57 protein-coding genes (2 of these 57 only partly in view) are annotated in these 55465 nt (G+C 73.6%); 23 read left to right on the forward strand and 34 right to left on the reverse strand.

What is annotated here, in order from left to right:
* Nucleotides 1-1258, forward strand: the 3' portion of a protein-coding gene (locus JQN84_RS22490) for a sulfatase-like hydrolase/transferase (RefSeq protein ID WP_372446007.1). It extends 503 nt beyond the left edge of the window; 1258 of the gene's 1761 nt are visible here — the last part of the coding sequence; the start codon falls outside the window, past its left edge; its stop codon occupies nucleotides 1256-1258.
* 34 nt (nucleotides 1259-1292) lie between these two features.
* On the opposite strand, the gene JQN84_RS22495 is transcribed toward JQN84_RS22490, so the two are convergent.
* The 4 genes from JQN84_RS22495 to JQN84_RS22510 form a co-directional block, all read right to left on the reverse strand.
* Nucleotides 1293-1574 carry a BON domain-containing protein gene (locus tag JQN84_RS22495; protein ID WP_239486018.1) on the reverse strand — a complete coding sequence of 94 codons (282 nt, stop codon included), beginning with the start codon at nucleotides 1572-1574 and terminating at the stop codon, nucleotides 1293-1295.
* Complete coding sequence (locus JQN84_RS22500) at nucleotides 1574-2182, reverse strand: STAS domain-containing protein (RefSeq protein ID WP_204960511.1); 609 nt, start codon at nucleotides 2180-2182, stop codon at nucleotides 1574-1576. Before JQN84_RS22500 ends, JQN84_RS22495 begins: the two co-directional genes overlap by 1 nt.
* 105 nt (nucleotides 2183-2287) lie before the next feature.
* Nucleotides 2288-2557, reverse strand: a complete 270-nt coding sequence (locus JQN84_RS22505) for a GlsB/YeaQ/YmgE family stress response membrane protein (RefSeq protein ID WP_204960512.1) — start codon at nucleotides 2555-2557, stop codon at nucleotides 2288-2290.
* Nucleotides 2554-2952: an STAS domain-containing protein gene (locus JQN84_RS22510; RefSeq protein WP_204960513.1), complete on the reverse strand. Its 399-nt coding sequence runs from the start codon at nucleotides 2950-2952 to the stop codon at nucleotides 2554-2556. The genes JQN84_RS22505 and JQN84_RS22510 overlap by 4 nt, the downstream gene beginning before the upstream one ends.
* 150 nt (nucleotides 2953-3102) lie before the next feature.
* On the opposite strand from JQN84_RS22510, the gene JQN84_RS22515 reads away from it, so the two are divergent.
* Genes JQN84_RS22515 through JQN84_RS22525 form a run of 3 tightly spaced genes read left to right on the forward strand, consistent with a single transcriptional unit; the run spans nucleotide 3103 to nucleotide 5689 of the window.
* Nucleotides 3103-3786 carry a response regulator transcription factor gene (locus JQN84_RS22515; RefSeq protein ID WP_204960514.1) on the forward strand — a complete coding sequence of 228 codons (684 nt, stop codon included), beginning with the start codon at nucleotides 3103-3105 and terminating at the stop codon, nucleotides 3784-3786.
* Nucleotides 3783-5138, forward strand: coding sequence for a sensor histidine kinase (locus JQN84_RS22520; protein WP_204960515.1), 1356 nt, complete (start codon nucleotides 3783-3785; stop codon nucleotides 5136-5138). Before JQN84_RS22515 ends, JQN84_RS22520 begins: the two co-directional genes overlap by 4 nt.
* Nucleotides 5135-5689: a GerMN domain-containing protein gene (locus JQN84_RS22525; RefSeq protein WP_204960516.1), complete on the forward strand. Its 555-nt coding sequence runs from the start codon at nucleotides 5135-5137 to the stop codon at nucleotides 5687-5689. Before JQN84_RS22520 ends, JQN84_RS22525 begins: the two co-directional genes overlap by 4 nt.
* Here JQN84_RS22525 and JQN84_RS22530 read toward each other — a convergent pair.
* The 3 genes from JQN84_RS22530 to JQN84_RS22540 are packed head-to-tail and all read right to left on the reverse strand — an operon-like array spanning nucleotide 5662 to nucleotide 8589.
* Complete coding sequence (locus JQN84_RS22530; RefSeq protein ID WP_204960746.1) at nucleotides 5662-6450, reverse strand: ABC transporter ATP-binding protein; 789 nt, start codon at nucleotides 6448-6450, stop codon at nucleotides 5662-5664. The two genes, JQN84_RS22525 and JQN84_RS22530, sit on opposite strands and share 28 nt — an antisense overlap.
* 37 nt (nucleotides 6451-6487) lie before the next feature.
* Entirely contained in the window at nucleotides 6488-7513 is a 1026-nt protein-coding gene (locus JQN84_RS22535) for a FecCD family ABC transporter permease (protein ID WP_204960747.1), read from the reverse strand.
* A gap of 35 nt (nucleotides 7514-7548) precedes the next feature.
* A complete protein-coding gene (locus JQN84_RS22540; RefSeq protein ID WP_204960748.1) occupies nucleotides 7549-8589 on the reverse strand; it encodes a FecCD family ABC transporter permease in 1041 nt (346 codons plus the stop codon).
* 103 nt (nucleotides 8590-8692) lie between these two features.
* Here JQN84_RS22540 and JQN84_RS22545 point away from each other — a divergent pair, with 103 nt between their 5' ends.
* The gene (locus JQN84_RS22545; RefSeq protein WP_204960517.1) at nucleotides 8693-9727 is read left to right on the forward strand and encodes an ABC transporter substrate-binding protein; all 1035 of its coding nucleotides are present in this window, start codon (nucleotides 8693-8695) and stop codon (nucleotides 9725-9727) included.
* Nucleotides 9728-9853: 126 nt separating this feature from the next.
* Here the strand turns inward: JQN84_RS22545 and JQN84_RS22550 are convergent, their stop codons facing one another.
* Nucleotides 9854-10153, reverse strand: coding sequence for a hypothetical protein (locus tag JQN84_RS22550; RefSeq protein WP_204960518.1), 300 nt, complete (start codon nucleotides 10151-10153; stop codon nucleotides 9854-9856).
* A gap of 206 nt (nucleotides 10154-10359) precedes the next feature.
* Between JQN84_RS22550 and JQN84_RS22555 the strand changes: the two genes are divergently transcribed.
* Entirely contained in the window at nucleotides 10360-11199 is an 840-nt protein-coding gene (locus JQN84_RS22555) for an ATP-grasp domain-containing protein (RefSeq protein WP_204960519.1), read from the forward strand.
* Here the strand turns inward: JQN84_RS22555 and JQN84_RS22560 are convergent.
* From JQN84_RS22560 to pgi, 4 genes are all read right to left on the reverse strand, one after another.
* Nucleotides 11144-11857, reverse strand: coding sequence for a lysoplasmalogenase (locus JQN84_RS22560; RefSeq protein ID WP_204960520.1), 714 nt, complete (start codon nucleotides 11855-11857; stop codon nucleotides 11144-11146). The two genes, JQN84_RS22555 and JQN84_RS22560, sit on opposite strands and share 56 nt — an antisense overlap.
* Entirely contained in the window at nucleotides 11854-12681 is an 828-nt protein-coding gene (locus tag JQN84_RS22565; protein WP_204960521.1) for a sterol desaturase family protein, read from the reverse strand. The genes JQN84_RS22560 and JQN84_RS22565 overlap by 4 nt, the downstream gene beginning before the upstream one ends.
* Nucleotides 12682-12781: 100 nt before the next feature.
* Entirely contained in the window at nucleotides 12782-13483 is a 702-nt protein-coding gene (locus JQN84_RS32355; protein WP_204960522.1) for a FadR/GntR family transcriptional regulator, read from the reverse strand.
* Nucleotides 13484-13635: 152 nt separating this feature from the next.
* Nucleotides 13636-15273, reverse strand: coding sequence for a glucose-6-phosphate isomerase (gene pgi / locus JQN84_RS22575; protein ID WP_204960523.1), 1638 nt, complete (start codon nucleotides 15271-15273; stop codon nucleotides 13636-13638).
* Nucleotides 15274-15507: 234 nt separating this feature from the next.
* Here pgi and JQN84_RS22580 point away from each other — a divergent pair, with 234 nt between their 5' ends.
* Complete coding sequence (locus tag JQN84_RS22580) at nucleotides 15508-17451, forward strand: ABC transporter ATP-binding protein (RefSeq protein WP_204960524.1); 1944 nt, start codon at nucleotides 15508-15510, stop codon at nucleotides 17449-17451.
* 223 nt (nucleotides 17452-17674) lie between these two features.
* Entirely contained in the window at nucleotides 17675-19102 is a 1428-nt protein-coding gene (locus JQN84_RS22585) for an endo-1,4-beta-xylanase (protein ID WP_204960525.1), read from the forward strand.
* Between the two features lie 148 nt (nucleotides 19103-19250).
* Here the strand turns inward: JQN84_RS22585 and JQN84_RS22590 are convergent, their stop codons facing one another.
* The 3 genes from JQN84_RS22590 to JQN84_RS22600 are packed head-to-tail and all read right to left on the reverse strand — an operon-like array spanning nucleotide 19251 to nucleotide 21855.
* Nucleotides 19251-20081 (reverse strand): ABC transporter ATP-binding protein, encoded by an 831-nt coding sequence (locus JQN84_RS22590; RefSeq protein WP_204960526.1) that lies wholly within the window; start codon nucleotides 20079-20081, stop codon nucleotides 19251-19253.
* The gene (locus JQN84_RS32360) at nucleotides 20054-20887 is read right to left on the reverse strand and encodes an ABC transporter permease (RefSeq protein WP_204960527.1); all 834 of its coding nucleotides are present in this window, start codon (nucleotides 20885-20887) and stop codon (nucleotides 20054-20056) included. Before JQN84_RS32360 ends, JQN84_RS22590 begins: the two co-directional genes overlap by 28 nt.
* Entirely contained in the window at nucleotides 20884-21855 is a 972-nt protein-coding gene (locus JQN84_RS22600; protein ID WP_204960528.1) for an aliphatic sulfonate ABC transporter substrate-binding protein, read from the reverse strand. The genes JQN84_RS32360 and JQN84_RS22600 overlap by 4 nt, the downstream gene beginning before the upstream one ends.
* A gap of 129 nt (nucleotides 21856-21984) precedes the next feature.
* Between JQN84_RS22600 and JQN84_RS22605 the strand changes: the two genes are divergently transcribed.
* Entirely contained in the window at nucleotides 21985-23145 is a 1161-nt protein-coding gene (locus JQN84_RS22605) for an LLM class flavin-dependent oxidoreductase (protein ID WP_204960529.1), read from the forward strand.
* A gap of 92 nt (nucleotides 23146-23237) precedes the next feature.
* Here the strand turns inward: JQN84_RS22605 and JQN84_RS22610 are convergent, their stop codons facing one another.
* The gene (locus JQN84_RS22610) at nucleotides 23238-23651 is read right to left on the reverse strand and encodes a winged helix-turn-helix transcriptional regulator (RefSeq protein WP_204960530.1); all 414 of its coding nucleotides are present in this window, start codon (nucleotides 23649-23651) and stop codon (nucleotides 23238-23240) included.
* A gap of 105 nt (nucleotides 23652-23756) precedes the next feature.
* On the opposite strand from JQN84_RS22610, the gene JQN84_RS22615 reads away from it, so the two are divergent.
* Both JQN84_RS22615 and JQN84_RS22620 read left to right on the forward strand, forming a co-directional pair.
* Nucleotides 23757-24467: a DsbA family oxidoreductase gene (locus JQN84_RS22615; protein ID WP_204960531.1), complete on the forward strand. Its 711-nt coding sequence runs from the start codon at nucleotides 23757-23759 to the stop codon at nucleotides 24465-24467.
* Nucleotides 24468-24556: 89 nt separating this feature from the next.
* Entirely contained in the window at nucleotides 24557-25225 is a 669-nt protein-coding gene (locus tag JQN84_RS22620; protein ID WP_204960532.1) for an NAD(P)-dependent oxidoreductase, read from the forward strand.
* 51 nt (nucleotides 25226-25276) lie between these two features.
* Here the strand turns inward: JQN84_RS22620 and JQN84_RS22625 are convergent, their stop codons facing one another.
* The 7 genes from JQN84_RS22625 to JQN84_RS22655 form a co-directional block, all read right to left on the reverse strand.
* Complete coding sequence (locus tag JQN84_RS22625) at nucleotides 25277-25783, reverse strand: NUDIX domain-containing protein (protein WP_204960533.1); 507 nt, start codon at nucleotides 25781-25783, stop codon at nucleotides 25277-25279.
* A gap of 34 nt (nucleotides 25784-25817) precedes the next feature.
* Nucleotides 25818-26420, reverse strand: a complete 603-nt coding sequence (gene ybiA / locus JQN84_RS22630; RefSeq protein ID WP_204960534.1) for a riboflavin biosynthesis intermediates N-glycosidase — start codon at nucleotides 26418-26420, stop codon at nucleotides 25818-25820.
* A gap of 79 nt (nucleotides 26421-26499) precedes the next feature.
* Nucleotides 26500-27141 (reverse strand): SRPBCC family protein, encoded by a 642-nt coding sequence (locus JQN84_RS22635; protein ID WP_204960535.1) that lies wholly within the window; start codon nucleotides 27139-27141, stop codon nucleotides 26500-26502.
* Nucleotides 27138-27509: an ArsR/SmtB family transcription factor gene (locus tag JQN84_RS22640; protein ID WP_204922997.1), complete on the reverse strand. Its 372-nt coding sequence runs from the start codon at nucleotides 27507-27509 to the stop codon at nucleotides 27138-27140. The genes JQN84_RS22635 and JQN84_RS22640 overlap by 4 nt, the downstream gene beginning before the upstream one ends.
* 36 nt (nucleotides 27510-27545) lie before the next feature.
* Nucleotides 27546-28280, reverse strand: a complete 735-nt coding sequence (locus JQN84_RS22645) for a peptidoglycan recognition protein family protein (RefSeq protein ID WP_204960536.1) — start codon at nucleotides 28278-28280, stop codon at nucleotides 27546-27548.
* 35 nt (nucleotides 28281-28315) lie between these two features.
* The gene (locus JQN84_RS22650) at nucleotides 28316-29050 is read right to left on the reverse strand and encodes a lysozyme (protein WP_204960537.1); all 735 of its coding nucleotides are present in this window, start codon (nucleotides 29048-29050) and stop codon (nucleotides 28316-28318) included.
* Nucleotides 29051-29229: 179 nt separating this feature from the next.
* Complete coding sequence (locus tag JQN84_RS22655; protein WP_204960538.1) at nucleotides 29230-30549, reverse strand: flavin monoamine oxidase family protein; 1320 nt, start codon at nucleotides 30547-30549, stop codon at nucleotides 29230-29232.
* A gap of 907 nt (nucleotides 30550-31456) precedes the next feature.
* Here JQN84_RS22655 and JQN84_RS32365 point away from each other — a divergent pair.
* On the forward strand, nucleotides 31457-31834 hold the full coding sequence (locus tag JQN84_RS32365; RefSeq protein ID WP_307821395.1) for an endonuclease domain-containing protein: 378 nt from the start codon (nucleotides 31457-31459) through the stop codon (nucleotides 31832-31834).
* A 365-nt stretch (nucleotides 31835-32199) separates the two neighbouring features.
* On the opposite strand, the gene JQN84_RS22665 is transcribed toward JQN84_RS32365, so the two are convergent.
* Nucleotides 32200-32592, reverse strand: a complete 393-nt coding sequence (locus tag JQN84_RS22665) for a MarR family winged helix-turn-helix transcriptional regulator (protein ID WP_239486028.1) — start codon at nucleotides 32590-32592, stop codon at nucleotides 32200-32202.
* A 164-nt stretch (nucleotides 32593-32756) separates the two neighbouring features.
* On the opposite strand from JQN84_RS22665, the gene JQN84_RS22670 reads away from it, so the two are divergent.
* The 4 genes from JQN84_RS22670 (at nucleotide 32757) to JQN84_RS22685 (ending at nucleotide 36989) form a co-directional block, all read left to right on the forward strand.
* Nucleotides 32757-34559 carry an ABC transporter ATP-binding protein gene (locus tag JQN84_RS22670; protein WP_204960540.1) on the forward strand — a complete coding sequence of 601 codons (1803 nt, stop codon included), beginning with the start codon at nucleotides 32757-32759 and terminating at the stop codon, nucleotides 34557-34559.
* Nucleotides 34560-34658: 99 nt separating this feature from the next.
* Nucleotides 34659-35396: a VOC family protein gene (locus JQN84_RS22675; protein ID WP_204960541.1), complete on the forward strand. Its 738-nt coding sequence runs from the start codon at nucleotides 34659-34661 to the stop codon at nucleotides 35394-35396.
* Nucleotides 35397-35457: 61 nt separating this feature from the next.
* Nucleotides 35458-35748, forward strand: a complete 291-nt coding sequence (locus tag JQN84_RS22680) for a GntR family transcriptional regulator (protein ID WP_281897002.1) — start codon at nucleotides 35458-35460, stop codon at nucleotides 35746-35748.
* A gap of 386 nt (nucleotides 35749-36134) precedes the next feature.
* A complete protein-coding gene (locus tag JQN84_RS22685; protein ID WP_204960542.1) occupies nucleotides 36135-36989 on the forward strand; it encodes a hypothetical protein in 855 nt (284 codons plus the stop codon).
* A 180-nt stretch (nucleotides 36990-37169) separates the two neighbouring features.
* Here the strand turns inward: JQN84_RS22685 and JQN84_RS22690 are convergent, their stop codons facing one another.
* Nucleotides 37170-38222: a hypothetical protein gene (locus JQN84_RS22690; protein WP_204960543.1), complete on the reverse strand. Its 1053-nt coding sequence runs from the start codon at nucleotides 38220-38222 to the stop codon at nucleotides 37170-37172.
* 394 nt (nucleotides 38223-38616) lie between these two features.
* Here JQN84_RS22690 and JQN84_RS22695 point away from each other — a divergent pair, with 394 nt between their 5' ends.
* The 3 genes from JQN84_RS22695 (at nucleotide 38617) to JQN84_RS22705 (ending at nucleotide 41060) form a co-directional block, all read left to right on the forward strand.
* On the forward strand, nucleotides 38617-39879 hold the full coding sequence (locus JQN84_RS22695; RefSeq protein ID WP_307821397.1) for a cellulose-binding domain-containing protein: 1263 nt from the start codon (nucleotides 38617-38619) through the stop codon (nucleotides 39877-39879).
* A gap of 286 nt (nucleotides 39880-40165) precedes the next feature.
* Nucleotides 40166-40558 carry a ribonuclease domain-containing protein gene (locus tag JQN84_RS22700; RefSeq protein ID WP_204960751.1) on the forward strand — a complete coding sequence of 131 codons (393 nt, stop codon included), beginning with the start codon at nucleotides 40166-40168 and terminating at the stop codon, nucleotides 40556-40558.
* 61 nt (nucleotides 40559-40619) lie between these two features.
* Entirely contained in the window at nucleotides 40620-41060 is a 441-nt protein-coding gene (locus tag JQN84_RS22705) for a barstar family protein (protein WP_204960544.1), read from the forward strand.
* A gap of 98 nt (nucleotides 41061-41158) precedes the next feature.
* On the opposite strand, the gene JQN84_RS22710 is transcribed toward JQN84_RS22705, so the two are convergent.
* The 3 genes from JQN84_RS22710 to JQN84_RS22720 all read right to left on the reverse strand — a co-directional run bounded on the left by JQN84_RS22710 (nucleotide 41159) and on the right by JQN84_RS22720 (nucleotide 42842).
* A complete protein-coding gene (locus JQN84_RS22710) occupies nucleotides 41159-41875 on the reverse strand; it encodes an HD domain-containing protein (RefSeq protein ID WP_204960545.1) in 717 nt (238 codons plus the stop codon).
* 60 nt (nucleotides 41876-41935) lie between these two features.
* The gene (locus tag JQN84_RS22715; RefSeq protein ID WP_281897014.1) at nucleotides 41936-42430 is read right to left on the reverse strand and encodes an ATP-binding protein; all 495 of its coding nucleotides are present in this window, start codon (nucleotides 42428-42430) and stop codon (nucleotides 41936-41938) included.
* Between the two features lie 121 nt (nucleotides 42431-42551).
* Nucleotides 42552-42842, reverse strand: a complete 291-nt coding sequence (locus JQN84_RS22720; RefSeq protein ID WP_204960547.1) for a helix-turn-helix domain-containing protein — start codon at nucleotides 42840-42842, stop codon at nucleotides 42552-42554.
* Nucleotides 42843-42908: 66 nt separating this feature from the next.
* On the opposite strand from JQN84_RS22720, the gene map reads away from it, so the two are divergent.
* Entirely contained in the window at nucleotides 42909-43679 is a 771-nt protein-coding gene (gene map / locus JQN84_RS22725; protein WP_204960548.1) for a type I methionyl aminopeptidase, read from the forward strand.
* 47 nt (nucleotides 43680-43726) lie between these two features.
* Here the strand turns inward: map and JQN84_RS22730 are convergent, their stop codons facing one another.
* From JQN84_RS22730 to JQN84_RS22755, 6 genes are all read right to left on the reverse strand, one after another.
* The gene (locus JQN84_RS22730; protein WP_204960549.1) at nucleotides 43727-45073 is read right to left on the reverse strand and encodes a pectate lyase family protein; all 1347 of its coding nucleotides are present in this window, start codon (nucleotides 45071-45073) and stop codon (nucleotides 43727-43729) included.
* A 34-nt stretch (nucleotides 45074-45107) separates the two neighbouring features.
* On the reverse strand, nucleotides 45108-46388 hold the full coding sequence (locus JQN84_RS22735; protein ID WP_307821398.1) for a Gfo/Idh/MocA family protein: 1281 nt from the start codon (nucleotides 46386-46388) through the stop codon (nucleotides 45108-45110).
* Nucleotides 46385-47875 (reverse strand): mannitol dehydrogenase family protein, encoded by a 1491-nt coding sequence (locus JQN84_RS22740; RefSeq protein WP_372446008.1) that lies wholly within the window; start codon nucleotides 47873-47875, stop codon nucleotides 46385-46387. Before JQN84_RS22740 ends, JQN84_RS22735 begins: the two co-directional genes overlap by 4 nt.
* Nucleotides 47866-49170: an enolase C-terminal domain-like protein gene (locus JQN84_RS22745; RefSeq protein ID WP_204960551.1), complete on the reverse strand. Its 1305-nt coding sequence runs from the start codon at nucleotides 49168-49170 to the stop codon at nucleotides 47866-47868. The genes JQN84_RS22740 and JQN84_RS22745 overlap by 10 nt, the downstream gene beginning before the upstream one ends.
* Nucleotides 49167-50591 (reverse strand): glucuronate isomerase, encoded by a 1425-nt coding sequence (uxaC, locus tag JQN84_RS22750; protein ID WP_204960552.1) that lies wholly within the window; start codon nucleotides 50589-50591, stop codon nucleotides 49167-49169. The genes JQN84_RS22745 and uxaC overlap by 4 nt, the downstream gene beginning before the upstream one ends.
* A 61-nt stretch (nucleotides 50592-50652) precedes the next feature.
* Nucleotides 50653-51981: a Gfo/Idh/MocA family protein gene (locus JQN84_RS22755; RefSeq protein WP_204960553.1), complete on the reverse strand. Its 1329-nt coding sequence runs from the start codon at nucleotides 51979-51981 to the stop codon at nucleotides 50653-50655.
* A gap of 238 nt (nucleotides 51982-52219) precedes the next feature.
* Between JQN84_RS22755 and JQN84_RS22760 the strand changes: the two genes are divergently transcribed.
* The 3 genes in view from JQN84_RS22760 to JQN84_RS22770 are tightly spaced (at most 34 nt apart) and all read left to right on the forward strand, a layout consistent with a single transcriptional unit that may run on beyond the window.
* The gene (locus tag JQN84_RS22760; RefSeq protein ID WP_204960554.1) at nucleotides 52220-53338 is read left to right on the forward strand and encodes a LacI family DNA-binding transcriptional regulator; all 1119 of its coding nucleotides are present in this window, start codon (nucleotides 52220-52222) and stop codon (nucleotides 53336-53338) included.
* Nucleotides 53339-53354: 16 nt separating this feature from the next.
* On the forward strand, nucleotides 53355-54695 hold the full coding sequence (locus tag JQN84_RS22765; protein WP_204960555.1) for an ABC transporter substrate-binding protein: 1341 nt from the start codon (nucleotides 53355-53357) through the stop codon (nucleotides 54693-54695).
* A gap of 34 nt (nucleotides 54696-54729) precedes the next feature.
* A protein-coding gene (locus tag JQN84_RS22770) for a carbohydrate ABC transporter permease (RefSeq protein WP_204960556.1) crosses the window boundary here: on the forward strand, nucleotides 54730-55465 show its 5' portion. It continues 242 nt past the right edge of the window; the window shows 736 of its 978 coding nt (coding positions 1-736); its start codon is at nucleotides 54730-54732; its stop codon lies beyond the right edge, outside the window.

A 55465-nucleotide genomic window follows, 5' to 3' on the forward strand; every position in this document is an offset into this window, starting at 1 on the left:
GGTCGCCCTGGTGGTGGCCCTGCTGGTGCTCACCACCCGGTCGGTGCTGCGGCTGACCCGGCTGACGACCGGGCACCGCCGGACCGCCGTACGGGTGGTGGCCGGGCTGACCGCCGTCTGGGTGGCCGCCGCGACGCTCGGGGTGCCGGTCGCCGACTCGGGCACGGCGACCCTGGTCGGGCAGCACGTCGGCCAGGCCGGTGCGGGCCTGCGCGACCGGCGGGAGTTCGCCGACCAGGTGGCCCGGGACGCCTACCGGGACACCCCGGGTGACCAGCTGCTCACCGCGCTGCGCGGCAAGGACGTGCTGCTGGCCTTCGTGGAGAGCTACGGCCGGGACGCCGTCGAGGACCCGGAGTTCGCCGGTGGGGTCGGCGCGGTGCTCGACGGGGGCACGAAGCGGCTGGCCAAAGCCGGGTTCACCGCCCGCAGCGGCTTCCTCACCTCGCCCACCTTCGGCGGGGGGAGCTGGCTGGCCCACGACACGCTGCTGTCCGGGCTGTGGATCGACAACCAGCAGCGCCACGACAGCCTGCTGGCCAGCGACCGGCTGACCCTCAACAAGGCGTTCCGGCGGGCCGGCTGGCAGACCGTCGGGGTGATGCCGGCGGCCACCTCACCCTGGCCGGAGGGGGCGTTCTTCGGCTACGACCGCTACCACGACGCGGCGGGGCTGGACTACCGGGGCCCGCAGTTCAGCTACGCCCCGATGCCCGACCAGTACACCCTGGCGACGTTCCAGCGCCGGGAGCGGACCCCGGGCCACGCCCCGATCATGGCGCAGATCCCGCTGGTCTCCAGCCACTCCCCGTGGGGGGCGATCCCCCGGATGCTCGACTGGGAGCACGTCGGTGACGGCTCGATCTACCGCCGGCCGACGTCGGTGGCGTTCAACCCGAAGGACGTGGTGGGGCGCAGCACCACCGAGGTGCGCACCGGCTACCGGCGGGCCGTCGAGTACTCGCTGAACAGCCTGATCTCCTACGTCGAGACGTACGGCGACGACGACACGGTGCTGGTCTTCCTCGGTGACCACCAGCCGTCCCCGCTGGTCACCGGCCCGAACGCGAGCCGGGACGTGCCGATCACCGTGCTCGCCCGCGACCCGGCGGTGCTGGCCCGGGTGTCCGGCTGGGGCTGGCAGGAGGGACTGCGTCCCGGCCCGGACGCCCCGGTGTGGCCGATGGACACCTTCCGCGACCGGTTCCTCGCCGCCTTCGGCCCGCAGCCGCCCGCCCACGTCGCCGCGCCGCGCTGAGGTCCCGCGCTGACCGTCCGGTGCCGCCGGACGGTCAGCGCTGCGCGGTCAACCTGACCGCGTTGCACACGTCGACCACGCCGGGCACCTCCCAGGCGACCCGGCCGGCGAGCTGCCGGGCGTCGACATCGGGGACGACCCCGCCGAGGATCGCCACCCGGTTCTGCACGGTGACGGTGATCCGCCGGGCCCGCAGGCCGACCCCGCTGACGATCCGGTACGCCACCTCGGCGGCCAGCCGGACGTCCTCGCCGGGCGGGCCGGGCGGGTCGGGCTGCGGACGGAACCAGCTCTCGTCGGGCAGCGGCCACGGCATCACCACGCCGTGCTCCTCTCCCGGGGCCGTTCGGTCGCGTCGGACCGGGACCAGTCCACCGCCGCCCGGCGGGTGTCGAAGACCGGGAACACCCGGTCCAGCCGCATGGTGTGCAGCACGGTGCGGACGAACCGGGACGGCCCGGCGAGGCTGAGTTGCCGGTCCCGCTGCCGGGCGTCCTGCCGGGCCCGGACCAGTTCCCCGAGCGCGGTGGAGTCGATCAGGTGCACCCGGGCCAGGTCCACCACCACGTGCCGGTCGGCCCCGACGGCCTCGGTCAGCGCGCCGTGCAGGGCATCGCCGGTGGCGAGGTCCAGGTCACCGGCGGCGGTGACGACCGCGACCTCGTCGAGGTGCTCGACGCCCAGCACGCCGAGCGGGTCGCCGCGGCGCGGGGCACGCGTGGGTGCCGGGCCCGGTTCGGGGGCCAGGTCGCAGCGGGGGCAGCGGTGCGGCCCGGTGGCGAACGGCGAACCCGTCCAGCCCTGCTCGGCCACGAACGTCCAGACCACCTCGGCGTCGGGCAGGACGCAGGCCGGGCCGCTCGCCACCGCCCCGCAGCTGTCACAGATCAGCGTCATCAGCGGTTCGTCAGGTACGACGGTCATCGGATCTCCTCCTCGAGGATGGCCGTGGCTCTCCGGTGGTCGTGGCCCGGTGCGCGGTGGTCGACCGGAGACCCCGCGCGCCGGACCACGACCGGTTCCGGTGGGTCAGGGCTCGGTCCGGCCGCCGGCGGTGCCGACGACCAGCGCCACGGCGACCCCGGCCAGGCCGACCTGCACGATCAGCTGTCGGAGCGTGAAACCGTCGCTGTCGATGCCCACCAGCCGGCTGACGATGGTGCCGAGCAGCGCGGCGACCAGGCCGACGGCGAGGGTGAGCCAGAGCGGGACCTGCGTACGGCCACCGGCGACGAGCCGGCCCAGCGCGCCGATGACGAGCCCGACGACGACGGCGGCGACGATCCCGGGCACGCTCACCGACTGTGCTCCCGGACCCGGCGTGGGGCGGGCTGCCGGTGGGCGGCGGACGGGACCGGCCCGCCGTCCACCCGCGGGGCCCGTGGGGTGGTGACCATCGGCAGCACCCGGGACACCCGGGCGGCGCTGAGCACGCGCAACGCCCGGGCGCTCGGGTCGCGCAGGGTCAGCACGCCGCCGTGGCGGGCCAGTTCCCGGTGCACGTCGAGCAGTAGCCCGATCGCGGCGGCGTCGAGATGCCGGCACTCGGACAGGTCCACCACCACGTGGGCCGGGCGCAACGCGACGAGCCGGTCGAAGACCTGCCGGGACCGGGCCAGCGCGGCCAGGTCCAGGTCGTCGGTGACGCACACCTCCACCAGCGGTACGGTGCATTCCGGGCGGGACGCTCCCACGACTCGTCCTCCTTCCACGCTCGCTGTCCGGCCCCAGCCTCCGGGGCGAGGTTGGCGACCGCCGCGCGGACGTATGTCAGTTGCGTGACAAATCCCGCGTTGGCCGTGCCCGGTTCGTCATCGTCGCCGCCCACCGGGCACGATTTCCCGATGGCGGGCGTACTGGTGATCGAGGACGACGACCGGATCCGTCTGGCGCTGCTGCTGGCCCTGGAGGACGAGGGCTACCTGGCGCGCGGGGCGGCCACGGCCGAGGAGGGGTTGCGGGCGCAGCGGCAGGACACCGCCGACTACGTGCTGGTCGACCTGATGTTGCCCGGCCTGGACGGGTTCGAGTGCATCAGGCAGTTGCGCCGCGACGACGACGTGCCGATCGTGGTGGTCAGCGCCCGCGACGACACCCACGACATCGTCGCCGCGTTGGAGGCGGGTGCGGACGACTACCTGGTCAAGCCGGTGGCCATCAAGGAACTCTCGGCCCGGTTGCGGGCGCTGCGCCGCCGGGGCCGGACCGCCGTCGTGCCGTCGGCGGCGGTGCCGGTGCTGGTCTTCGGCGCGTTGGAGATCAGCCCGGAGGCCGGCGAGGTGCGCCGGTCGGGACGGCCGGTGCCGGTGACCCGCACCGAGTTCCGGTTGCTCTGCGAGCTGGCCGAGCACGCCGGCCGGGTGCTGTCCCGCCAGCAGCTGCTCAGCCGGGTGTGGGGCTACGAGACCGGCGACGAGCGGCTGGTCGACGTGCACGTGGGCCGGCTGCGGCAGAAGATCGAGGCCGATCCGGCGAACCCCCGGCACCTGGTCACCCTGCGGGGCCTCGGCTACAAGCTGCAACGATGAGGCGGCTCGGCCTGCGGGCCCGGGTCACCGCCGCGTTCGCGATCGGGGCGTTGCTGCTGTCGGCGCTGATGGCGCTGATCTCGTACGAGCTGGTGCGCCGCTCGCTGCTCGACGAGCGGGAGCGTACGGCGCTGCGGGCGGCGTACTTCGACGCGGCGGTGGTCCGCGCCGGCCTGGACACCGACACCCCGGACGTCTACGAGGTGCTGCGCACCCTGGATACCGGGGGCAGCCGCCGGGCCCTGGTGCACCGCGACGGCCGCTGGTATGCCCGCACCGCCGACGAGGGGCCCTCCGGTGCGGTGCCGGCCGGGCTGATGGCGATGGTCGCCGACGGTGAACCGGCGGTGCAGCGGGTCCGCGTCGACGGGCAGCCGGCGCTGCTGGTCGGGGTGCCGCTGGCCGACGCGACCGGCTACTACGAGATCACCTCGCTGCGGGAGCTGGAGCAGACCTTCCAGGTGCTGGCGTTGGCGCTGACCGTGGTGGCGGTCACCGTCGCCGGCTCCGGCGCGGCGCTGGGCTGGTACGCCACCCGGCACGGGCTGCGGCCGTTGACGGCGGTGGCCGACGCCGCCGAGAAGATCGCGGCGGGGGACGTGACCGCCCGGCTCGCCCCCGGCACCGACCCGGACCTGGCCCGGCTGTCCACCTCGTTCAACCGGATGGTCGACCAGGTGGCGGTCCGCATCGAACGGGACCGGCGGTTCGCCGCCGACGTCGCCCACGAGCTGCGGTCGCCGTTGCAGACGCTGGCGGCGGCGGCGAGCGTGCTGTCCCGGCGGCGCGAGGGCCTGGACGACCGGACGGCCACCGCCGCCGGCCTGGTCAGCGAGGAGATCACCCGGTTCCAGCAGTTGGTCAACGACCTGATCGAGCTGGCCCGCAGTGACCGGCCGGCGCAGCGCGAGGAGGTCGACGTGGTGGCGCTGGCCCGGGACGTGTGCCGGGGGCGGGGCCTGCCCGGTTCCCTGGTGGAGGCCGGGCCGCCCGCCCCGGGACACTGGTCGGTCGACCCCCGCCGGCTGGAGCAGTTGCTGGTCAACCTGCTGGACAACGCGGTCCGTTACGGCGGCGGCCCGGTCGCGGTGCGGCTGTGGCTCTCCGACGGCACCGGGGTGGTCGAGGTCGACGACGCCGGCCCGGGGGTGCCGGTGGCCGACCGGGAGGTGGTCTTCGACCGGTTCGTCCGGGGGCGGGCCGCGCACGACCGGGCCGGCGGCGACGGGACCGGCCTGGGCCTGGCACTGGTCGCCCAGCACGCCGCCGCCCACGGCGGCCGGGCCAGCGTGTCCGACCGGCCGGGCGGCGGCGCCCGGTTCCGGGTGGAGCTGCCGGGGAGCCGACCGTGACCCGCCGGCCGGTGGCGGTGCTGGTGGCGGCGCTGCTGCTCGCCGGCTGCGGGGTGCCGGCCGACAAACAGCCCCGGTCAGTCGAACCGCCGTTCGGTCCGCCCGCCGCCCCGGCCGCGAGCAGCGCCCCCGGCCGGGTGGAGCAGGCGTTCTGCCTGGTCCGTGGTGGTCAGCTGGTGCGTACGGTCCGGCAGGTCGACGCGGCCGGCGGGGTGGACGGGCACCTGCGCCGCCTGCTGGAAGGCCCCACCCGGGCCGAACGGGCGGTCGGCCTGGGCACCGCCCTGCCCGGCGCGGTGCACGTGCTCGGCGTCCGGGTGGTCGACGGGCGGGCCCAGGTGGAGGTGGAGCCACCGGGGGAGGAATCCGGTCGCAGCGACGAGGTGCTCGCCTACGGGCAGATCGTCTGCACCCTGGACAGCCGTTCCGACGTCGCCGGGGTGTCGTTCCTACTGCGCGGCCGGCCGCTGGAGGTGCCCCGCGCCGACGGCTCGCTGTCGGCCGGGCCGCTGACCGCCGCCGACTACCCGGCGCTCACCGGCCCGGACTGACGCCCACGCCGGGCCCGGGGCACGACCAGCGGGGTGCCCGTCTCCGGGTCCTCGACGATCCGGCAGGGCAGCCCGAACACCTCCTCGACGAGGGCGGCGGTGACCACCTCACGCGGGTCGCCCTGGGCCACCACCCGGCCGTCGCGCATGGCGATCAGGTGGGTGGCCCAGCGGGCGGCGTGGTGCAGGTCGTGCAGCACCGCGACCAGGGTCCGGCCCTGTTCCTCGTGCAGCCGGGCGCACAGGTCGAGCACCTCGATCTGGTGCGCGACGTCCAGGTAGGTGGTGGGTTCGTCGAGCAGCAGCAGGGAGGTCTGCTGGGCCAGCGCCATCGCGATCCAGACCCGCTGCCGCTGCCCGCCGGAGAGTTCGTCGACGGGCCGCGCGGCCAGCTCGGTGACGCCGGTGGCGGCCATCGACTCGGCCACCACCCGCTCGTCCTCGGTCGACCACTGCCGCAGCAGCCCCTGGTGCGGGTAGCGGCCCCGGGCGACCAGGTCGGCCACGGTGATGCCCTCCGGCGCGACCGACGTCTGCGGCAGCAGGCCGAGGGTGCGGGCCACCTCCCGGGACCGCATCGTGTGGATGTCCCGGCCGTCGAGCAGCACCGTGCCGGCGGTCGGCCGCAGCGTCCGTGCCAGGGCCCGCAGCAGGGTGGACTTGCCGCAGGCGTTGGGGCCGATCACCACCGTGAACGACCGGTCCGGCACGGCCACCGTCAGGTCCCGGGCCACCACCCGCCGCTCGTAGGCCAGGGTCATCCCGACCCCGCCGAGTCGACTCGTCACCGTGTCCTCCTCAGATCCGTGCCGCGCGACGGCGCGCGGCGAGCAGCCACACCAGGTAGGCCCCGCCGATCAACCCGGTGACCACCCCGACGGGCAGTTGGTGGCCCTCGATGGTCCGCTGGGCGGCCAGGTCGGCGGCGAGCAGCAGCACCGCCCCGGTGCCGGCGGCGGCTGCCAGGTTCGGTCCGGGCGTCCGGGTGAGCCGGCGGGCCAGGTGCGGCGCGACCAGGGCCACGAAGGACACCGGTCCGGCGGCGGCCGCCGCCCCGGCGGCGAGCAGCACCGCCGCGCCGAGCAGCAGTTGCCGTACCAGCGACACCGGCACGCCGAGCGCGGTGGCGGTGTCGTCGCCCAGCTCGATCAGGTTCAGCGCCCGGGCGGTGCCGGCCACCACCGGCGTGAGTAGCGCCAGCAGGCCGAGCAGCGGGACGGCCTGCGCCCAGTCCCGCCCGTCGAGGCTGCCGGTGAGCCAGAGCACGGCGCGGGCCGCGTCCATCAGCGGGGCCCGGGTGAGCAGCCACCCGTTGACGCCGGTGAGGATCGCCGTGGTGCCGATGCCGACCAGCACCAGCCGGTAGCCGTGCACGCCGTGCCGGCCGGCCACCGTCCACAGCAGCAGGCCGGTGGCGAGGCCGCCGAGCAGCGCCGCGCCGGACAGCAGCAGGGTGCCGCCCCCGGTCACCACCACGATCAGCGCGCCGGTCGACGCGCCCTGGGTGACACCGAGCACGTCGGGGCTGCCCAGCGGGTTGCGGACCAGTGACTGGAGGATCGCGCCGGACAGCGCCAGCGCCGCGCCGACGCCGAGCGCGGTCACCAGCCGGGGCAGCCGCAGCTCGCCGACGATGAAGTTCTCGGCGACGGTGCCGCCGCCGGTCAGGGTACGCAGCACATCGGCGGTGCTCATCGGGTAGTCGCCGCCGCCGATCGCGAGCACCCCGAGGACGACGGTCAGGGCGGCGGTGCCCAGCCCGACGGCCACGCTGCGGCCGCGCCAGCGTACCGAGCGGGTGCCGATCCGCACCGCCCGGGCCAGTGGCCGGGCCGGTGCGGCGGCGGGGCGGGTGCGGCTCACCTGCGGGCCACCAGACGCAGGAACAGCGGCCCGCCGAGCACGGCGGTGACCAGGCCGACCTGGAGTTCCCCGGGTCGGCCGAGGACCCGGCCGAGCACGTCGGCGCCGAGTAGCAGCACCGGGGCGAGCACCGCCGCGTAGGGCAGCAGCCAGCGCAGGTCGGGGCCGGTCAGCGCGCGGACCAGGTGGGGGACGAGCAGCCCGACGAAGACGATCGGTCCGCAGGCGGCGGTGGCCGCGCCGCAGAGCAGGGTGACCGCGGTGACCGTGCCGGCCCTGATCAGTGCGGGGCTGGCACCCAGCGCGCGGGCCGCGTCGTCGCCGAGGGCCAGGGCGTTGAGCGGGCGGGCCCCGGCCAGCCCGACCAGCAGGCCGGCCAGGATGAACGGGGCCACCGTGGCGACGGTGGTGAAGTCGGCGGTGGCCAGCGAGCCGACCGTCCAGAACCGCAGCCGGTCCAGCGAGGCCGCGTCGAGCAGCATGACGGCGCTGACGAACGAGTAGAGCACCGCGTTGAGGGCGGCCCCGGCCAGCGCGAGCCGTTCCGGGGTGGCCTGTCGGCCGCCGCCGACGGCGTGCACCGCCACCGTGACGATCACCGCGCCGAGCAGGGCGAACCAGATCCAGCCGCGGACGGAGGCGATGCCGAGCAGGGCGGTGGCGGTGGCCACGGCGGCGGACGCGCCGGCGTTGATGCCGAGCAGGCCGGGGTCGGCGAGCGGGTTGCGGGTGAGCGCCTGCATCAGCGCGCCGGCCACCCCGAGGGCGGCCCCGGCGAGCAGCCCGAGCAGGGTACGCGGCAGCCGCATCTGCTGCACCACCGCGTGTTCGGGGGCGTCGGGGGAGAACAGGCCGTGCCACACCTCGACGAGGGTGAGCTGTTTCGCGCCGACGGCGATGCTGAGCACCGTCACGGCGACGAGCAGCAGCAGGCCGGTGCCGAGTCCGGCGGCCCGGACGCCGATGCGCCGGCGGGTCGGTGTCCGGGCCGCCGCGGCGGTGGGTGAGGATAGGGTGGCGGACAGTGTCGGCTCCAGGGGCGAAGAGCGGCGTGCACCGGGTTGACAGTGATTTAGGTTAGGTTAGCCTAACTGTGCTGTCGCGGATCGTCACGGTCCGCACCGGATCGAAAGACATCGCATGTTGCCTTCCTCGTCCTCACCCCGTCTCTCCCGCCGGGGGCTGCTCGCCGCCGGTGGGGGTGCAGCCCTGACCGCGCTCCTCGCCGCCTGCGGCGGGGGCGACGGCCCGGCGGAGCCCGCCGGCAACGGCCCGGCCGGCCCGTGGAGTTTCACCGACGACCGCCAGCGCAAGGTCGAGACGGCCAGCATGCCGACCCGGGTGGTCGCCTTCACCGGGGTGGCCGCCGCGCTGGTCGACTTCGGACTCGACTCCGCGCTCGTCGGGGTGTTCGGCGAGACCACCCGCACCGACGGCTCCCGCGAGCCGCAGGCCGGTGACCTCGACGTCGACAAGGTCACCGTGCTGGGCAACGTCTGGGGTGAGTTCAACGTGGAGAAGTACGCCGCGCTGCGCCCCGAACTGCTGGTCACCCACATGTACGACCCGGACGCCCTGTGGTATGTCCCCGACGAGAGCCGCGACAAGATCCTCCAGCTCGCGCCCAGCGTGGCGATCGCCACCGCGCGTACCCCGATGACCCGCCCGATCGAGCGGTACGCCGAACTGGCCCGCTCGCTCGGCGCGGACCTGTCCGCTGCGAAGGTCACCACGGCCAAGGCCCGCTTCGAGGCTGCTGCCGAGCAGGTGCGGGCGGCGGTCAAGGCCAACCCGGGCATCCGGGTGATGGCCTCCTCGGGCAGCCCCGACCTGTTCTACGTCTCCAACCCGAAGGTCAGCACCGACCTGATGTACTTCGCCGAGCTGGGCGTGGACATCGTGGTGCCCACCAAGCTGGAGGCCGGCGACTACTTCGAGGCGCTGAGCTGGGAGAACGCCGGCAAGTTCCCGGCCGACCTGATCCTGCTGGACAACCGTTCCACCGCGTTGCAGCCCAAGGACCTCGCGGCCAAGCCCACCTGGGCGCAGCTGCCGGCGGTCCGGGCCAACCAGGTGACCCCGTGGGACGCGGTGCCCCGGTTCTCGTACGCGGGGGCGGCCCCGCTGCTGGAGAACCTGGCCGCCGCGATCCGTTCCGCCAAGCGCCTCGGCTGACTGCCGGCCGGCGGCCGTCCAGGTCGGACGGGAGTCCGGCGGGCCGCAGCCGGCAGGACACGCCGCGTCCCCCTCACCGGTCCGGTGCGCCAGCCGCCGGGGGCGAGGGGGACGGCGATCGACGGTTCAGGCCGCCTCGACGGTACGCGCGCGGCGCGTGGGTCGGCCGGGCTGCTCCCGTACGGTGCGCCTGTCGTCGACGACGCCTGTCGTCACGTCGCCGGCCATGGTCAGCGCCCGGTGGGCGTTGCGGGCGGCGTCGCAGGGCCACTCCTGGTGTTCGCAGAGCAGGTTGTCGCACCGCCCGGACTGGTCGGGGTGGTGCGCGTCGATCACGTCGAGGGCCATCCGCCACAGGAGCGGATCGGTGACCCCGGCGGGAACGGCGGCTCGGGTATGTCGCTGCGGGCGGTCGGTGTCGGGCACGGTCTCCCCCTTTGTCGGTACCGAAGAAGAGTCTCCACCCCGCGCGCAAGCGAAACCAACCGCCCCGGGTGGGGATGACCACCGCCACGCTGCGGATCTGTCCGACAGCGTGACCGTTCGTGCCCCCATTCCGGGTAAGTCCGTGCGTTGCGTTCGCGGGAAAAAGACGGTGGTTGCGGGCGGGCCGGCCGGGGGAGGATGCCGGCATGCTGTTGATCGTCCCGGCCGACCCGCTGCGCCCCCGTCGACCGGACCCGCACTTCGCGGCGGAGGCGCAGGCGGCCCGGGAGGCCGGGCACCCGGTCGCCGTCGTCGACCACGACGCCCTCGCGGCGGGGCGGGACGTCACCCGGGCGGTCGCCGGGGTGCCCGCCGCCGACGACGCGGTCTACCGGGGCTGGATGTTCTCCGCCACCCGGTACGCCGGCTTCGCCGAGGCGCTGCGCGCCCGGCAGGTCACCCTGCGCACCGACCCCGACCGGTACCGCCGCGCCCACGAGCTGCCCGGGTGGTACGCCACGGCGGCGGCGCTCACCCCGGAGTCCCGCTGGACGGTCGGCGTCGACCGGGCCGACTTCGACCGGGTCCGCACGGCGCTGGGCAGCGGCCCGGCGGTGCTGCGGGACTGGACCAAATCCGCCAAGCACCACTGGCACGAGGCGTGTTTCGTGCCGGAGCTGACCGACGGTGACGCCGCCTGGCGGGTCGCGACCCGGCTGCGCGAACTGCGCGACGACGACGTCGCCGGTGGTTTCGTGCTGCGCCGCTTCGAACCCCTGGCCGGCGTCGAGATCCGCACCTGGTGGGTCGACGGCCGCTGCGTGCTCACCGGGCCGCACCCGGACACCCCGACGGAGCTGCCCGACGTGCCGGCGGACCTCGGGCCGCTGGCTGCCGTGGTGGCGGCGCTCGACCTGCCCTTCGTCACCGCCGACCTGGCATGGCGGGCCGACGGCCGGTGGCGGCTGGTGGAGATCGGCGACGGTCAGGTCAGCGACCGCCCGTCCACGATGGCCCCACAGGCACTGATCGCCGCCCTCGGCTGAGCCGGGGCGGCCCGACCCGGCGGCCCGCCCAGCCAGTGGTGATCAACAGCAGGGCCGCGAGGTAGGTGGTCATCACCCACAGCCCGTGGCCGGGCAGCCGGACGCCCGTCGCCTCGACCCCGATCAGCAGGTCGGACAGGAGGAACAGCGCGCCCCCGGCGGCCACCCGCCGGGACACCCCCCACCCGGCGGCGGCCATCAGGGTCAACGCCAGGCTGTAGCCGAGCACCGGTAGCCGCAGGTCGCCCAGCCGGCCCCAGAGCAGCGCGTTCGCCGCCGCCCACAGGGCCAGGTAGCCGGCGACGGCCGACGCGGGTGGCCGCCGGTGCCGCAGGAACGCGGTCAGGAACGCCAGCTGGGTGCCGAGGAAGCACCCCATCCCGAGCAGGAACGCGGTGCTGCCGGGTACCAGCAGCGCCACGTCACCGGCGGTCGCGCAGACCAGCCCGGTCGCCACCGGGTCCCACCGCCGGCTGACGGCGAGCAGCCAGCCGAGCAGCAGCGGGGCGAGCAGCGGCTTGGCCGCCCACTGCACGGCCGGCGCGTCGAGGGCGACCCCCATCAGCTCGACGGCGGCGGCCAGCCCGAACGACCCGAGCCACCACCGGCCGACCACGCCGGACGCCGGCCGGCCCAGGCCGGCGCGGGTGCTGTTCATCGGGTGGGCTGCCAGCCGGGGCGGCCGAGAACGTGCCCGAGCCGGTGCCGCCACGAACCGGCCCGCCGGACGTCGGCCCAGATCGCGGCGTACTCGTGGGTGGCCACCCGCAGCGGGTTGTAGGTGCCGATGTTCGTCGTCAGCCCGTACCGGACGGCGGTGTCCTCCGGGGCGAAGCTGCCGAAGAGGCGGTCCCAGACGATCAGGATGCCGCCGTAGTTGCGGTCCAGGTACTCGCGGTTCGCGCCGTGGTGCACCCGGTGGTGCGACGGGGTGTTGAAGAACCACTCCACCGGCCGGGGCAGCCGGTCGACCCGCTCGGTGTGCAGGAAGAACTGGTAGAGCAGGCTGACCGACTGCTGGAGGAAGATCATCCAGGGTGGGATGCCGAGCAGCGCCAGCGGCAGCCAGAACGGCAGCGAGGTCATCGGCGTCCAGCTCTGCCGCAGCGCGGTGGAGAGGTTGAAGTGGGTGCTGGAGTGGTGCACCACGTGACTGGCCCAGAACAGGCGTACCTCGTGGTGGGTGCGGTGGAACCAGTAGTAGGCCAGGTCGTCGGCGACGAACAGCAGCACCCAGGTCCCGACGCTGGTGGGGGAGAGCTGCACCGGCGCGACCGTCCACAGCGCGACGTAGAGGCCGACGGTGAGCAGTTTCCACGGGAAGCCGATCAGTTGGCTGCCGGCGCCCATGGTGAGGCTGGTGGTGGTGTCCCGCCGCTCGTAGCCGCGTTCGTCGTCGTCCGGCGCGAACCGGTACGACCACGCCTCGACGGCGATGAGCAGCAGGAACGCCGGTACGGCGTAGAGCACGGCGGGGATCATGTGCGACGTTCCCTTCCGGGGGACGGGCGACGGGGGTGGACGCCCGGGACGGGTCGGCGGGTGGGGTGGTGCGGGTCGACCGGTGGGGGATGCCCGCCGGTCAGCCGGTCGGGCTGGTGAGGGACGCGGTGAGCAGGGTGTGCGCCTCGGTGGCGGCGTCGTCGCCCCGGCCCTCGGCGATCGCGGCGGCCAGCCGGCGGTGCCCGGCGACGTCCAGCAGTTCGGCCGCGCGTCGGGCCGGCGGCACCTCGCCGACGGCCAGCGCCCCGGCCACCAGGCTGTTGAACGAGAGCAGGTAGGCGGTGTTGCCGCTGCCGGTGACGATGTGCCGCCACAGCGCGATGTTCGCCTCGGCCATCGCGGACAGGTCGGGGGCGAGCGCGGCGAACCCCTCGACGGTGTCGACCACGACCCGGCGTACCGCTGCGGGGGCCCGCACCGCGCAGCGTCGGGCCGCGTCGACCCCGACGCAGGCGCGCATCTCGAGCATGTCCCGGACCAGGTGCTCCACCGGCAGCACGTCGCCGGACTGGGCGAGGGACAGGGCCAGGTCGAGGCCGGCGTGCACCCGCCAGTCCAGCACCCGGGTGACGCCGCCCTGGCTGACCCGCAGCAGCCCGAGCTGCTGGAGCCGACGCAACGCCTCCCGGACGGCGTGCCGGTTGACCGCGAACGCGGTGGCGAGTTCGCGTTCCCCCGGCAGCGGGTCACCCGGGGCGTGCCGCCCGCTGACGATGGCGTCGCGGAGCTGGCCGAAGACGTGGTCGGAGACGGAGCTGCGGGGTGCGGGGACGAAGGTCACGGCAGCAGTCTGGCGGCGTACCGGTCAACCCGTCAACTGGTTGGACCAGTTGCGTCGAAAAAGACGGCGGCCGGGTCGGGTGACCCGGCCGCCGTCCGACGGACCCACCGGTGACCCCCGCCGGAGTGCGCCCGGCAGCGGCCGTCCGGACCTCAGCCCCGGCCGCGCTCCCGGCGGTAGCGGCGGATCAGCGCGGCGGTGGAGGAGTCCACGTCGGCCAGGTCCGGCGCGTCACCGGTCAGCTTCGGGGCGAGCTGGTTGGCCATCACCTTGCCCAGCTCCACCCCCCACTGGTCGAACGGGTTGATGTCCCACACCACGCCGCAGGTGAACACGATGTGCTCGTAGAGCGCGATGAGCTGGCCCAGCGTCGACGGGGTGAGCTTCGGCGCGATGATCGAGGTGGTCGGGTGGTTGCCCGGCATCACCCGGTGCGGCACCACGTCGGCGGCCGTCCCCTCCGCCTCGACCTGCTCCTTGGTCCGGCCGAAGGCCAGCGCGGCGGTCTGCGCGAAGAAGTTCGACATGAACAGGTCGTGCATCTCGCCCAGGTCGTGGTTGGGCTGGCTGAACGCGATGAAGTCCGCCGGGATCAGCACGGTGCCCTGGTGGATGAGCTGGTAGAAGGCGTGCTGGCCGTTGGTGCCCGGCTCGCCCCAGAAGATCTCCCCGGTCGGGTGGTCCACCGGAGTGCCGTCCAGGGTCACCGACTTGCCGTTGCTCTCCATGGTGAGCTGTTGCAGGTACGCCGGGAACCGGTGCAGGTACTGCGAGTAGGGCAGCACGGCGTGGGTCTGCGCGCCGAGGAAGTCGACGTACCAGACGTTGAGCAGGCCCAGCAGCGCCGGTAGGTTCCGCTCCACCGGCGTGGTGCGGAAGTGCTCGTCGACGGCGTGGTAGCCGGCCAGCAGCTCGCGGAACCGGTCCGGCCCGACCGACAGCATCACCGACAGCCCGACCGCCGACGGCAGCGAGTACCGGCCACCCACCCAGTCCCAGAAGCCGAACATGTTCTCCGGGTCGATGCCGAAGTCGGCCACCCGGCCCGCGTTGGTGCTCACCGCCACGAAGTGCTTCGCGATCGCCGCGTCGTCGTCGGCGTCCAAGCCCGACAGCAGCCACGTCTTGGCCTGCTCGGCGTTGGCCAGCGTCTCCTGCGTGGAGAAGGTCTTCGACACCACCACGAACAGGGTGCTCGCCGGGTCCAGGTCGTGGGTCTTGTCGTGGATGTCGGTCGGGTCGATGTTGGAGACGAACCGGCAGGCGATCCCGCCGTCCCGGTACGCCTTGAGCGCCTCGTACGCCATCACCGGCCCGAGGTCGGAACCGCCGATGCCGATGTTGACCACCGTGCTGATCCGCTCGCCGGTGTGCCCGCGCCACTGCCCGGAGCGGACCCGGTCGCTGAACGCGGCCATCCGGTCCAGCACCCGGTGCACGTCGGCGACCACGTCCTGACCGTCGACGGTCAACGCGGCGTCGCGCGGCAGCCGCAGCGCGGTGTGCAGCACGGCCCGGTCCTCGGTGGAGTTGATGTGTTCCCCGGCGAACATGGCGGCGATCCGGTCGGTCAGCCCGACCCGCCCGGCCAGCGCGGTGAGCAGCCCGAACGTCTCGTCGGTGACGAGGTTCTTGCTGTAGTCGACGTGCAGGTCGGCGACCTCGCCGGTGAGCCGCTCACCCCGTTGCCGGTCGGCCGCGAACAGCTCCCGCAGGTGGGTGCCGCGCATCGTCTCGGCGTGCTTGCGCAGCGCCTGCCATTCGTCGGTGGTGGTCACACTCGCAGCCATCGGGTCGATCTTCTCCTTCACGACGGTCGTCGGCGCGTGGTGCCGCCGACGGTTCGCGTCCCAGCCTGCCACCCGGGGCGCGGTCACGCGACGCGACCCGGCGCGGCGGGCGGCGCGGCGTGCCCCGCGACACGCCAATGCGACAGGTGTACGACACGCCGCCACGGCGAGACAGCCCGCCGTCGCCGACAGTAGGCTCGCCCCTGCCCCGCCCCCTTCGGTCCGGGAGGAACCATGGCGACGGTGACCGGTCCCCGCCGGGCGGCCGGCGCGGACGAGCCCGCCGAGCATGACGCCGCCGACGCCGGGCTCGACCTGCCGGAGCTGGCCGACGGCGCCTGGATGCACCACGCCACCACGTTCGCGCACACCAGCTTCCGCGCGGTGGCCCGCCGGCTGCCCCGGCTGGTGCGCGAGGCCGTCGCCCTGGGCTGGGCCACCAGCCGGCGCGACACCCTCGCCGCGATCGGGCTGAACCTGGCCGCCGGGGTGATGACCACCCTCGGCCTGCTCGCCACCACCGGCGTCCTGCGGGAGTTGTTCGCCGCCGGCCCGACGCCGGACCGGGTCCGGGCCGCGCTGCCCGCGCTGGCGCTGGCCGCGGCGGCGGTGGCCGCCAAGGGCACCCTGACCGTCACCGCCGGCTGGGCGCAGGCCCGGCTGATCCCGCAGATCACCTACGCGGTGGAGCTGCGGCTGTTCGAGACCACCACGGCGGTCGAGCTGGCCGCCTTCGACGACGCCGGCTTCGCCGAGGAGATGGACCGGGTCCGCGACCGGGGCACGGCCGAGGCGGCGTCCATCGTCGACCATACGGTCAACCTGCTCACCGGGGTGGTGGGCGTGCTGGCCACCGCCGCCGCGGTGACCGTGATCCAGCCGTTGCTGCTGCCGTGCCTGATGCTCGCCGCGGTGCCCGAGGCGGTCACCGCGGTCCGGATGGCCCGCCGGCAGTACCTGGACATGCTGGCCCGGATCAACCGGCGTCGCCGGATGTGGATGCTGGCCAACCTGATGGCCAACCGGCACACCGCCGCCGAGGTGCGGGCCTACCAGATGCGCGACTTCCTGCTCACCGAGTTCCGCCGGATGATGAGCGCCGAGACGGCCGCGCTGCTGCGGTTGGCCCGCGCGCAGAGCCGGACCCGGGCCGTCGGGATGTCCGTCGGCGGGGTCGCCGCCTTCGCGGTCTACGCCGTGCTCGGTGGGTTGCTGCTCGCCGGCCTGGTCGCGTTGGCCGCGGCGGCGACCGCGCTGCTCGCCCTCCAGTCGGCCCGCAGCAGCCTCGCCCTCGCCGTCTTCGCCACCAACAACCTCTACGAGGACGCCCTCTACTACCAGGACTACCGGGACTTCCTCGACCGGGCCGAGGGCCGGACCGCCACCGGGCCGCAGCGACCCGCCACCGGCTTCGACACCATCGAGCTGGACCGGGTGAGCCTGCGCTACCCGGACACCGACTCCCCGGCCGTCGACGAGGTCAGTCTCACCGTCCGGCGGGGCGAGGTGGTCGCGCTGGTCGGGGAGAACGGCTCCGGCAAGACCACCCTGGCCAAGTTGATCGCCGGCCTCTACCGGCCCACCGGCGGGGCGATCCGCTGGGACGGCGTCGACGTGGCCGAGCTGGACCCGGCGTCGACCGCCGCCCAGGTGGCGGTGATGACCCAGGAGTGGTGGAAGTTCCCGTTCACCGCCGCGCAGAACATCCGCATCGGCCGGTACGACCGGGCCCCGGACGAGGCCGGGCCCACCGTCGAGGACGCCGCCCGGTCGGCCGCCGCGCACGACATGATCGCCGGCCTGCCGTTCGGCTACGACACCCTGCTGGCGCGGGAGTTCAAGAACGGCCACGACCTCTCCGGCGGGCAGTGGCAGCGGCTGGTGGCCGCGCGTGGCCTCTACCGGAACGCCCGCCTGCTGATCTGCGACGAACCGTCGGCCGCCCTCGACGCCCGCGCCGAACACGCGCTCTTCGAGCAGCTGCGGCGGCGGCCCGACCGCACGGTCGTGCTGATCACCCACCGGCTGGCCAACGTCCGGCACGCCGACCAGATCTTCGTGATGGACCGTGGCCGGCTGGTGCAGCAGGGCGACCACGACACGTTGATGGCCGCCGACGGGCCCTACCGGGAGCTGTTCGCGTTGCAGGCCAGCGGCTACCTCGCCGCCACCGACTAGCGGCGGCTCCGGCGAGGACGCGACCAAGGCATCGACGTTCGTTGAACTCTTGGAGATGTTTCGATAGCGTCACCCGGGTAACCGCTCGACCTCGGCGGTGGCGGCTGGGCGACGACGCGGGCGGGTGTGGCCTCCGGGCGACCACACCGCCTCCCCGGGCCGGCCACCGCACTCGGGCGAAAGGTCGGACGGTGCACCCCCACCGTCGTGAAAGGCTTCTGCCATGACACGTGTGTCCGCCCGCGGCAGCGGGCGTCGGACGACACCACCGCGGCTGCGTGCCGCACTGCTCTCGATCGCCACCGGCGTGGTCGCCGTCGGCACCACCGTCGCCCTCGCCGCCAGTGCCAGCGCCGGCACCACCCTCGGTGCCGCCGCCGCCGAGACGGGCCGCTACTTCGGCGCCGCGGTGGCGGTGAACAGGCTCTCCGACGCCGTCTACGTCGGCATCCTGAACCGTGAGTTCACCTCGGTGACCGCCGAGAACGAGATGAAGTGGGACGCCACCGAGCCCAGCCCGAACCAGTTCACCTACACCGGCGGCGACAAGCTGGTCAGCCACGCCGAGGCCAACGGGATGCGGGTCCGTGGCCACACGCTGGCCTGGCACCAGCAGCAACCACGCTGGACGGCGGTCCTGTCCGGCACCGCGCTGCGCAACGCCATGCTCAACCACGTCACCCAGGTCGCCACCCACTACCGGGGCAGGATCGACGCGTGGAACGTGGTGAACGAGGCGTTCGCCGACGGTGGCAGCGGTGGGCGTCGTGACTCCAACCTGCAGCGCACCGGCAACGACTGGATCGAGGCGGCGTTCCGGGCCGCCCGCGCCGCCGACCCGGGCGCGACGCTCTGCTACAACGACTACAACACCGACGGGCAGAACCCGAAGAGCAACGCCGTGTACGCCATGGTCCAGGACTTCAGGGCCCGGGGCGTGCCGATCGACTGCGTCGGCTTCCAGTCCCACGTCACCGCCCAGTCGCCGGTGCCGTCGGACTACCAGGCCAACCTCCAGCGTTTCGTCGACCTCGGCGTCGAGGTGCAGATCACCGAGCTGGACGTCGAGGGCTCCGGCAGTGCCCAGGCCGACAGCTACTCCCGCGTGGTCAGGGCCTGCCTGGCGATCTCCCGCTGCACCGGCATCACCGTCTCCGGCATCCGGGACACCGACTCGTGGCGGGCCAGCGTCACCCCGCTGCTCTTCGACGGCAACGGCAACAGGAAGGCCGCGTACACCTCCACGCTGGACGCGCTCAACGCGGGCGGCACCACCGTCCCGCCGACCACCCCGCCGCCGACCACGACCCCGCCGCCCACCACGCCCCCGCCGCCTCCTACCACGAGCCCGCCGCCCGGTGGTGACTGCGCCGCGTCGGTGTCGGTGAACGCCTGGTCCGGCGGCTTCGTGGCCACCGTCACGGTCACCGCCGGCCCGGCCGGGCTCGACGGGTGGGTGGTCGACCTGACCCTGCCGTCGGGCGTCACCGTCACCAACGCGTGGAGCGCGCAGAACACCGGCACCTCCGGTGCCGTCAGCTTCCGCAACGTCAGCTACAACAGCGCCGTCGGCGCGGGGGCCGGCACCGAGTTCGGTTTCCAGGGGACCGGCAACGGTCCCATCGGCACGGCGACCTGCGCCCGCGCCTGAGCGGACCCCACCCCGGCGCGACGGCGACGACCGTCGCGCCGGGGTGGTCCGGCCGCCCGTCGCACCCGGGCGGCCGAGGTCGCGTGGCCGCTTCGCGGGTGGAGAAGTTGGGGTCGGGCGTCCGGCGGGTGATCGGGATCTCCGGTGGTCAGACGGCGGGTACGCCGAGGCGGTCGAGCAGCCGGCGACGCAACGCGCCGAAGGCGGGCTGTTCGGGGGAGCGGGCGGGGCGGTCGGCGGCGTGCCCGGCGGGGCCGAGGTCGACGACGATCTCCTCGGCGATGACGCCCCCGTCGAGCAGCAGGATGCGGTCGGCGAGCAGCAGCGCCTCCTCGACGTCGTGGGTGACCAGCAGTGCGGCGAAGCCGTGCTCGGCGCGCAGCCGCCGCAGCAGGGACTGCATCCGCAGCCGGGTCAGCGCGTCGAGCGCCCCGAACGGCTCGTCGAGCAGCAGCAGGTCCGGCTCGCGGACGAGCGCGCGGGCCACCGCGACCCGCTGCGCCTGACCGCCGGACAGTTCCGCCGGCCAGGCCCGGCGGCGGTCGGCCAGCCCCACCTCGGTCAGCGCCCGGTCCACCCGGGCGCGCACGTCGGGGCCGGTCAGCCCCAGCGCGACGTTGTCGCCGACCCGCTTCCAGGGCAGCAGCCGGTGTTCCTGGAAGACCACGGCGGCGGTGCCCCGCACCCGGGTCTCGCCGGTGGCGTCGGCGTCCAGGCCGGCGAGGATCCGCAGCAGGGTGCTCTTGCCGGAGCCGCTGCCGCCGAGCAGCGCCACCACCTCACCGGCGGCGATGGCCAGGTCGATCCCGGCGAGCACCGGCCGGCCGTCGAAGGCCCGCCGCACCGCGCGGGCGGTGAGCACCGCCGCCGCGCCGGCCGGGCCGGTCGTCCCGCCGGTCACCGCGTCGTGCGGGCCGGTCACCGCGCGTGCGGCGTCGTCCGCCCCGCCGGTCAGGTCGCGCGCAGGCCGCGTCGCCATGTCAGGGTCCTCCTCTCCAGGATCCGCAGGGCGAGGTCGGACAGCAGCCCGAGCAGCGCATAGATGACCAGACCGAGCACCACCACGTCGGTCTGGCTGAACTCCCGGGCCTCCATCATCAGGAAACCGACGCCGGTCTGGGCGTTGACCTGCTCGCCGACGACGAGGCTGAGCCAGGCCGCCCCGATCGCCAGCCGCAGCCCGAGGAACAGCGACGGCAACGCCCCGGGCAGCACCACGTGCCGCAGCCGCGCGGCCGGTCCCAGGCCGCAGGTGCGGGCCGCCTCGACGAGCCGTTCGTCGATGTCCCGGATGCCGGCGTAGGTGTTGAAGTAGATCGGGAAGAACACCCCGAGCGCGACCAGGGTGATCTTCAACGACTCGCCGATCCCCACCCAGATGATCAGCAGTGGGACGAGCCCCAGGTGGGGCAGCATCCGGGCCATCTGCACCGGCGGGTCGACCAGGTCGTCACCGAGCCGGAGCAGGCCGGCGGCGGCACCGAGCACCAGCGCCAGCACCCCGCCGAGCAGCAGCCCGATGCCGGCCCGGGTGAGCGAGTCGAGCAGGTGGACGCCGAGGGTCCCGTCGCCGGCCAGCCGTACGCCGGTGGTGAGCACCCGGCTCGGTGCGGGCAGCTTGTCCTCGGCGAGCAGCCCGGCGCGGGCGGCGGCCTCCCACCCGGCGACGAGCAGGACCGGGCTGACCAGTCGCCACCAGCGCCGCCCGGCCCGACGGCGCGGGCCGGCGTCGGGTGGGGCCGGGACGGCGGCCGGTGGCGCGGTGACCACCACGGTGGTGCTCACTGGAACACCGCGCTGAACCGGTCGTCCACCCGACCGGCGATGTCGACCGGGCCGGGGACGAGGTCGAGGGTCGTGAAGCCGTCCGCGATGGCCTGGAGTTCGACGCCGACGGCGGGGGTGACCGGGGCCAGCGGGCGGGCGCTGCGGGCCAGCGCCCGGGTGGTGACGTCCAGCGGGATCTTCAGCTCGGGGGCGAGCACCGTGGCGCGTTCGGCCGGGTTGGCGATGCCCCAGTCGGTGACCTTCCGGTACGCGGTGAGGAAGGCGCGGACGTCGTCGGTGCGGTCCCGGACCACCTCGGGGGAGGCCAGCACGTACTCCCGGTTGCTGGCCAGGCCGGTGGCGTCGGCGAGGACCTTCACCCCGGGCTGTTCGGCGAGGGCGAAGTACGGATCCCAGATGATCCAGGCGTCGACCTGGCCGTTGTCGAAAGCGGGTCGTCCCTCAGCCGGCTTGAGGTACTTGACGTTGATGTCCTTCAGCGTCATGTTGTTCGCCGCCAGTAGCCGGACCAGCAGCCAGTGCACGTTGCTGCCCTTGTTCAGCGCCACGGTCCGGCCGCGCAGGTCGGCGAAGGTCCTCAGGCCGCTGTTCTGCTTGACCAGCACCGCCTCGCCCTGCGGGATCGGGGCCGAGGTGCCGATCACCGAGAAGGGGATCTTCGCGGCGGCGGCGAAGACCGGGGGTGCCTCGCCGACCTGTCCGATGTCGATCGCGCCGGCCTTGAGCGCCTCGGTCAGGGCCGGGCCGCTCTCGAACAGCGACCACTGCGCGTCGGGTGCGGCGTTGCGGGCCTTGACCAGGCTCAGGCCGCCGAAGCGTTGGTAGCCGATGCGCAGCGGGCCCTTGCCGGCCTGCGCGTCGGCGGCGTCGTCGGCGCAGCCGGTGACCCCGCCGACGGCGACCAGGGACAGGGCGGTGAACAGGGTGGTGGCCAGCCGGCGCAGGCTCCTCGGCGGGGTGGGCATGTCGGCTCCTCGGGAGTGGACGGTGTGCTCGCGACGCCGCAGGTCGGCGGCGCGCAGTAACCTACCAAGCCGATAGGTTTTATGGGTAGCCTGTCGTGGTCGTCGTCCCATCCCTCAGGAGGACCCCCGATGTCGCTGACCTTCCACTGGTTCCTGCCCACCTACGGCGACAGCCGCGACATCGTCGGCGGCGGCCACGGCGTCGCGGTCGGCACCGCCGGTGGGGCCCGCCCCGCCACCGTCGCCTACCTCGGGCAGATCGCCCGCAGCGCCGAGCAGCTCGGCTTCGTCGGCGCGCTCACCCCGACCGGGGCGTGGTGCGAGGACGCCTGGCTGGCCACCGCCATGCTGGCCGAGGTCACCGAACGGCTGAAGTTCCTGGTCGCGTTCCGCCCCGGGCTGCTCTCACCCACCCTCGCCGCCCAGATGGCCGCCACCTTCCAGCGCCTGTCCGGCGGCCGGCTGCTGCTCAACGTGGTCACCGGTGGGGAATCCACCGAGCAGCGCGCCTACGGCGACTTCCTCGACAAGGACGCCCGATACGCCCGCACCGACGAGTTCCTGCACGTCGTGCGGTCACTGTGGCGGGGCGAGACCGTCGACCACGCCGGGGAACACCTGCGGGTCGAGGGCGCCCGGCTGGCCCGGCTGCCCGACCCGGTGCCCCCGGTCTACTTCGGTGGCTCGTCCACCGCCGCCGGCCCGGTGGCTGTCCGGCACAGCGACGTCTACCTGACCTGGGGCGAGCCGCCCGCCCAGGTGGCCGGCAAACTCGACCGGATCCGCGCCCTCGCCGCCGACGCCGGCCGGTCACCGCGCTTCGGTATCCGCCTGCACGTCATCGCGAGGGACACCGCCGAGGCGGCGTGGGCGCAGGCCGGGCGGCTGCTCGACGGTATCGACGAGGCTGACATCCGGGCCGCCCAGGAGGGGCTGCGGCGCAGCGAGTCCGAGGGGCAGCGCCGGATGCTCGCCCTGCACGGCGGCAGCCGCGACGGGCTGCAGGTCGCCCCGAACCTCTGGGCCGGGGTGGGGCTGGTCCGGGGCGGGGCCGGCACCGCCCTGGTGGGCAGCCACACCGAGGTCGCCGACCGGATCGCCGAGTACCACGCGCTCGGCATCGACGAGTTCATCCTCTCCGGCCACCCGCACCTGGAGGAGGCGTACTGGTTCGGCGAGGGGGTGCTGCCGATCCTGCGGGCCCGGGGCCTGTGGCGGCATCCGGCGGGCGACCCGGTGACCGAGGCGACGGTGAGCGTCCCGTTCGCCCCCCAGCCGGCCCGCGTCTGACCCGACCCGCCGTCTGACCCGACCCGCCGGCCGGCCGGGCGCGTCGGGTCGGTGCCGGCCGGCGAGGAGGGGGCGTTCCGCCCGCGTGGCGGTCAGGACCCGGTCGTCGCGGCGCGCTCGCGGTTGGCGCGGATCTCGTCGTGGTGGTCGGCGGCCCAGCCGATCAGCGAGGTGACGATCTCGTGCAGGCCGCGGCCCAGCGGGGCGAGGGCGTACTCGACGCGCGGCGGGACCTCGGCGTAGGCCGTGCGGGTGATCAGGCCGTCCTGCCCGAGCTGGCGAAGGGTGAGGCTGAGCATGCGCTGTGAAATGCCGGGGACCTGCCGTTGCAGGTCGGTGTAGCGCAGCGGTCCGGACTCCAGGACCGCGATGATCAGCAGGCTCCACTTGTCGCCGACGCGGTCGAGGGTCTGGCGGATGAAGTCCATGTGCTCGGCAGGGATGGCCGCGCAGGGCCCGATCGCCGCCGCCCCCGCCGTCGCCTCTGTTCCGTCGGCCAACTCCATGACGCACATTCCTCTCCGGCACGCACACCGGTGTGCCTTTTGTACCGCCTCCCATGCTGGCCTACCGTTGCGCTACGCACAACTCGTAGGAAAAGGAGGTACGCGATGAAAGTGGATATTTGGTCCGAGGTGACCTGCCCCTGGTGCGGCCTCGGGAACCACCGGGTGACCAAGGCCGTCGAGCGGTTCGAGCATGCGGACGAGGTGGAACTGGTCCACCACTCGTTCCCGCTCAGCGGCAGCTTCCCCGAGGGGGACACCTTCCCCGTCCGCGAGGCCCTGCTCCGCCGGCACGGTGTCGGCGGCAGCCAGGCCGAGACCTCGACCCGGCGGATCGAGAAGCTCGCCGCGAGCGAGGGGCTGACCCCGTACCAGGTGCTGGACAACACGGTGGGCAACACCGACCTGGCGCACGAGTTCCTCGCCCACGCCAGCGCCCAGGGCAGGAACCGCGGGGCCTGGGACGCGGTCTTCACCGCCTACTTCGGCCGGGCCGAGCCGGTCTTCTCCTCCGACGACCTACTGGGGTTGGCCGACGAACTCGGCCTGGACCGCGAGCAGACCCGCCAGGCCCTCACCGACCGCCGCTACCGCCGGCAGGTCCGCGACGACGCAGCCCGCGCCCGACGCCTGGGGGCGACCGGCGCGCCGTTCATCGTCGTCGACGACCGCTACGGCGTGTCTGGTGCCCAGGACAGCGACAGCCTCCTTGAACTGCTGCGCACGGTCTGGAACGACAGTCACCCCCGCACCGGTCGCGCCGGTGACGATCCGGTCTGCGGATCGGACGGCTGCGCCGTCCCCCAGCGCGCCTGATCCCGGCTGCCCCACCGCGCGGGCTCTGCCCTGACCGGTCGACCGACCGCCTGACCCACCCGGAACCGAGCGAAAGGCATCTGATCACCATGAGCACGAACCTCCTGGTCCTCGGCGGCAGCGGCCGCACCGGCGCTCACGTGCTGGCGTACGCGGCTGGGCGCGGCCACCGCGTCCGCGCGCTCGTCCGCGACCCCGACCGGGTGCAGGCACCGGCCGGCGTCGAGCTGATCCGGGGCACCCCGGCGGCCATCGACGACATCCGCCGGGCCGCCGAGGGCGTCGAGGGGGTGATCAGCGTGCTGAACAACGCCCGCGCCTCCGACAACCCGTGGGCCAGGCCGGTCAGCCCGCCGATGTTCATGACCACCGCCGCCCGCCACACCCTCACCGTCATGGGCGAGCAGGGCATCCGCCGGATCGTGTTGACGTCCACGCAGGGCGCGGGCGACGACTGGGCCCGGCTCAACCCGCTGGTCAGGGCGTTCATCAGGCTGTCGAACATCAGGACGGGCTTCGAGGACCACACCGGTGTCGAGCGGGTCGTCCGCGCCGCGTCCGGCATCGACTGGACCCTGGCCCGCGCCGTGACCCTGACCGACAAGCCTGCCGGTGGTCCCGTACGGGCCGCCGAGGCCGGCACCGAGAAGCCCGGCGCGCGGATCAACCGCGCCGACCTCGCCCGGTTCCTCGTCCGGACGATCGAGGACGACGCGTGGATCCGCGCAGCGCCCCTGGTCTGGAACACCCCCGGCTGACCCGTCCCGTCAGGATGCGGGTGGTCCCGCCATCAGCCGGGGCGCTCCGCCTCAGGTGCTGGCCAGGAAGTCGGCCAGCACCCGGGTGTGGGTCGAGAAGGCCAGCTCGACCGGCTCGGTGAGGACCAGCCACTCGGTGGCCTCCTCGGTCGGGGTCGACGGGGGGAGCTGCGCGGCCGGCCGCTCCGGCAGCACCCCGAAGATCATCATGGTGCCGCCGTGCGGGGCGCCGTGCACCGCGAACAGCCGGGCCCGCTGCGCCTCGTCGACCAGCCCCGTCTCCTCACGCAGCTCCCGGACCAGCGCCTCGGACCACTCCTCGCCGTACTCGACGAAGCCGCCGGGCAGGGCGAGTTGCCCCCGGGCCGGTTCGATGTCCCGGCGTACCACCACCAGGCCGAGCCCGGCGTCGGTGCGGACCGGCAGCAGCGCCACCGCGACCGGGGTGGGGTTGCGCCACACCGTCTGCCCGCAGGCCACGCAGAGCCGGGGCCAGCCGGCGTCCGGCGGGTAGGCCGCCCCGCAGTAGTGACAGTGCGCGTACGGCAGGACGGTCATGCCGCCGCACGTTACCGCCCCCGGGCCGCCCGGCTCAGGGCAGGTCCGCTGTCGACCCGGCGGGCCGCCCGGGGCCGGACGGCCGCTCGTCGCGCAGCATCTCCCGGGCCTCCATCAGGGCGAACCCGAGCAGGTTGAGCCCACGCCAGCGGGCCGGGTCCTCGGCGCGCGGGTCGTCGGGAGCCAGCCCGACCCCCCACACCCGGTCGACCGGGCTGGCCTCCACCAGCACCCGGTCCCCGGTGCCCAGCAGGTACGCCCGCAGGTCGGCGTGCTGGCCGAACTTGGCCAGGCTGCCGGCCAGCACGACGGCGTACCGCTCGGCCTCCCACACCGCCTGGTCGAACCCGCGCACCTGGCGGCCGACCGCCTTGGCCTGCTGCGGGTGGCCGGCGGCGAGCACCCGCTCGCCGGCCTCGGCGTCGTCGAACAGCAGCACCTTGCGCCACATCATCCAGTGCTCGGCGGTGGCGAAGCGCCGCCCGTCGACGGTGAACGACGCCGGCCACCACTGGCTCAGGCAGCTGCGGCCCACGCTGCCGTCCCGCTGCGGCCGGTGCCCCCAGAAGCAGAGGTAGCGCACCCGCTGCCCGGCGCGGTGCAGGGCGAGGACGTCTTCGGCACGGCGCATCGACATACCGCCCAGTCTGACCGCCGGCACCGGCAGCACGCACCTGGGTTACGCCGGGCCGGGCGACCCGGCGCGACCCGTACCGTCAGGCCGGCGGCGCGCCGGTGTACGCGGCGATGGTGCGGGCGGCGGCGGCCCGGGCGGCCTGCGGGTCGGTGCCGCCGGCGATGTCGGCCTCGGCCCACGCCTCGCCGCTGAGCGTCATGAAGCGTCGCCCGTCCTCGGAGCCGATCCACTCGGCGGCCTGGTCGGGGGTGACGCCGCCACCGTCGGCGTCGAGGTGGCTGGCCAGACCGAGCAGGCCGGAGTCCCAGCCGACGCCGACCGCGCCGGGGCCGTACTCGGTCCACCGGACGTCGTCGACGTGGGCGACGTGTTCCAGGGTGAACCGGGTCCGCTCGTCGGCCTCCGGGGTGAGGTGGACCTCGATCCAGCTGATCTCGTCGCCCATCTCCCAGGTGGCGGCGAAGCTCTTCGGCGGGTCGCAGCGCTGCACCACGCCACCGGCGTTGCCCTCGAACTGGTAACGGCCGTGCAGCCGCAGGTCGCCCGAGATCGGTAGGAACCAGCGCGGGATGCGGTCGGCGTTGGTGCAGGCGTCCCAGAGGTCGTCCAGCGTCGTCGGGTACGTCTGGCTGATGGTCAGCACCCGCGCCTCACCCGCTTCGAGGCTGCGGCTGCCCACGGTGCGTCGTACGGCGCTGATCTGGTGGCTGGTCTCGATCATGAAGTGCTCCGGTGCTCGGTCGGGTCGTCGGTCGTGGTGTGCGCCCGCCGTTCGCGCCGACCCCGGGCGATCTCGGTGGCCAGGGCGTCCAGGGCCGGCGTCCAGAACCGGCGGAACCCCTCCAGCCACCTGTCGACCTCCCGCAGCGGGGCGGGATCGACCGCGTAGAGCCGACGGGCGCCCTGCGGGCGGACCGTGGCGAACCCGTTGTCCCGCAACACCTTGAGGTGCTGCGAGACGGCGGGCTGGGTGATCCCGAACTCCTCCTGGATGACCGCGCAGACCCCACCGGCGCTCCGCTCGCCCTGCGCGAGCAGTTCGAGGATGCGCCGGCGCACCGGGTCGCCGAGGACGTCGAAGGCGTGCACGGTCCCCTTTGTATCAGGCATCACTTATATAAGCAATCAGCCAAGTCGAGCGGCGACCGCGGAGCGTAGCTCGGGCAGCCGGTCGTGCAGCAGCCCCGGGCACTGGGTGCTGGCGAAGTCCTTGTGGCCGTAGATCTGGCTGGCCGGGATGCCGTACTGCTGGCAGGTGAACGCGCAGAACACCACCAGGCTGTCCCACAGCGCCTGCGGCGGCTGCACGTCGACGTAGATCCCGTCGTTCTCGATCCCGATGGCCTGGCTGTTCTGCCCCACGCAGTGCGCGCCCTGCACCATGGTCTGCCCGTGCAGCAGCGCGTACAGGCTGCCGTGCCGGCCCTCGGTGAGGTGGCCGCCCCGGCTGTTGGTGAAGTGCTGCCCGGAGTCCAACCAGCCGTTGCCGTCCATGTGCAGGTCCTGGATCTCCCGCGAGTTGGCGTACGCGTGGGCCAGGCTGTAGTCGGTCGAGTTCGGGAACGCGGTGTGGTGCACGATGATCTTGTTGGGTCGGCTGCCGACCACGCTCACCGGCGACGACGGCGGCCGGGCCCCCCAGGTCGCGCAGTTGGCGATCACCGGCTGGTCCACCCGACCGAGGGTGACCCGGCCGCCGGCCGACGTGCCGCCGGTGGTCAGGGTCGGGTCGACGGGGGAGCGGCCCACCGTGGCGGCGCTTGCGGCGGATCCGCCGAACGGGGTCGGCGCGAACGCCCCGGCGGTGCCGAGCAGGACCGCGCCGCGCAGCACGCTGCGCCGGGACACGGGTACGGACATGGCAGGCTCCTCGGGTGCTCCGGGGGTGGGCGGGGTCAGCAGGGGCCGTTGCAGGCCAGCACCCGGAGCCGGTCGAGGGTGCCGTTCCAGACGTTCTGGTCGCCCGGGAAGACGCCCGACGACGCCCACTGCCAGAAGGAGTACGTGGCCCAGCCGGCCGGCAGCGTGCCCACCGTGCCGGCGTACCGGGCGAGCCAGAGCGGGTTGGTGGCGGCGAACCCGCTGTAGTTGCCGGTGCAGGTGGTCCACCAGTCGGTGGTGGTGTAGATCGTCGCCCAGCGCCCGGTGCGGGCGTAGTACTGGTTGACGAAGGAGGTGATCCAGCTGCGCATCGCGCTCTGGCTCAGCCCGTAGCAGGTCGCGCCGTAGGGGTTGTACTCGATGTCGAGCGCGCCGGGCAGTGTCCGGCCGTCCTTCGACCAGCCGCCGCCGTGGTCGACGAAGTAGTTGGCCTGGGCGGCGCCGGTCGAGGTGTCCGGCCGGGCGAAGTGGTACGAACCCCGGATCATCCCGACGGTGTACGACCCGTTGTACTGCTGGGCGAAGTACGGGTTGGTGTAGTACGTGCCCTCGGTGGCCTTCACGTAGGCGAACCGGGCGCCGTTGTTCCAGGCGGCGGACCAGTTGACGTTGCCCTGATAGCTGGAGACGTCCATGCCGGGCAGGCCGGCCGGGGCGGCGGCGGCCGGGGTGGCGACGCCGAGGGTGGCGGCGGCGACCATGGTGGCGGTCGCCAGCAGCGTGCCCGTGACCGTGCGGAGACGGTTCATCCTTCCTCCCTGGGGGATGCCGCATGGTTACGGCGGGAGCGACGAAAGGAACTGTCAGGTATTAGGTCACGACCGGAGATAGTTTTCAATAGATTGAATCAAGATTATCTATTCCTGCACGTGCCGTTGCCGGCTGCGCTCCCGACAATCCGGTTCGGGCGGGCCGACCGGTCCCCGGGTCAGGCGGCATGGTGGGCGAGGACCTCGGCCGCCGCCCGTTCGCCGGCCAGCACCGCGCCCTCCAGGTAACCGGCCCAGCGGGTCGCCGTCTCGGTGCCCGCCCAGTACACCCGCCCCACCGGCCGGCGCAGCTCGGGACCGTGGTCCCGCCACGAGCCGGGGGTCAACGCCCCGCAGAAGCAGCCCCGGGTCCACTCGTCGGCCGACCAGTCGTACTCGACGAGGTCGTCAGCCCCCGCGGCGGCCGGGCCGACCAGCTCCACCAGCGCGGCCAGCACCGCCGCCCGTCGCCGGCCCGCCGACAGCCGGCGCAGCTCCCGGGCCTGCCGGCCGTAGCTGAACGCGGTCAGCACCCCACGTGTCGAACCCGGCGTCGAGTTGTCCACCGTCTCGGTCAGCGGCCCGTCGGTCGACGTGGTCACCCCGGAACACCCGTCGGCCCGCCAGAACGGCGTCGGGTAGACCGCGTGCAGCTTCAGCGCCGACCCCATCGGCATCCGCTGGGTCAACGCGTCGCGCAGGGCCGGCAGCGCCGGTGCGTACGCGATCCGGCCCGCCAGCGCCGGGGCCACCGCCACCACCGCGGCCTGCGCCCGGTACGCCCCCTCGTCGGTGTACGCCACCACCCCGTGACCGTCCTGGTGGACCGCCCGCACCGGCGCTGCGGACCGTACCGTCCCCGCCGGCAGCGCCGCCGCCATCCGCTCCGCCAGCAGGGCCGGCCCGCCCACCAGCCGATCCTGCTGTGCGCCCCCGGCCATCCCCAGCAGCAACCCGCTCCCGCCGCCGCTGCGCAGATAGAACAGCACCTGCAACAGCGACACCTCGTCCGGGTCCACCGCCAGCAACCCGCCGGCGATCAGTCGACCCACGTACCGGGCGGTCACCGGATCGGGCGCGGCGGCGCCCAACCAGCCGCCGAGGGTGAGCCGGTCCCACTCGTCCGCCCGCGCCGCCCGCCACGGGGCCGCCGGGTCCACCTCGGCGGAGAGGTCGTCCAGCAGGCTGACCGTCTGCCGGACCGACGCCGGCGGCGTCTCCCGCGACCGGCCGTCCCAGCGCACCACCGGCCGGCCCTGCGCGGCCGACGGGAACGTGGTCAGCCCGTGCTCGGCCACCAGGGCGGCCATCCGTTCCTGGGTCGGGCCGATCCACTGCGCGCCCAGGTCCAGCGCCGTGCCGTCGTCCAGCCGTCGGGTCGCCACCCGCCCCCCGACCCGGTCCCGCGCCTCCAGCACCACCACCCGCGCCCCACCCCGGCACAACGCCGCCGCCGCGGCGAGCCCCGAGAACCCCGCACCGACCACCACCACCCGCACGACCGGGCATACCCCGCCGCCGACCCGCTATGCCCAGCCCAGCCCAGCCCAGCCCAGCCCAGCCCAGCCCAGCCCAGCCCAGCCCAGCCCAGCCCAGCCCAGCCCAGCCCAGCCCAGCCCAGCCCAGCCCAGCCCAGCCCATGATCAAATTGCCGAAATGCAGACGACACGCCGGGGAGAGTGCAACAAATCGCAATACGATCTTGAGGCTCCATAGCAGGGTTCCGGTGGACCTGGGGGGTTGTCCACAAGGGGGGTCCGCGTCCACAGGGAGAGGGCGGAAGGTGGAGGTGGTGCGGGTCGGGAGGGCAGCCTCGGGACATGAACCCGGTCCTGCGATCCCTCGTCGAGCAGGGCGGTGACGTGCTGACCCGACGAGCGGCGGTGCAGGTGGTTCCACCCTGGGTGCTCGCCCACGCTGATCGCGTCGGCCAACTCCGACAGGTCCTGCCCGGCGTCTACGTCGACGCCGCCGTCGTTCCCGCCGCTGCCCACCCGGCTGGTGGTTCGACCTTTCCACTGCTCGACGTGGCCCATCGCATCCGTGCGGCGCTCGCCTGGGCGCAGGGGCGCGCGGCGCTGGGTAGCCTCACCGCGCTGGCCGCGTGGGGTGTGCGCGGCCAGCCGGCCGGGGAACCGGTGTGCCTGAACGTGGTCGCCGGCTCCGGGCTCCGCACCCGGGCGCACCTGAAGATCCACCATCGAGAGGGTTTCGCCCAGGTCCCACCCCAGGTGCTGATTCGGGGTGGTCGTCCGGTGGTGCGGTTGGAGCGGGCGTTGGTCGACGCCTGGCCGCTGCTGCCCGTGCCGGATCGCCCCGCCCCGGTGATCAGGGCCGTCAACGACCGGCTCACCACCCCGGCACGGATCGCGTCGGCGCTCGCCGCCGTGCCGAGGCTGACCGGCCGTGCGCAGCTGCGTACCCTGCTCGACCGACTCGCCGCCGGATGCCGCAGTCCGCTGGAGATCTGGGGACACGACCACGTCTTCACCGGCCCCGGGCCTGCCCGCGTTCCGCAGGCAGGCCCGGATCGTCGTCGGCCGCCGCACCATGTACCTCGACGTGTACGCCGAGCGGGAGCGGGTGGACATCGAACTCGACGGCGCGACGACCCACGGCGATCCCCGCCAAGGCGAGATCGACCTGCGCCGGGACGCCCTGCTGGCCACCGTCGGCATCCTGGTGGTGCGCTTCGCCCGCCACCGCCTGATCCACGAGCCCGACGCGGTCCGCCACGAGGTACGCGCCATCCTCGCCACCCGCCGCGATGCGGCTGCTAGGTGACCGGCGCGCCGGCCGATGACTCACGCGTCGCCGGGCCAGCCCGCGCCGCCGCTGGTCGGCGCACCGGCCCCGACTCCCTGGCCCGCGGGCTCCCGGATCGCGGGCCCTCCTCCAGGATCCGACATGCGGGGAACCCGGTCGAGCTGCCGGCCGAGTAGCGGCCGAAGCGCGAGTCGGGCAGGGCTGGGCCAGGCAGGGCGGGGTCGGCCGCTACTCGGGCTGGGCTGGGTCGGCCGGGCTGGGTCGGCAGGGCTGGGCCGGGTGGGGCTGGGTCGGCCGCCACTTGGTCGGGCAGGGGTCGGTGGGCCGGGTCGAGCTGGGCAGGGCGTGTCGGGGTCGGGTGGAGCGGGTGACGCGGGGCGCAGTCAGTCGCGCAGGGTGCGCAGGATGCGGGTGAGGTCGGCGTGGTCGGTGGGGGAGAGGTGACCGAAGAAGCGTTCCGCTTCGGCGCTGCGGGCCGTCCGGATGGCCGCGCCGACCCGGGTTCCCTCGTCGGTCGGCGCGACCAGGGTCGCCCGCCGGTCGGCCGGGTCGGGGTGGCGCGCGACGAGCCCGCGTTCCTCCAGGCCGTCGACGACCTCGGTGGTGGAGCGGGGCGCGATGTGCAGGTGCTCGGCGAGCGCGCTGAGCCGCATCGCGCCGTGCCGGGTCAGCACCGCGAGGGCGCGGGCGTGGCCGGGGTTGACGTCCCAGGGTTCGAGGGTACGTCGGGACTGGTGACGCAGCCGACGGGCCACCGCCCAGAACAGCTCGGCCAGGCTCTCCTCGGCCGGGTCGGTCGGTGGCCCGGCGCAGCGTGCGGCCGGATCGGTTGGCGGGTCGGATGTCGCGCCGGTCACCGGAATACGGTAGCAGGAGTCGCTGTTGTTCCCTCATGATGAGGTAACCTCAGTAAACATCCCCGGACGGAAGAAGGACCCCCTTGGACACCACGCCAACCCACCGGGAGGGCCGCGGCGGCGCCCCCCGGACCGTCAGTGCCGCCGAGAAGTCCCAGGCCCGCAACGTCTCGCTGCGCCGCATCGGCCGGCTGTTCACCGCGTACCGTGGTCAGTTGGCCGTGGTCACCGCGATCATCGTGGTGTCGTCGGTGGTCGCGATGGCCTCGCCGTTCCTGCTGCGGGCGGTGATCGACCGGGCCCTGCCGGAGCGCGACCTGACCCTGCTGGTCTGGCTGGTCGCCGGCATGATCGCCATGGCCGCGGTGACCGCCGTGCTCGGCGTAGCGCAAACCTGGATCTCCACCCGGGTCGGGCAGCTGGTGATGCACCGGCTGCGCACCGACGTCTTCGCCCACCTGCACCGGCAGTCGATCGCGTTCTTCACCCGCACCCGCACCGGTGAGGTGCAGTCGCGGATCACCAACGACATCGGCGGCATGCAGACCGTGGTCACCTCCACCGCCACCTCGATCGCGTCCAACCTGACCACGGTGGTCGCCACGCTGGTCGCCATGGTGGCGCTGTCCTGGCGGCTCACCCTCGTCTCGCTGGTGGTGCTGCCGCCGGCCATCTGGCTCACCCGCCGGGTCGCCGCGATGCGCCGCGAGATCACCGCCCAGCGCCAGCGGGAGTTGGCCGACCTCAACGTCACCATCGAGGAGGGGCTGTCGATCAGCGGCGTGCAGCTCAGCAAGACCCTCGGCGCGGGCGGCGCGCTGATCGACCGGTTCACCGCCAGCTCGGCCCGGCTGGTCGACCTGGAGCTGCGCTCGGAGCTGGCCGGCCGGTGGCGGATGGCCACCATGACGATCATCTTCGCCGCCATCCCGGCGGTCATCTATCTCGGCGCGGGGCTGCCCGGTACCGCCGGCACGCTCAGCATAGGCACCCTGGTCGCCTTCACCGCCCTGCAGGGCGGGCTGTTCCGGCCGCTGATGGGGCTGCTCAACGTGGGCGTCACGCTGACCGCCTCGCTGGCGCTGTTCGCCCGGATCTTCGAATACCTCGACCTGCCGGTGGAGGTGGACGATCCGGCCCGGCCGGTGCCCATCGACCCGGCCCGGGTGCGCGGTCACCTGCGCGTCGAGGACGTCACCTTCAGCTACCCGGGCAGCGACACCGCCGCCGTCGCCGGGATCAGCCTCGACGTCCCGGCCGGCACCAGCCTCGCCCTGGTCGGCGAGACCGGCTCCGGCAAGAGCACCCTCGCCGCCCTGGTCAGCCGGCTGCACGACCCCGACGCCGGCCGGATCACCATCGACGGCGTCGACCTGCGCGACCTGCGGCTGACCGACCTGGCCGCCGTCGTGGGCGTGGTCAGCCAGGAGACCTACCTGCTGCACACCACGATCCGGGAAAACCTGCGGTACGCGCGCCCCGACGCCACCGACGCCCAGCTGGAAGAGGCCGCCCGCGCCGCGCAGATCCACGACCTGATCGCCGCCCTGCCCGACGGGTACGACACGGTCGTCGGCTCCCGGGGCCACCGCTTCTCCGGCGGCGAGAAACAGCGCCTGGCGATCGCTCGTACGCTGCTGCGCGACCCCCGGGTGCTGGTGCTCGACGAGGCGACCAGCGCGCTGGACACCGAGACCGAACGGGCCGTGCAACGGGCCTTCGACACCCTCGCCGAGGGTCGTACGGTGATCACCATCGCGCACCGGCTCTCCACGGTGCGCCACGCCGACCAGATCGCGGTGCTCGACCACGGCCGGATCGTCGAGTCCGGCACCCACGAGACGCTGCTGGCCCGCGCCGGCCGGTACGCCACCCTGGCCGGCTGACCCGGGCGGGCAGGGCCGTGACCAGGAGCGACCCGGTGGGGTAGAGAAACCCGATCTGCAAGACGCGAGTCGCCGATCATCGGTGACTAGAGTGACGCCGTGCAAAATGGTGTGCGGGCCCAGGTGCCGGTGCTGTACGTGGCGGACGCCGACGCGGCCCGACAGTTCTACGAGAACTTCGGCTACACCGAGATCCGGGCCGGCGGCGACGGTGGATCGCGCTGGTCGTACCTGCGGTGCGGGGAGTTGACGCTGCTCCTGGCGGCGGTCACCCCGCGCCTGGTCACCGTGGAGTTGCCGCTGCTGGTCTACCTGTACGTCGACGACCTGACGGCGACCGCCGAACGGCTCACCGCCGCCGGGCACCAGGTCGAGAAGGCCGGCTACCCGCAGCACGCGCCGGGCGGCGAGTGCCGGGTCACCGACCCCGACGGCAACGTGGTCGCCTTCGGGCAGCGGCAGGCCGTACCGCAGCAGGAGCGTGACCCGCAGGCGGGCGGCGAGGCGCGGTTCTCGCTGATCCGGGAGGCCGCCGAGGCGGTCGGCCGACGGGGTGGCGCACCCGCCCGCTGCCAGATCGGCGGCCCGCGCGGTGAGCCCTGTACCGAGCCGGCCGAGGTCAAGCTCGCCGACTCGTGGGGCGACACGGCGTGGAGCTGCATGGCGCACGCCGACGAGACGCTGCTGACCGCGCGCGGCGCGTTCCTGGCCACCGAGGACGGCACGGGCCTGGGCCCGTTCCTGCGGGCCCGTCAACCCCAGCCCGACCGTCAACCCCAGCCCGACCGTCAACCTCAGCCGGATCGGCAGGTTCCCGAACCCGCGCCGGGAGCCTGACCCGGCCCGCCGCCGTGCCGAGCCCGACCCGACCGGAGGCGCGGCGGGAGCGACCCCGGGGGTGCCGAGCCGCCTGTGCCGGGGCGGAGGCGGGACGCAGGCCGGCGAGTCGGACGAGGATCTCCCCGATGACATCCGCATCGCCGACGATCCCATGTCCGGGGTCCGGGGCGAGAGGCTCAAGCCAGACGACACGCTGCCCTCCAGCGCGAAGATGGCTGCCGATGACAAGGTCGGCACGTCCACCATCCAGCTGGTCCACGTGCGGCTGGAGGCGTTGCGTGTCATTCGCCGGCACCGGGGCAAGGGCATCGTCATCGCCGACCCGAAGCTCTGCAGACGCGAACCCTGACCAGGCGCCCCACCCCCACCCGCCCCTGCACGCCCTGCCCTCGTCGCCGATCCCTCGCCCCCCCGGGCCCTGCCCGGTGATCAAGAGCTTTGCGTCAAGTGATCAAGAGGTTAGCGTCAACTTCGATCTTTGACGTGACGCGAACCTCTTGATCACCAACAGCAGGGGCGTTCTGGGGGCTGTTGCGGTCCGGCTCTGCCTGCAGGGGGCGTTCGCGTCGATCGGCTCCGTTGATCAAGAGGTTTACGTCACGTTGAAGATCAAAGTTGACGTAAACCTCTTGATCAACGGGGCGTGGCGGGGCGGGTGGGGCGGGTGGGGGTGGGGTGTGGGGGGTTTGGGGAAAGTGGGGGGAGCCGTGGGGGGTCGGGGGGCGTCCAAGGGGTATGACGAGATTTCGAGGTGTGTGGGTGGCGGTCGTGCCGGTGGTTCTGCTCACGGCTGCCTGCGCGGGACAGGACGGGGCGGGCGTGGCACCCGATGCGGCCCCTCTCACTCTTCCCGCCGACGTGGCGGTCCTGCGGATCGACCAGACGGGCGGCTTCGTGCGACCCGAGACGAACGTGACCCGGCTGCCGTCCGTCAGCGTCTACAGCGACGGACGGGTGATCACGCAGGGGCCGACCATCCTGAGCTATCCCGGCCCGGCGCTGCCCAACCTCCAGGTCCGCACGGTCAGCGCGGCCGAGGTGACCAGGCTGGTCGAGCAGGCCCGCGCGGCCGGGGTGGGCAGCCCCGTCGACGTGGGTACCCCGACGATCACCGACGTGACCACCACCCGGTTCACCATCCGGGAAACGGTCGGCAGCGAGCAGTTGGAGGTCTACGCCCTGGGCGAGGCCACCGGTCCCGAGGCCGGCCTGACCCCCGCCCAGCAGGCAGCCCGGGAGAAACTGCGGACCTTCGCCGACAAGCTGACCGACCCGGGGAACGCGGCGACGCAGTCGTACCAGCCGACGGCGATCGCAGCGGTGGCCGCGCCCTGGGTGGCCACGCCGGAGACCGCGAAGCAGCCCAGGGTGGCCTGGCCCGGTCCGGCGCTGCCCGGTGCCAGCCTCGGCGCGGGGCTCGACCTGGGGTGTGTGACGGTCACCGGTGACGCCGTGAAGCAGCTGATCGACGCGGCCGGCAGGGCCAACGCGGCGACGGCGTGGACCTCCGGCGGGAAGCCCTGGGCGGTCACCCTGCGCCCGCTGCTGCCCGACGAGACCGACTGCGCCAGCCTCTCCGCCGGCCGCTGACGCCGGTGGGGAACCCCGGGCCGCCGATGCGCCGGCGCTGGCCGCCGCCGGGCCGGCCAGCGCGGTCGACGCCGTGGGCAACGCCCGGCCGCCATGGTGTCTGCGGTCTCGCGGCACGGCCGCAGGCACCTTCCTCGTCGGCTGCTCAGGGCATCGGCCCGGCAGACGGGTAGGGGCGGCTCAGGAGCCGAGCCGGTCGCTGAATGCTTTGCACCGTGCCTTCCAGTCCGACTCGTCGGTGCCGCCGAGGCACCGGATGAGCAGGGCACGGACCTCCGCCGTGAGCCGGAGCCGACGAATGTCGGCCTCGTGCTGTTCCAGCGCCGTGGCCAGCCGCCGTCGCGAGCCGACCTCGGACAGGTCCAGCTCGGCCAACGCCTGGACCGCCCCCGCCAGGTCCAACGACAGGAGCGACGGGATGAGCCGACGGGCGAGGCCGACATCATCGGAGCTGTTGGCGACCCGGACGCACTGTTCGAGGAAGTCCGGCTCGGCCGGACGCGGCGTGTAGAGGTCGGGCAGCAGTTGCAGAGTCAACCGCTGGACGCCCTGTTCGGTACTTCCCAACAGGCTCAACACCGTCTCCTCGTCGGCTGCCCGACGTTCGGCGAGTGCGCGTACCGCCTGCTTGCGCAGGCCCTTCTCCTCGACCTCGTCGATCGCGATCGTCGCCGCCACGGCCAGGTCGGCAGAGGTGAGGCGAGCCGGATCGCCGAACATCCGCGCGGCGAGGCTGCGCAGGTTCCGCTCTTCGAGACGGTTCAGCGAGAGTCCGAACAACGTGGCCAGTTGTCGTCGCAACTCCTCGCCGAACAGGTCGTAGGAGAATGGGATCACCGTGAACTGCCTGTCGCCCTCCAACTCTCGGATGATCTCCACGAGGCGCTTCTCGTTGGGGTTCGTCAGGGTCGAGAGGTCGGCGACGCTCTTCCTGAGCGTCAGATACGCCTTGTAGGTGTCCTCCAGACAGAAGACCAGGAACGGCTTGCCGGCCAGCAGCGCGGTGCGCAGTTCCGTCTCCCAGGTGATGGAGCCGTACTTCTCGACGATGACGAAGACGCACAGGTCCGCGTTCTGCACGGTGGAACGGGAGTTGCCCGCCCAGCTCGCCCCGGCCATGTTCAGATGGAGGACACGGCCGGACTGGTAGTGCCAGGGCTCTGCGCCGTAGTCGCTGACGATCCTGACGAACTGGCCTTTGATCCGGTCGGTGTCGGATGCACCGCAGAGCATTATTTGCAGCACGGCAGTCCTCTTGTCGGATCTCTCGGGAACCGGCGGGTTCCTACGCTCGGGCGGCCGGCTCGGGCACCGCCGGACCGCCGAGGCACCGCAAATCTTCAAAAAATCTATACGGGTGTGTCAATGACAGGAACTCGACAGTGTGCTGGCGGGGTGGCGGCGGTTTCCCGCGCCGGGCTGCGACCGGTGGCCCGCGGCTGATCACCGGGACTTGTTTCCATAGGCAACCATCACTACATTGGGTTCGGGTGCCGCTGGGTTGCCGGGCGGCTGTTTGGCCTGAGCCGGGCTGTTGTCCACGCGCCGACACGGCGCGTCGACGCGCGAGCGACGTCACTGCTCCCGCGCCGTCGGTCCACACCGACGGCCAGCCGGAAGGACCCCTGTGAGGATCTCCCGTACCCGTATCACCGCCGTCGTGGCCGCCACCGCCACGGTGGCCGCGGCCGTCACCACCGTGCTCGCCGGCACCGCCTCGGCGGCCCAGGGCTGCCGGATCGACTACCAGCCCAACGAGTGGAGCGGCGGCTTCACCGCCAACGTCCGGGTCTCCCCGGGCGACACCGCCCTGAGCGGTTGGACCGTCACCTGGTCCTACCCGGGCGGGCAGCGGATCACCGGTGGCTGGAACGCCACGGTCAGCCAGGCCGGCACGACGGTCACCGCCCGCAACGCCGCCTGGAACGGCAGCGTCCCGGCCGGTGGTTCCACCGAGTTCGGCGTCCAGGGCACCAGCACCTCGGGCTCCGCCGCGCCGACCGGGTTCACGCTCAACGGCGTACCGTGCAACGGCGCTCCGCCGCCGACCACCACGCCTCCGCCCACCACGCCGCCGCCCACGACCCCGCCGCCCACGACGCCTCCGCCCACGACCCCGCCGCCGACCACGCCTCCGCCGACCACGCCTCCGCCCACCACCCCGCCCCCCACGACCCCGCCGCCGACCACGCCGCCGCCGGCCGGGTGTGCCGGTGCGGTGCTCTGTGACGGCTTCGAGAACCAGACCGGCTCGACGCCGTCCGGCGACTGGAGCGTGGTCAACCCGGACTGCTCCGGGACGGGACGGGCCTCGGTGGACACGGCGACCACGCACAGCGGCAGCCGCTCGCTGCGCATCGACGGCGCGCAGGGCTACTGCAACCACGTCTTCGTGCGCTCCACCAAGGATCTCAGCGCGGTCGGCACCGTCCGGTACGGCCGGATCTGGCTGCGCCACACCACCGCCCTGCCGACCCAGCACGTCACCATGATGGCGATGACCGACGCCGCCGACGGCAACAAGGACCTGCGGATGGGCGGCCAGAACGCCGCGTTGCAGTGGAACCGGGCCTCCGACGACGCGACCCTGCCCGAGCAGAGCCCGTCCGGGGTGGCGCTGAGCGTGCCGCTGCCCACCGGCCGGTGGACGTGCCTGGAATTCATGGTCGACGGCAACCAGGGGCAGTTGCGCACCTGGCTGGACGGGGTCGCCGTCACCGGGCTGACCGCCGACGGGACGCCCACCCACGACATCGACAGCCAGTGGTACAACCGCACCTGGCGTCCCCGGCTGACCGACCTGAAGCTGGGTTGGGAAAGCTACGGCGAGGGCGCGGACACCCTCTGGTACGACGACGTCGCCCTGGGGGCCAGCCGGATCGGCTGCTGACCCGACCGGGACCGGGTGGCCGACCGGGCCGCCCGGTCCCGCGTGCACCGGGCATTTCAGCCGGCGGTGGCGTGCCGATCATGGTGCGTTCATCCACGGTTGCCAGGCTGACCTCTGGTCGGCGGGGCTCGCCTCCCGCCAGAATGTGGCTGATCGGGACAACCATTTCGATCGATGCATTCCTGTCGGCCCCCGCGACCCGGAGGACCCGTTGAGCACTCCCGCGAACCCCGTCACCCCCGCCACCGCTCCGACCCCGCGCCCCCGGGCCCGCCGCGTCCCGGGCATCCTCGCGCTGCTGACCGCCCTGGTCGCCACGCTGCTCGTCGGACCGTCCGTGGTGACTCCGAGGCTGACCGACTCCGCGTCGGCGGCGGTCTACGGCTCCTGCACGATGTCCCGCTGCGCGGACGCCCGTACCGCCCGCTCCGGGTGGTCGGCCAAGGGATTCCCGACCAGCCGGGGCTGGTACAGCTGGAGCGGTGGCCTGTCGAACTTCGCCGGCGGCCAGTTCTACAACTACGAGGGGCAGCTGCCCGCCGGTGCCACCTACTACGAGTACGACGTCTACCCGCGGGTCTCCGGCGCGGCGCGCGACGCGTACCGCATCGTGGTGAACAAGAGCAGCGGGGCGACCTGGTTCTCTCCCGACCACTACGCGAACTTCTACCGGATCTGACCGAGGACCACCCGGGGCGGGCCGGTCCGCCGGCCCGCCCCGTCGAGCAGGAGGATGCACCATGACCGGACAGCGCCAGCCGGGCTGGCTACGGGTGACCGACGAGGCCCGGCCGTCGGGGCATCCGACGCCGTCGGTCACCGTGGCCGGGGCGGCGGCCCGTACCCGCCCCGCGCTGTTCGACGCGCTCGCCGACGTGCTCGACCTGCCCGGCTACTTCGGTCGTACCTGGGATGCGCTCGCCGACGTGCTGGCCGACCGGCTCGACGCCGGACCGCTCACCCTGGAGGTGACCGACGCCGGCCTGCTGCTGGCCGACGAGCCGCCCGGTCAGCTCGGGACGCTGCTCGACGTGGTCGGCGGGGTGTCGGCCGGTGCCCGGGAGCCGGTCTGTCTGCTGCTGCGTGACACCCCGCAGCGACTGCCCGAGCTGCGGCACCGGCTGCACGCCGTCCTCGGTGGCGGCGGGGTGGCCGTCCCACCCGGCGGCGCGGTGCGCTGAGCGTCCGTGCCGCCACCCGGCCCGCCGTCGCGTCCACCCGTCGTCGCGGCCCCGCCCCCGGCCCGGCGTCACCGGTCCACCGTCGCGACGGGGCGGGGTCAGTTGGGCTGGTCGAGGATTGCGCTGAACCGCTCCTCGGCCAGGTCGAGCTGGGCGAAGATGTGCCGTTTCACCGGTGCCGACAGCGGGGTGTCCGGCCTGGCGATCAGCTCCCGGTAGACCGGCACCAGCGGCCGGTACTTCGCCGCCGAGCGGGCCACCTTCGGTCCGACGGCGTAGACCACGCCCACCCCGTTGTCGGTGAAGTCGGAGATCTTGATGACCCGGGCCCAGGGTTCCCGGTCCAGGCTGGCCGCCACGTGCTCGCGGTACTGCACGTGCGGGTCCCGCTCCGGGTCGTACACCGGGTTGGTGACCGCGGCGACCAGCCGGGCCACCCGGTCGCCGAACCGGCCGGCCAGCGCGGCCAGCGCCGCCGCCGTCGGGTCGGCCGCGCCCGCGCCGGCCAGTTCGCCCGGGTGGTCCTCCACCGCGTCGTGCAGCAGTCCGGCGACGATCACGTCAGGGTCGCGCACCTGGTAGTGGTGCATCATCCGGATCGCCACCCGCAGCAGGTGGTTGAGGTACGGCTCGCGGGACCGCCGGTCGTCGCGGTGCAGCTCGGCGGCCAGGTCGAGGGCTTCGACCAGCCGCTCCCGGTCGGCCGTGGCGAAGGCCGGCAACTCCAGCCGGAACCGGGCCAGCAGGCCCGGTTCGCCGTGCAGCTCGGTGATCGCGTGCATCGGCATGGTGGCGAGGTACGGCGGGAACTCCATCGCCTACTTATAGCCGATCTTCACTGTCGGTCCGACCCCGTCGTCGGGCATGTGACGGCCTCATTGCCGGCCGGAAAGGTGCTTGACCAGGCGAACTGTCGTCCCGTCAGGGCCGCCGTCGAGCTGTGCCTCGTCCATCAAGCGGGTCATGATCAGTCGTCCCCGGCCCCGATCGCGTCCCTGCGACGGGCCCGCGCGCCAGCCGCCGGCGTCGTGGATCTCGACCTCCAGCCGCCCGGCGCGCAGCCGGGCCGACACCGTGACGCTCGTCCCGGGCGCGAACCGGCAGCCGTGCTCGATGGCGTTGGCGCACGCCTCCCCGACGGCGATCAGCACCACCTCCACGTCGGCCTCGTCGACCCCGGCCCCGGTGAGCCACGCCCGCAGCGCCTCGCGGGCGGGGGAGAGCTGGGCCGGATCGGCGGCCAGTGTCGTCCGGAACGCCGACGGCGCGCCGTCGGCGGTGATACCGGCCGACGCTGCCGGGTCGACATGCGGTGCCGGGCCGGCCGCCGGATCGGGCCGGTCCGCCCCGACGTCGCGTCCACCGGCCACCCGGGTCCACCTCCCGCTGATCATCGTCGCCCGGGGTCGGCAGCCCGACCGTACCCGGCCATTCTCCCTGTCCCGGCCCGCCGCCGGGCACCGCCCCTGGGCGCAACGCCCGGCGGCGGGGCTAGGAGGCCAGCCGCTCGCCGGGGCCGGGCACGACGAGCCCGGTGTCGGACTGGTTGATCTCCGACCAGACGGCGTCGAGGGAGAGGCCGAGGACGTCGGCGAGCACCGCGATGGTCGGGAACGCGGGGGTGGCCACCCGGCCGGACTCGATCTTCCGCAGGGTCTCCGGTGACAGCCCGGCGGCCAGCGCGGTGCCGAGCATCGACCGTTGTCCCCGGGCGCGACGCAGCAGGGCGCCGAGGCGTCGCCCGCGGGCGACCTCTGCGGGGGTGAGCGGCAGCCTGACCATGGCTGCGATTCTAGTACCGGGATAACATGGCCGGGATAATTATTGGTGGTCCACGGAAGGCGCCGCATGATCGAGATCCTGAGCCCCACCGACGTGCGGCGCGCACGGGACACCGGCGCGCTGGTCGCCGAGATCCTCCAGACACTCAGGAGCCGCAGCGTGGTCGGCACCAACCTGCTGGAGATCGACGCCTGGGCGCAGCGCATGATCGTCGACGCCGGGGCGACGTCCTGCTACGTCGACTATGCGCCGTCCTTCGGCCGCGGACCCTTCGGCCACTACATCTGCACCTCGGTCAACGACGCGGTGTTGCACGGGCTGCCGTACGACTACCAGCTCGCCGACGGCGACCTGCTCTCCCTCGACCTCGCCGTCTCCCTCGGCGGGGTGGTCGCCGACTCGGCGATCAGCTTCCTGGTGGGCGACATCCGCCCCCCGGAGAGCGTCGCGCTGATCGACGCCACCGAGCGGGCGCTGCGCGCCGGGATCGCCGCCGCCGGCCCCGGCGCACGCGTCGGTGACCTCTCGCACGCCATCGGCACGGTCCTGCACGCGGCGGGATACCCGGTCAACACCGAGTTCGGCGGGCACGGCGTCGGGTCGACCATGCACCAGGACCCGCACGTGTCGAACTCCGGCCGGCCCGGTCGCGGCTACCGGCTGCGTCCCGGGCTGCTGCTGGCCCTGGAACCCTGGATCATGGCCGACACCGCCACCCTCGTCACCGACGCCGACGGCTGGACGCTGCGCAGCGCCACCGGCTGCCGCACGGCACACAGCGAACACACCATCGCCATCACCCCCGAGGGCGCGGAGGTGCTCACCCTGCCGAGGTGACCCCGGTCGGACCGCGCCGACGGACGGCGCGGCCCGACGCAGGCTGCTCACAACGGCAGTCGGCCGGCCCCGACGAACGGCCCCACCACCAGCGGCACCAGCGGCGCGGGCACCGGCTGCGCCGCGCGCAGGGTCGGCGTCCACCCGGCGTCGCCGCCCAGGTCCGGGTCGTGGGTCGCGTTGTACGCGGCCACCAGGTCGACCGGACGGGGCAGCGCGCCGTGTGCGTCCACCCAGTTGCCCCGGGTGGTGACGGCGGTGCCACCCCAGTCGTAGAGCAGGCCGTCGGGGGCGATGCCGGCACCGAGGGTGAAGAAGTTGTTCTCCACGTACGCGGCGGACTGCACGCCCACCCCGATCGCGTACACGAAGTCGTCGCCGGCCAGCCGGTACCAGTTGTTGTAGACGTCGACCTGACCGAAGCGGACCCGGGGCAGCCGCTGGAGCACCCGGTCGAACAGGTTGTGGTGCAGCGTCACCTTCAACCTGCCGACGTCCGGCCCGACGGTGTTGGACGAGCCGATCAGCATCAGCTTGTCCCGCCCGGAGAACCGGTTGTACGAGGCGGTCACCAGGCTGGCCGTGTGGGTGACGTCCAACGACCCGTCGTGCACCTGGTAGGGCCGGCCGAAGTACACCGGCTGGGCGCTGTCCGGGTTGTCGCCGTCGGTGAAGGTGTTGTGGTCGACCCAGACGTGCTCGCTGCGGCGTACCGAGATCTGGTCGTACTGGGAGTTCCAGTTGCCGGTCGCGCCGTCGGTGGGGGACCAGGCCGGGAAGCAGTCCCGGGCGTCGTCGAAGGTCAGGTTGCGGACGATCACGTTGCTCGCCCCGTCGATCATCAGGGTCAGCCCGGTGAGGACCGCCCCGCGCCGCCCCACGATGGTGGTGTTGGGGCCGACGTTGATCTGCGTCTGCCGGGTCTGGTTGGCCACCGACCGCACCCGGGCCGCCTCCAACGCCCCGGTCGGCGGCACCATCCCCCACACCGCCGGGTCGTACGCGGCCAGGTAGGCGGGCAGGCTGTACTCCGGGTCGGCCAGGTCGGCGCAGCCGAGCAGGTGACCGTCGTCGGCGGCGAACCCGTCGACGGTGCCGTCGACGACGATCACCTTCGGGGTGGCGTTGCTCTTGTTGGTGGCGTTGTCGCCGCCCAGCGCCCGGACCAGGTCGGCCCGGCTGCGCACCAGGTGGACCTGATCCGGGGCGGCCGTCGCGCCGCCGGTGGTGCCGGGGCCCTCGGCCGCCCAGCCGTCGCCGGCCGGCAGGGTCTGCCTGGCGATCCGTTCGACCGCCCGGGGTGGCCCGTCGGGTGGCGCGGCGGACGCGGCGGTCCCCGAACTCAGCAGGAGGGTGAGGGCGACCAGGGCCGCCCCGGTGGTGCGTGGACGCATGGGACTCTCCCGAAGGGTGGTGGTGGGTGGCGGGTCAGTCGTCCTGGGCCGCCAGGGGGATACGCGCCGGCGGCACCGCCCACGGCACCGCCAGTTCCGACAGCAGCGCCCCCTGCCCGGCGGCCCGGCGCAGCGCCGCGTTGATCCCGGGCACCGTCACCACCCGTTCCGGCCCGCTGCCGGTGACCGTGACCAGGTCACCGTCGAGCAGGGTCGGCTCGGGGGCGCGTTGCACCTGTTCCAGCACGGCGGTGAACGGCGCGGTGCGGGCCAGCGGGGCGATCAGCGGGGTGCCGGTCGGGTCGGCGCGGTGGGCGAGCAGGTTCTCCAGCAGCCCCCGCCGCCCCGGCACCTGCCGGGGGTGCGGGTCGCCGGGCAGCAGCAGCCGGTCGGTGGGGTACTCCAGCACCGCCCGCCCGGCGGTGCCGGTCACGATCACCTCACCGGCGACGAAGTCCTCCCCGGCCAGGGTCACCGCCGCCACGATCGGCGGCCCGTCCGGGGTGACGATGCGCAGGGTGGCCGTGTCGTCCACCTCGATCGGCCGGACCCGGTAGCGCTCCAGCTCGATGCGGGACGGCCGGACCGGCCTGCCGGTCACCGTCTGGGCGACCGCCAGGCACTGCATCACCGCGTGCGCCAGCGGATTGGCCAGCGCCCCGTCGAGCACCGGCCGGCCGTGCAGGCTGCGCCGGCCGGCCCACGGCGAGCGGGCGTAGTAGCCGTCGGGGCGTTGCCAGCAGGCGACCGTGCCGATGCCGGTGACGGTGCCCAGCCGGCCCTGCCCGAGGGCGGCCGACAGCTGCGCCAGCGCCATCGAGCCGAGCGCCTGGAAGCCGACCTGGCAGGCCCGGCCGGTCGCGGCCAGCTCCCCGGCCAGCGTGCGGTGTTCGGCGGTGGACAGCACCGGCGGCTTCTCCAGCAGCAGGTCCGCGTCGGCGGCGAGCACGTCCAGGGCGATCGGCAGGTGGGTGTGCGGCGGGGTGCAGACGATCACCACGTCGGGGCGGGCGGCGGTGAGCATCTCCCGGTGGTCGGTGTGCACCGTGGTTCCGGGCGGCACCGGCGCGGCCGGCTCGTCCTCGATCGGCCGCACGTCCACCAGCGCCACCAGCCGCAGCCGTCCCGCCGCGTGCAGCGGGGCGACACTGCGCCGGTGCCAGCGGCCGTGGCCGTTCGCGCCGACGATCGCCACCCGGGGCACGGCCGTCGCGTCGGGCCCGGCCGGGCTGGCCGACGGGGCCCCGGTCGGGGTGGCCGGCATGCCCTGGGCGGCGGGCCCGTCGACGGCGGCCGGCGGCACCGGGGCGGTCACGCCGCACCGGCCAGGACCGCCGCCACCGGGTGGGTACGCAACGCGCCCAACCAACCGGCGACGTCGGCGCGGAACCCGTCGTCGTCGGCGAGCACGGCCGGGAAGACCTCGGACAGGGCGAAGACCGCCCCGACCGTGCCGGCGGGGGTGCCGTCGGCGGCGGCGAGCGCGGCGGTGATCCGCCCGGCCAGCGGGTCGTCCAGCGGCAGCACCGTGCCGTCGTCGGCCCGCCCGTCGAGGAACCGCAGCCAGGCTGCCACGACCAGCGCCGACCAGTACGCCGGCCGGCCCTGGGCGCGCAGGTCGGCGGCGGTGTGCAGGACCCGCTGCGGCAGCTTCTGCGAGCCGTCCATGGCCACCTGGAGGGTGCGGTGCCGGATCGCCGGGTTGGCGAACCGGGCCAGCACCTCGTCGCCGTAGTCGGTGACCCGTACCCCCTCGGGTGGGGTGAAGCTTTCGGCCACGTCGTCGGCGACGAACCGGCGCAGCACGTCGGTCAGGCCGGGCAGCGCCAGCGCGTCCGCGATCGTCTCGTGGCCGGCCACCGCCCCCAGGTAGGCCACCGCCGAGTGGACGCCGTTGAGGCCGCGCAGCTTCAGCCGCTCCCACGGGCCGGCGTCGGTGGTGAGCACCGCGCCGGCCTGCTCCCACCGGGGCCGGCCGCCGGGGAAGTCGTCCTCGACGACCCACTTCAGGTACGGCTCGGCGGCCACCGCCGCCAGGTCGGTGACCCCCAGCGCGGCGCGGGCCACCGCCAGCGTCGCGTCGGTGCTGGCCGGAACGATCCGGTCCACCATCGTGCCGGGGAAGCTGACCTGCCCGGCGAGGGCGTCCTGGACGGCGTCCGGGACCCCGGCCAGGGCGAGTGACTGCTGCACCAGGCCGCGCAGCCGACGCCCGTTGGACGGCAGGTTGTCGCAGCTGACCAGCGCGATCGGCCCCGCCTGGGCGGTGGCGCGGGCGAGCAGACCACGGACCAGCAGACCGGGCACGGTGACCGGGGGCCGGTCGGTGGTCAGGTCGAGGGTCAGCTCGTCGTCGGCGCGCAACGCGCCGGAGACCGGGTCGAGCCGGTACGCCTTCTCGGTCACCGTCAGCGTCACCACCCGGATCGCCGGGTCGGCGAGCAACGCGACCACCGCCGCCGGGTCGCTGGCGGCGTGCCGGACCCCGGCCAGCGCGCCGACCACCCGGGTGGCCGACCGGTCGGCGGCCAGCGTGGTGACGCTGAACAGGGCGTCCTGCGCGGCGAGCGCCTCGACCAGCGTGGTGCTGCGCGGGGCGACGCCGACGATGCCCCAGTCACCGCCGGCCGCGTCGATCGCCGCCTCGGTGCAGACCGCCTGGTGGGCCCGGTGGAACGCGCCGAGTCCCAGGTGGACGATGCCGGCCGGCACGGTGCCCGGCCGGACCAGCGGTCGGCTCTGCTCGGGCAGCCGGTGCAGGGTGGCCAGGCCCAGCCGGTCGGTGTCCACGGTCACCGCCACACCGGGCCGTCCGGGAAGCGGAACCGCGCGACCGACTCGGGGCGCATGGTGGCGCTGTAGCCGGGGGCGGTGGGCAGCAGGTACCGGCCGCCCCGGGTGCGGACCGGGTCGACGAAGTGCTCGTGCAGGTGGTCGACGTACTCGACCATCCGTCCGTCCAGGCTGGTGCCGACCCGCAGGTAGTCGAAGATCGCCAGGTGCTGTACGTACTCGCAGAGGCCGACACCGCCGGCGTGCGGGCAGACCGGCACCCCGAACTTCGCCGCCAGCAGGATCTCGGCCAGCACCTCGTTGACCCCGGCGACCCGGCAGGCGTCGATCTGCATCACGCCGATCGCCTCGGCCTGGAGCAGCTGCTTGAAGATCACCCGGTTGGCGGCCACCTCGCCGGTGGCGACCCGGCACCGGCCGTCGGTCAGCCCGGTCACCGCGCGGGCGATCCGGGCGTGGCCGAGGATGTCGTCGGCGTGCGTCGGCTCCTCGATCCAGTACGGGTCGACCTCGGCCAGCGCGGTCATGTTGGTGATCGCCTCGTCGACGTCCCAGACCTGGTTGGCGTCCATCATCAGCAGCGCGTCCGGGCCGATCTCGGCCCGGATGATCCTTGCCCGGCGCAGGTCGTCGGCGGGCGGGCCGCCGACCTTCATCTTCATCGCCCGCCACCCCTGGGCGTACGCCTCGCGGGTCAGCGCCCGCACCTTGTCGTCCGGATACCCCAGCCACCCCACCGACGTGGTGTACGACGGGAAACCGTCCTGCTCCAGCACGGCGAGCCGCTCCGCCGCCCCGACCAGCCCCTTGTCGAGCAGGGTGGCCGCCTCGTCGGGGGTGAGCGCGTCGGTGATGTGGTGGAAGTCGATGTTGGCGACCAGCTCGTCGGTGGACAGCTCGGCGAGGTAGCGCCACATCGGCTTGCCGGCGAGCTTGGCCCGTAGGTCCCAGACCGCGTTGACCAGCGCGCCGGCGGCCATGTGGATGACCCCCTTCTCCGGCCCCAGCCAGCGCAGCTGCACGTCGGCGGTGAGCGACCGCCAGAACGCCACCGGTTCGGCGGCGATCTCGGCGACGGTGCGTCCCCGGACGTGGTGGGCGAGGGCCTCGATCGCCGCGCAGGTGATCTCGTTGCCCCGGCCGTTGGTGAAGGTGAACCCGGCGCCCGTCGGCCCGTCGTCGGTGCGCAGCTCGACGTAGCTGGCCGAGTAGTCACCCCGGTTGATCGCGTCGGAGCCGTCGCCGGCCGCCGCCGTCGGGAACCGGACGTCGTGCACGTCGACGTCGGTGATCCTGGTGCTCATGCGGACTCCCCGAACTTGAAGACCTTCTTGGGCAACCGGTACGCCAGGTCGACGACCGTCTCGGCGGCCTCGTCCTCGCTCAGCCGGTGCTCGGCGACGAGGCGGGCCAGGAAACCGGCGTCGATCCGGCGGGCCACGTCGTGGCGGACCGGGATGGAGCAGAACGCGCGGGTGTCGTCGACGAACCCGGCGGTGTTGTAGAACCCGGCGGACTCGGTGACCGCCTCCCGGAACCGGCGCAGCACCTCCGGGGAGTCCAGGAACCACCAGGGTGCGCCGAGGTAGAGGGCGGCGTAGCCGCCGGCCAGCGGGGCCAGCTCCCGGGTGAACGTGTACTCGTCGAGGGTGTAGAGCACCACCCGCAGGCGCGGGTCGTTGCCGTACGCGTCGAGCAGCGGGGCCAGCGCGTGCACGTACTCGGTGGCGTGCGGGACGTCCCCGCCGACGTCGCGGCCGTGGGTGGCGTACAGCTTGCGGTTGTGGTTGCGCACGGCGCCGGGGTGCAGTTGCAGCACCAGCCCGTCGTCGAGCGACATCCGGGCGAACTCCACCAGCATGTGCGCCCGGAACGCCTCGGCGTCGGCGGCGTCGGCCAGGCCGCGCCGGCCCCGGTCGTAGAGCCGCGCGGCCTCGTCGGCGTCGAGCATGAGCGTCCGGGCGGTGGGGTGGCCGTGGTCGGAGGAGGTCGCGCCGGCCGCGACGAACGCCGCCCGACGGGCCCGCAGCGCGTCCAGGTAGCCGGCGTACGTGCCGGTGTCCACGCCGGCCACCTCGCCGAGCCGGGCCACGTTGTCGGCCCAGCCGTCGAACTCCATGTCCACGACGTTGTCGGGGCGGAACGTGGTGACCACCCGGCCGCCCGGACCGCCCCAGCCGTCGGCGGCGAGCTTGGCGTGCGCGGCGAGGTCGTCCAGCGGGGACTCGGTGGTGGCGAGCACCTCGATGCGGAACCGGGTGAACAGCGCCCGGGGCCGGAACTGCGGCTCGGCGAGCCGGGCGGCCAGCGCGTCGTAGACGGTGTCGGCGGTGGCCGGGCTGAGCGCGGTGTCCACCCCGAACACGTCGGTGAAGGTGCGTTCCAGCCACAGCCGCGACGGGGTGCCCCGGAACAGGTGCCAGTGGTCGGCGAAGCGCCGCCAGATGGTCCGGCCGTCGGTCTCCACCGGGCTGCCGTCGACGCTGGGCACCCCCAGCTCGGCCGGCGGCACCCCCTGGCTGAGCAGCATCCGGGTGAGGTAGTGGTCGGGCACGATCAGCAGCCGGGCCGGGTCCGGGAAGGGGCGGTCCTCGGCCAGCAGCGCCGGGTCGACGTGCCCGTGCGGCGAGATGATCGGCTGCGGGCCGGCGAGGGCGTACAGCTCGCGGGCGATGGCCCGGATGCCCGGGTCGGTCGGCAGGAGCAGGTCGGGAGAGGTCGGCACGTCGGGGGACTCCTCGGGTGCGGGCGGAGGGTCGGCGGTTCGGGGGGCGGGGCCGGCCCGGTCAGGGCAGGGTGAGCAGGTCGGCGACGCGGACCGGTGCGCCGGTGTCGAAGGAGCGGTTGGCGGCCAGCCCGGTGAGCAGGGCCAGTGCGCCGTCGCGGGCGGTGGCGGCCCGGCCCAGCGGGTCCGCCTCGCCGCCGAAGATCACCCGGGTCATCCGGACGTCCGCGCCGCCGTGGCCCTGCCGGGTGTAGCCCTCGACCGGGATCCGGCGGGGCGGGGCCCAGAACGGGCGCAGGGTGAGGGTGGCCGCGCCGTTCTCGGCGGCGGCCTCGTCGCCGTGCAGGGCGGCGCCCTTGAGCGCCCCGGCGGCGGCCGGGCTGACGAAGTCGCTCTCGGTGACCTCCAGTTCGAGCCGGCCCCGGCTGCCGTTGACCATCACCCGGTAGCCCTCCCAGGGGGCGTACGCGGTGAGGTGGTAGGTCATCGTCGCGCCGGTGGAGTAGCGGGCCAGCACCGCCATGTCGTCCTCGATGCTCACCCCGGGGGCGAAGACGTTCTGGTCGCGGTGGTAGCCGTCCTCGGCCTCGGCGTCGAGGTACAGCTCCCGCAGCCGGGGGTGGTCGGCCATCCGTAGGGCGAACGGGTCGTCGTCGGCGGCGGGGGAGTCGTGCGCCCGGTCGTAGTCGCGGGCGTAGCCGTGCCGGCGGCCCGCGTCGCCGTAGAAGAACAGCCGGCCGGCGGCGTACACCTCGACGGGGGTGGCGTCGAGCCACCAGTTGACCAGGTCGAAGTGGTGGCTGGCCTTGTGCACCATCAGCCCGCCGGAGCTGGCCTTGTCCCGGTGCCAGCGGCGGAAGTAGTCCGCGCCGTGCCGTACGTCGAGCAGCCACTCGAAGTGCACCGAGCCGATCTCGCCGACCGCGCCGTCGGCGAGCAGCCTTCTGACCTGCTCGTGCAGCGGGTTGTAGCGGTAGTTGAAGGCGACGGTGACCTGCCGGCCGGTCTCGGCGACCGCGTCGAGGATGCGCCGGCAGCGGGCCGCGTCGACGGTCATCGGTTTCTCGGTGACCACGTCGCAACCGGCGCGCAGGGCCGCCACGATGTACTCGTCGTGGGTGACGTCCACGCTGGTCACCAGCACCACGTCGACGCGTTCCTTGGCGAGCATGGCGGTGAAGTCGGCGGCCGGGTACGTCGGCACGGCCGGCTGGCCCAGCTCGGTCAGCCACCGGTTGTGGGCGTCCATCCGGGTCTGGTTGACGTCGGCGAAGGCGACCAGCTCGGCGGTGTCGGCGTGCGCGGTGACCAGGGCCCGGACGAACATCTCCGCCCGCGCCCCGGTGCCGACGAGGGCGTGCCGTCGACGCGGCGTGGCTGGTGGTGACATCCGTGGACCTCCCGTTTGCTGCAAAGGTTTGCAGTGAAGAAACCACGCGGATGAAGAGCACGTCAACGATCGATGCCAATCCCGTGGCATAGATACCGTTTCATGCGCTTAAGGGGGCATGGCAGGAGCCCTCCTGCAATCGACCTGTAACAAACTCCCGTTGACAGTGGAGCAACCGTTTGCATTAATTGGCGACACCCACGTGACCCCGACCACACCATCGACGAGAGGGCCGCCCGTGCCAGCCACCATCCGCGACGTCGCGCGGGCCTCGGGCGTGCACATCTCCACGGTGTCCCGCACCTTCTCGGCGCCGCACCTGGTCAACCCGGAGACCCGGGGCCGGGTGCTGGCCTGCGCCGAGGACCTCGGCTACCGGCCCAACCGGGCCGCCCGCGCCCTGATCACCGGCCGCACCCACAACATCGGTCTGATCATCGCGGACATCGCCAACCCGTTCTTCCCGCCGCTGATCAAGGCGGCCGAGGGGCAGGCCCGGCACCGCGACTACCACGTCTTCGTGGCCGACACCAACGAGGACCCGGCCGCCGAGGAGGAGTTGGTCCACGCGCTGGCCAAGCAGGTCGACGGGGTGCTGCTGTGCAGCCCCCGGATGAGCAACGGCCTGATCGAGCAGGTCAGCCGGGAGGTGCCGGTGGTGGTGATAAACCGGCAGGTCACCGGCCTGCCCTGCGTGATGATGGACGTCGGCCAGGGGGCGCGCACGGCGATCGAGCACCTGCTCGGCCTCGGCCACCGGCGGCTCGCCCTGCTCGGCGGGCCGCGCGGCTCCTGGACCAACCAGCAGATGCGCCGGGCGGCCGGTGCCGCCGCCCGCTCCGGCGGGGCCGAGCTGACCGTGCTCGGGCCCAACCCGCCCACCGAGACCGGCGGCGGCGCACTGGCCGCCCAGGTACGCGACAGCGGCGTCACCGCCGTGCTCGCCTACAACGACCTGATGGCGATCGGGTTGATCGAGGGGCTCGACCACCTCGGCATCCGGGTGCCGCAGGACGTCAGCGTGGTCGGCGTCGACGACATCACGCTGAGCCGACTCACCCGCCCCAAGTTGACGACGGTGGCCACGCCAACCGCGGCCGCCGGCCGGACGGCCGTCGACATGCTGCTGCAACACGACTCCGACCCGCGCCCGCGCGGCGCGGGTCGGGCAGCGGCCGTCGGCGACCGTCGTACCACCGCACAGGTAATGCTCCAGACCGAACTGGTCATTCGCGACTCGACCGGACCCGTACCCGGTCGATCCCGTCCCGGATCCGTTCCGGATGGCCCGGGCCCGCATCGCCTTGCGGACCCGGGCGGCCCGACCGTGACCACCGGTGGCGTCGTCGCCTCCTAGCCCGAGGAGTGAGCGCATGCACCCCGCAACGTCCCCCACCGCCGGCACGCCGGCCGAACCGCACCACCGTACCCCCGTGCCCCGTCGTCGATTCCTGCGCGGCCTGGTCGCCACCGCCGTCGCCGTACCGCTGATGTTCGGCGCGGCGGCCTGCGGCGACGACGACGCCGGCGCCGACGGCCAGGTCAAGCTCTCCGTCTTCTGGTGGGGCGGTGAGGCGCGGGCCAAGCTCACCGAGGACGCCCTCGCCCTCTACACCAAGAAGCACCCGAACGTGACGTTCGAGAAGACCTGGCAGGCCAACCAGGGCTACTTCGACAAGCTGGCCACCCTCACCGCCGGCGGCAACCCGCCCGACCTGTTCCAGATCGACGACAACTACCTGGCCGAGTACGCCGGCCGCAGCACCGTGCTCGACCTCAAGAGCTACCAGGACTCCGGCAAGCTCGACGTGTCGAAGTTCCCCAAGAGCCTGCTGGAGTACGGCGTCGTCGACGGCAAGCTGGCCGGGGTGGCCGCCGGCGAGAACACCCAGGGCCTGGTCTACAACAAGACCCTGCTGGCCAAGAACGCCCTGCCCGAGCCGACCACCGGCCAGAGCTGGGAGGAGCACATCGCCTGGGCCGAGCAGGTGGCCAAGAAGGCCAAGGTCCCCGGCACCCAGGACCCGAGCGCCGACTACAAGGCGTTCTGGGTGTGGCTGCGCCAGCAGGGCAAGGACCTCTACAACGGCAACGACCTCGGCTTCACCGCCGAGGACGTGACGACGTGGTTCGAGCTGTGGAAGGGTGCCCGGGACCGGGGTGCCACCCCCACCCCCGACGTGATCCATGAGGGCAACGCCAGCGACGTGACCAAGCAACTGGTGGTCACCGGCAAGGCCGCGACCTCCTGGGTCTGGGTCAACCAGATGCCTGACCTGAAGAAGAACACCAAGGACGAACTGGGTGTGGTGGCGTACCCGGGTGACCCGAGCGCCCAGTGGGCCCGCGCCTCGATGTACTGGTCGGTGTTCAAGGGCAGCAAGCACCGGGACACCGCCGTCGACGTGATCAACTTCCTGGCCAACGACCCGGAGGCGGCGGCGCTGCTCGGCACCGACCGGGGGCTGCCGTCGAACATGGACCTGCGGGCCACGGTCAGCGAGACGGTGACCGACCCGGCGATGAAGCAGTCCATCCAGGTCGAGACCGAGCTGGCGCAGAAGTTCGGCCAGTCGCCGCAGGTGCCCATCAAGGGACACAGCAAGGTCAAGTCCGAGCTGGTCAAGGCCGCCGAGAACGTCCAGTACCAGCGGGCCAGCCCGGCGCAGGCGGCGGAGCAGTTCATCGCCGCCTGCAAGTCCGCGATCGCCTGACCGACCCGTCGCGGACGACGAAAGGAGCCGGCCCGTGGCCCTCACCACGGCGCCCGGCCGGACCGGACGCACCGGTTCCGCCCGCCCCCGCGCCAACCGGCGTCGGGGCGGGCGGGACCGGCACGCCGAAGGACTGGCGGGCTACGTATTCCTCTCGCCCTGGCTCATCGGACTGATGGGCGTCACGGCGATCCCCATGCTGCTCTCGCTCTGGCTGAGCTTCACCAACTACGACATCCTCACCCCGCTGTCCGAGGTGCAGTGGGTGGGGCTGGCCAACTACGAGCGGATGTTCACCGCCGACCCGTCGTACTGGCACGCCGTCCGGGTCACGGTGACCTTCGCCCTGGTGGCCGTCCCGCTGAAGCTGGCCACAGCCCTCGGGGTGGCGCTGCTGCTCAACAAGGCGTGGCGCGGGGTGGGCCTGTTCCGGGCGCTGTTCTACCTGCCGTCGCTGCTCGGTGGCAGCGTCGCGCTGGCCATCGTCTGGGTCAACATGTTCAACCGGGACGGCGCGTTCAACTCCTTCCTCGCGCTGTTCGGCATCGAGGGACTGCCCTGGGTCAGTGACCCGGACTGGGCGTTGCAGACCCTGATAGTGCTGGCCATCTGGCAGTTCGGCGCGCCCATGGTGATCTTCCTGGCCGGGCTCAAGCAGGTGCCCACCGAACTGTACGAGGCCGCCTCCGTCGACGGCGCCGGCCGGTGGTCGCAGTTCTGGCACGTCACCCTGCCGATGCTCTCCCCGGTCATCTTCTTCAACCTGGTGC

It is taken from the genome of Micromonospora humidisoli (assembly GCF_016900955.1).
Lineage (GTDB): Bacteria > Actinomycetota > Actinomycetes > Mycobacteriales > Micromonosporaceae > Micromonospora > Micromonospora wenchangensis.

Excerpts from the sequence above, each read along its gene's own strand:
- JQN84_RS22495 (WP_239486018.1), bottom strand. The coding sequence starts at position 1,574 with ATGCCGTGGCCGCTGCCCGACGAGAGCTGGTTCCGTCCGCAGCCCGAC.
- JQN84_RS22500 (WP_204960511.1), bottom strand. The coding sequence starts at position 2,182 with ATGACCGTCGTACCTGACGAACCGCTGATGACGCTGATCTGTGACAGC.
- JQN84_RS22515 (WP_204960514.1), top strand. The coding sequence starts at position 3,103 with ATGGCGGGCGTACTGGTGATCGAGGACGACGACCGGATCCGTCTGGCG.
- JQN84_RS22520 (WP_204960515.1), top strand. The coding sequence starts at position 3,783 with ATGAGGCGGCTCGGCCTGCGGGCCCGGGTCACCGCCGCGTTCGCGATC.
- JQN84_RS22530 (WP_204960746.1), bottom strand. The coding sequence starts at position 6,450 with ATGACCCTGGCCTACGAGCGGCGGGTGGTGGCCCGGGACCTGACGGTG.
- JQN84_RS22545 (WP_204960517.1), top strand. The coding sequence starts at position 8,693 with ATGTTGCCTTCCTCGTCCTCACCCCGTCTCTCCCGCCGGGGGCTGCTC.
- JQN84_RS22555 (WP_204960519.1), top strand. The coding sequence starts at position 10,360 with ATGCTGTTGATCGTCCCGGCCGACCCGCTGCGCCCCCGTCGACCGGAC.
- JQN84_RS22560 (WP_204960520.1), bottom strand. The coding sequence starts at position 11,857 with ATGAACAGCACCCGCGCCGGCCTGGGCCGGCCGGCGTCCGGCGTGGTC.
- JQN84_RS22565 (WP_204960521.1), bottom strand. The coding sequence starts at position 12,681 with ATGATCCCCGCCGTGCTCTACGCCGTACCGGCGTTCCTGCTGCTCATC.
- pgi (WP_204960523.1), bottom strand. The coding sequence starts at position 15,273 with ATGGCTGCGAGTGTGACCACCACCGACGAATGGCAGGCGCTGCGCAAG.
- JQN84_RS22580 (WP_204960524.1), top strand. The coding sequence starts at position 15,508 with ATGGCGACGGTGACCGGTCCCCGCCGGGCGGCCGGCGCGGACGAGCCC.
- JQN84_RS22585 (WP_204960525.1), top strand. The coding sequence starts at position 17,675 with ATGACACGTGTGTCCGCCCGCGGCAGCGGGCGTCGGACGACACCACCG.
- JQN84_RS22590 (WP_204960526.1), bottom strand. The coding sequence starts at position 20,081 with ATGGCGACGCGGCCTGCGCGCGACCTGACCGGCGGGGCGGACGACGCC.
- JQN84_RS22600 (WP_204960528.1), bottom strand. The coding sequence starts at position 21,855 with ATGCCCACCCCGCCGAGGAGCCTGCGCCGGCTGGCCACCACCCTGTTC.
- JQN84_RS22605 (WP_204960529.1), top strand. The coding sequence starts at position 21,985 with ATGTCGCTGACCTTCCACTGGTTCCTGCCCACCTACGGCGACAGCCGC.
- JQN84_RS22610 (WP_204960530.1), bottom strand. The coding sequence starts at position 23,651 with ATGGAGTTGGCCGACGGAACAGAGGCGACGGCGGGGGCGGCGGCGATC.
- JQN84_RS22615 (WP_204960531.1), top strand. The coding sequence starts at position 23,757 with ATGAAAGTGGATATTTGGTCCGAGGTGACCTGCCCCTGGTGCGGCCTC.
- JQN84_RS22620 (WP_204960532.1), top strand. The coding sequence starts at position 24,557 with ATGAGCACGAACCTCCTGGTCCTCGGCGGCAGCGGCCGCACCGGCGCT.
- JQN84_RS22625 (WP_204960533.1), bottom strand. The coding sequence starts at position 25,783 with ATGACCGTCCTGCCGTACGCGCACTGTCACTACTGCGGGGCGGCCTAC.
- ybiA (WP_204960534.1), bottom strand. The coding sequence starts at position 26,420 with ATGTCGATGCGCCGTGCCGAAGACGTCCTCGCCCTGCACCGCGCCGGG.
- JQN84_RS22635 (WP_204960535.1), bottom strand. The coding sequence starts at position 27,141 with ATGATCGAGACCAGCCACCAGATCAGCGCCGTACGACGCACCGTGGGC.
- JQN84_RS22645 (WP_204960536.1), bottom strand. The coding sequence starts at position 28,280 with ATGTCCGTACCCGTGTCCCGGCGCAGCGTGCTGCGCGGCGCGGTCCTG.
- JQN84_RS22650 (WP_204960537.1), bottom strand. The coding sequence starts at position 29,050 with ATGAACCGTCTCCGCACGGTCACGGGCACGCTGCTGGCGACCGCCACC.
- JQN84_RS22685 (WP_204960542.1), top strand. The coding sequence starts at position 36,135 with ATGACGAGATTTCGAGGTGTGTGGGTGGCGGTCGTGCCGGTGGTTCTG.
- JQN84_RS22690 (WP_204960543.1), bottom strand. The coding sequence starts at position 38,222 with ATGCTCTGCGGTGCATCCGACACCGACCGGATCAAAGGCCAGTTCGTC.
- JQN84_RS22705 (WP_204960544.1), top strand. The coding sequence starts at position 40,620 with ATGACCGGACAGCGCCAGCCGGGCTGGCTACGGGTGACCGACGAGGCC.
- JQN84_RS22710 (WP_204960545.1), bottom strand. The coding sequence starts at position 41,875 with ATGGAGTTCCCGCCGTACCTCGCCACCATGCCGATGCACGCGATCACC.
- JQN84_RS22720 (WP_204960547.1), bottom strand. The coding sequence starts at position 42,842 with ATGGTCAGGCTGCCGCTCACCCCCGCAGAGGTCGCCCGCGGGCGACGC.
- map (WP_204960548.1), top strand. The coding sequence starts at position 42,909 with ATGATCGAGATCCTGAGCCCCACCGACGTGCGGCGCGCACGGGACACC.
- JQN84_RS22730 (WP_204960549.1), bottom strand. The coding sequence starts at position 45,073 with ATGCGTCCACGCACCACCGGGGCGGCCCTGGTCGCCCTCACCCTCCTG.
- JQN84_RS22745 (WP_204960551.1), bottom strand. The coding sequence starts at position 49,170 with ATGAGCACCAGGATCACCGACGTCGACGTGCACGACGTCCGGTTCCCG.
- JQN84_RS22755 (WP_204960553.1), bottom strand. The coding sequence starts at position 51,981 with ATGTCACCACCAGCCACGCCGCGTCGACGGCACGCCCTCGTCGGCACC.
- JQN84_RS22765 (WP_204960555.1), top strand. The coding sequence starts at position 53,355 with ATGCACCCCGCAACGTCCCCCACCGCCGGCACGCCGGCCGAACCGCAC.